The organism is Propionispora hippei DSM 15287, from assembly GCF_900141835.1.
Lineage (GTDB): Bacteria > Bacillota > Negativicutes > Propionisporales > Propionisporaceae > Propionispora > Propionispora hippei.
Genome location: NZ_FQZD01000005.1, coordinates 173,015 through 230,685, shown reverse-complemented (window position 1 = coordinate 230,685; position 57,671 = coordinate 173,015). Strand labels below are relative to the sequence as shown.

Genomic DNA, 57,671 nt, shown 5'->3' with positions numbered 1-57,671 from the left:
GTTTAAGCACCCGGGCAATCTTGTCAAAGGCTTCCCCTGCCGCATCATCCCTGGTTTGCCCCAGCAGCTCGAAGGAATGATAGTCTTTGACCTGGATTAAGGAAGTATGCCCGCCAGATACTACCAGGGCGATAAAAGGTGGCTGTAAAGCAGCATGCGATAAAAAGTTGGCAAAAATATGCCCTTCCAGATGGTTTACACCAATCAGCGGCAAATCTGTCGCAAAGGCAAGCGCCTTAGCTACGGAAACACCGACCAGCAAGGCACCAACCAGCCCTGGTCCATAGGTCACTCCGATGGCTGAAAGGTCGTTTAAGCCGACTCCGGCCACAGACAACGCCTCATCAACCACCGCCATCACATTCTCAATATGTTTGCGAGAAGCAATTTCCGGTACGACACCGCCAAATTTTTGGTGCACCGGAATCTGCGAAGAAATAATATTTGATAATACGACCCGCCCGTCGGCAACAATAGCCGCTGATGTTTCGTCACAGCTAGTTTCCAATGCAAGAGTAAGGCATCGTTGTCGTATAGCGTCACCCATATCCTGTAATCCTCCGTATTGCTATTAATTTCATGGTATCGTTCGACCGAATTTATGCCACATTAGAATCAGGCGACAATCATGCGATACAAAATCACGCCTAAAAAGGAGAGAAAGCCACTATGGCACGTTCGAGAAAACCTGTGAATCCGTCTGCAGAAAACGCTTTAGATCAGATGAAATTAGAGGTTGCGTCAGAGTTAGGAATTGCCGAACGAGTTCGCTCCCAGGGTTGGAACACAATGACTTCCGCTGATTGCGGCCGGGTAGGCGGTCACATGGTTCGCAAAATGATTGAACAATATGAATCCAAGCTGTAGTAATGTATCGGGCGGCCCTAGCCGCCCCTACATTTTTTTTATAGCTTAAACCCGGTAACACTCTGATTACCGCCGGCATATTCTACTGTGAACAATCACCCTTTGACCACGAAAGTGGTCTTTTTTTCCATTTTCCATCTATCTCATAACTTGTCGCACCACATAATAATAGCATCTTCCTTGGTATCGGTATAATAATGTTTCCGCACTCCCGCACGGCTAAAACCCAGTTTTTCATAAAGCCTTTTCGCCGCGTTGTTGGAAGGCCGCACTTCCAGAGTCATTCTAGCGGCCCCCCGGCTATCAGCGGCTTCCTTTAAAGCAATTAGCAATTTTTCACCAATACCCCTGCCGCGGTATTCAGGCAAAATAGCGATATTGGTAACATGAGCCTCATCAACGATAACCCACATCCCAGCATACCCAACTACCTGCTTTTCTACACATACGACTAAGTAATGGGTCAGTTCATTATTGCATATTTCCGACTCAAAAGCTGCTCGGGACCAGGGCGTTAAGAAAGAAGCCTGTTCGACCAAGAGTACGGCGTCAATATCCAACAGCCCCATGCGTCGAATGCAAATATTACTCATTGGCGGTTCCACAACGCTTTTCCCAAAGTTCTTCGGCTTCCGACCTTCTTATATACAAAGGTTCCAGCGTAAAAGGATCGCTGGTCTTTCCTTTGTCCAGCAGCCGGTGAGCCAGCACGGCGGCACTACCGGCCCGGGACATAATCAGATGCGGTTCGGCCAGCATAACCGGCATTCCCCTGGCCTGAATGGCTTCCCGGTAAGCGGCGGCAGATTCTCCTAACAGTAATACCGGCGTATCTATAGCGGCTAATTCATTCAGTACATCAGTAAACGCAATCACCCGCGGCGGCACTAATTCCTGCAGTTCCCCATTATGCCAGCGATATGCCGCCTGATAGACATTTCCCTTCTGGGCATCCAGCATCGGTGAAAGTAACAGGCCGGGGACAGGGCAGGCAAAAGCCAGTGCCAGTAAAGTCGGCACCCCCACCAAAGGAATTTTCAAGGCATAGGCTAGCGCCTTGGCCGTTGCCAGACCGATGCGTAACCCAGTAAAGGAACCCGGTCCAATACTGGCGGCCACCGCCCGTAGCGCATGTTTATCAACTGCCGCCATTTGCAAGACCTGGGCAATATGCGGCATCAGTAATTCCGAATGGTTTTTCTTTGTCTGCAAAGTTAATTCGGCAATCAGCGTGTCGGCCGTTGCCAAGGCAACGCCGGACACCAAGGTCGCTGTATCAATCGCAAGAATTGGCAATATCTTTCAACCTCTCAATCCGTCTTTCGTAATTTCCACCGTTTGCGGCCAGGCTAATCACCCGTTCCCCTGTTTGTTCGCCCAGACTGATGGTGAGCCAGAAGTTTTCTTCTGGCATATACCCATCAAACCGGTCAGGCCATTCAATAATAGCCACACCGTCGGAATGTGGGCCTGTATATTCATCAAAACCGATATCGGCCAGTTCGCCGGGCTGCTCCAAACGATACAAATCGAAATGGTACAACCGTATAGGCGCATCATATACATTCATGATCGTGAAGGTTGGACTGGTGACTGCCTCTCGAATTTTGAGTCCTGCCGCAATGCCCTGGGTTAACAGCGTTTTTCCGGCGCCGAGTGTTCCCGACAGACAAACCACGTCACCAGCTTGCAGCAGTGCCGCCAGTTTTTCCCCTAGCCGGTAAGTCTCTTCCGGCTTAAAAGTTTTTATTTTAATTACTACCATTATAGTAAGCTCCTGTCGTTTCTCTTATGTTATATGACTACTGCTCTGTCACTTTGAAAGGTAAATCTACTTGCCGCTTTTTTTATAAAACAAGGCGGAATAGACGGTTATAGAAAGTCACCAACAACAAAACCTAACGGGAAAAGGCCCTTAAAGAAATTTTGATTTCAGAGTTGGTGGAGCACTAGGACAGCACGCCATCTATCGAAAATGGTTATAACCGCGCGCTGCGAGCGGTTGTTCCTCGCCCGTCTCATTGATCAAAACCACCCCGGTATGAGGTTTGGTCACCTCACCAATCAGGGTAACGGCGACACCTAAGTCAGTTGCCTGCAATTCCCGCCATTTGCTTTTTTCCATGGTAAATACAAGCTGATAGTCTTCACCGCCGTACAGCGCATAGTCGAGAGGCGTCTTATGAAATAAAGCGGCAGCAGCCCTTAGTTCGTCAGACAGCGGTATCTGCCCGGCAAAAAGCCGTATTCCGACCTGACTGGCAGCGGCAATCTCATTAATCTCACTTGCCAGACCGTCACTGATATCATTCAGGCTGGAAGCGCCGGCAAGACCCAATAGCTTTCCCGCCTTTACCTGCGGTCGCGGCGTCAGGTGCGCAGTTACCAGCGGCCAGGCAAAATCATGGTCTTCCCAGTCGCCGGCCAGCAGCAAGTCTAAGCCGCCACCGGAATTGCCCAGTTTCCCGGTAACAGCTACGATCTCCCCGGGATTAGCACCGGATCGCCGTACAATATTACCCGGTTCCACTTCGCCCATGGCTGCTACGTTGATGACAACACCACCGGGAGTAGCCACCGTATCGCCACCAACAATGTTCACACTAAACTCACGGCAGATTTCTTTCATGCCTTCATATAAATTAACAACAAAATCCGGTGAGACCTGCTTATTGATCGCCAGTGAAACCAGCACGTGCCGGGGCGTCCCACCCATAGCGGCAATATCGCTAAGATTAACCGCAATGGCTTTATAGCCGAGTTGCCAGGGAGTCGTCGTCCGAAGGTCAAAGTGAACGCTTTCCACCAGCATATCTGTCGTCAATAGTTGGAGCTGCCTTGGCGCAGGCAGAACAACGGCCGCGTCATCACCTATCCCGGTAATAACACAGCCCGGATTTTGGATGGTATCCTGTTTGATTAAATCAATCAGACCAAATTCACCAATTTCCTCAATCTTGTGTGTTGTCATAAAAAAACAAACCCCGCCATGTATTTTTTATCTGAGTTACTAACATTACATTGATAACGTAGCTAGTACCGTGTACCCTCTAAAACCATACTATTCTGGCGGAATATTTCTCGCCATACTGCGTTGTCGTCAATCGGCGTAGAAACCGCTATGCCTCATTCCTCCGCCTTGTCTGGCGAAAAATCTCCTCGCCAGCCTATGCATGGTTTTAAAGGTTACGCGGTACTAGTGGCAATGTGTTTTCATCTGGTTTACTTCTTGCCAGATATCAGCATTTCCTGCATTATTAGTATGCCACTTCACAGAAAAAATTTGTGAGAAATAAAAAAGGAAATCGAACCGGCCGCGCCTAACATTATTAAATCATCTGATCGGTGCAGGCCAATACCTTGCGTCACACTTATCATATTTTAAAAAATCCGACATATTTGTCTTTATCAGCCTAAGGAGGAACCATGAAAAGTCTATGCCTGAAAATCCCCAATGTGGACCGGATTGGGTTAATCAAAGATATCTCCTGTATTTTGGCCGAACGCCAGATCAACATTCTTTCGATGGAAGTAAAACCAAACACCGTCTTCTTAGAAATCAATCTGTTGACAGAAGATGACAAATTCTACATCTTTCAAACGATTAGAGCCATTTCTCAGGTAATTGATGTCCAGGAAATTGATTTAATGCCTTATCAGGAAAAAGCCGAACAGCTTAAAGCGGTATTAGGTTCGGTTAGTGACGGAATCATCGCGGTCGATCCCCAGGGAAATATAACGCAGCATAACCCGGCAGCCGAAAAGATCACCCATCTGACCGCAGACCAATTAGTCAAAAGTTCGTTGGACAGCCTGTTTCCGCCCAGCATCGTTCCCTTGCGGACTTTGCTGCAAACAGGAACAGGTTACGATAACTGTGAAGTGATCAATATCCCTACACAAAGCCATTACCTGACCAGCGGCCGCCCTATCATGGACAGCAGCGGGCGAATTATCGGCGCTGTCGCCATTTTGAAGGACATCAGCGATGTCCGTGACCTGGTCTATACGGTAACAGGCCAGTCTTCCTTTTCCTTTGGTGATATTCTTTATACCAGCAAAGCCATGCAACGGGTAGCGACACTGGCAAAAACCATTGCCCAGGGAGATTCAACGGTATTAATCCGCGGTGAAACCGGCACGGGTAAAGAACTGTTTGCCAAGGCCATCCACGACACCTCGGCCCGCGCCAAGGAATTATTCGTACCGCTTAACTGCGCCGCCATTCCGGATACTTTATTGGAAACCGAACTGTTCGGCTACAAGGACGGTGCCTTTACCGGTTCGGCCAAAGGCGGAAAAAAAGGACTCTTTGAGTTTGCCGACGGGGGAACTATCTTCCTGGATGAAATTGGTGAATTATCCACCTCTCTACAGGCTAAACTATTGCGGGTATTACAAGAAGGAAAAATACGCCGCATTGGTGACACCCTGGAAATACCGGTCAATGTTCGTGTTTTAGCAGCTACTAACCGCAACCTGGAAGAAATGATTCAGCAGGGAAAATTCCGCGAAGATCTGTATTATCGCATCAATGTCATTCCTTTGTTTATTCCGCCGCTTAAAGCCAGACGCGACGATATTCCTTTACTGTCCCAGCTGTTTCTTCGCCGTTACGCCGCCAGACTGCATAAGCCGGTTACCGCTATCAGTGAAAGCTCTTTGCAGAAACTGATGGAATATCACTGGCCCGGCAATATCCGTGAGCTGGAAAACGTCATTGAACGGGCCGTTAATCTGGTCGCAGGCAGCATTCTGCTCAACGAACATATTATCTTTGATCACGATTACTCGCCAACACCGCTGGAGACCGTTCTGCCGGAATGTGCCCTGGATGAAATACTGGATAAAGTGGAACGTGACGTACTTATAAAGGCCTTAACACAGCACCGGACCCTCCGGCAACTCGGCAAGGCGCTTTCCCTCTCTCACACGGCTGTGCTAAAGAAACTGCGTAAGCATGGTCTCAGTATCGTAAAAAGGTAAGCCTTACGGGCAGCATCAGCCGTCTGCCTGCATATTATTGTAGTAACAAGCTCATATTTAAATCAAATGATTTGTTTGAATTTCCACCTGCTGCGTTATCGTCAGTCAGCATAGAAACCACTATGCTTCATTCCTTCGCCTTGCAGATGAAGCTTCATCCTGCGTCCTTTGGTTAAAATATGAACCTGTCACTACACGAGGAGGGAGCATGCATGAGCATGCTCCCTCCTTTTTTGACCGCTATCGTTTGATAATATCCTCTGACCGGCCCAAAGGCTGGCTTAAATCCAAATGTCCGGAAATCGTGTCGATAGGTTTTCCCTCCACCAGGATACGAACCTTTTGAATTTCAGGAAACTCGGTCAATGTATCGACAATCGCACCAACAATTAAAATTTCAGAAGCAGATCCACCGCGGTTATCTTTTATCAGCTTATCCGTAAAATCCGGATAGGCAATGTGGTCTTTGACTGTTATGGAACGAAGCTTTGTCCCTGCCGGAATCACGGCTGTCAGTTCCTTGTTCTTGGTACCGGCCAACAATAACTCCAATGCCGTTTGAGCCGGATGTGTATTCTGCGGCACCGTATGTACCTCGGGAACCAGATGTTCCGCATCCTTACTGGCATGATAAATGGTCAACCGCATGGTTCCGGCCTGCACCTGTCCGTTCGGGCCGGTTGTCTGACCGGCGGATTTTTCAGCCTGCGACTGTTCCACTCCGGGAGAAGCTTCTGGCGGCACCGTCTGCTGAGAGCAACCGGCAAGCAAGCCCAAGCATAAGAGACTGATAAAAAGAATTTTTAGGCGGCCACTGCAACGTAGGGGCTTCATCTTATTGCCCACCTCCTTTAACGGCAGCTTGAGCAAAGAAACGTTCCAAACCGCTTACAAGCCCTTGTGCCGCCTCCTGTTGAAACTGAGGTGTATTCATCAATTTCTCCTCTTGAGGATTAGAGATAAAACCTAACTCAACCAGGGATGCCGGCATAACCGTATTTTTCAAAACATAAAAATTAGCCTGATGGATGCCACGATCACTAAAACCACCAGAAATAGATGCTACCAGATTATCCTGCAAGCTGTCCGCCAATAGCATGTCGTAGTCGGTCTTAGGATAATAATAACTGGCGATACCTCCCACGCTGGGATCGGTAAAGGCGTTGATATGTATACTGATAAACACATCGGCTTTATTATTGTTGCCAACATTCGCCCGTGCGCCCAGCTCATCCACAGCACTGGCGTTAGGCCCAAAAACATCTTTATCCGCCTGCCTCGTCAAAAGCACCTTGGCGCCCGCTTTTTCCAGCAACAGCTTGGCTTTTTGCGCCACGGCCAGCGTAATGGTTTTCTCCTGCGTATTACTGCCAATGGCCCCCGGATCAGTCCCACCGTGACCGGGATCAAGGGCAATCACCTTGTTTTTCAGCCCCGGCGTGAATGAAAAAGACGGTACCGGCACAGGTTTATTGATATCCACCACAATCCGATGTGTCTTATTGGCCTGGGCGTCACTTTTTAAAGTAAATACTTTATAATCGGAAGCACCGAGACTAGCCGGCAAGGCAATCACAATCCGGCTAGTCTGACTGTTAATGGCCTGGACATTCATTTGCCGGGCGATAGCTCCATCCAAGGTCAGACTTTTACTTATTTTTCCCGCTGTAGCACCTTGTACATCCACAATCAATTGAGGACTGGGAGAGCTAACCAGAGACCCTTTAGCCTCAACCGGGCCGCTGGAGTCGATAACCAAACGCAATTTGCTGCTGCCGGTTACCGCATCATTGTGGACGGCAAAACGCACATTCAGCAATTCTGCTGCCTGGCGTATGACATTGCCGTTCAACGGAGAACCTGCAACAGCCGGAGCAGCCTGGGAAACGTTCAACTCAGCCGCCAGCGCCATATGCGACAGCAGCAACATCATGATCAAAAACGCGAAAAGCAACTTGCGCTGCACCCTCAACCCTCCCATAGTACGACATATATGGGTAATCTTCGCGTTTTTCTAAAAAAATCCTGCTTAGGAACCGACAAACTTTACGTTCGAATGTTATTTACCAATAAGCCGAAGAAAGTAAGATCATCACTGCCGCTATGGGTGGCATGATGTAAGGCCTTCGTAGTAAATATAGGATAAAATTACCAATATTTCATCCCACAAAAAGAACGCTCCAGGTCTACTCGTCTTGATTTTCCGCTAGCAGTGCTTTTAACAGTGCTTCACCGGCAGCCCGGGCCTCTTGTGTGGCCTGAAGATCAAAAGTCACCGCTATATCAAAAATATCGCCTTCCCGAACATCATCAGGAAAAAGAGCACAGGGCCAAACAATCTGTAGCTCTTCGTCTCCCAGCAATAAAACGACCTTATCTCCCTCCAAACGGTCGGCAACAGCTTTGATGCGCATTGTCAGTTCCTCTCCTTGCTAATAGAATACCCCTTGCCATCAGTTCTTATTTCTACCGTACCATCCTTATCGGTTCGGTAAATCTTAATTTTCATTGCCTGATATTTTTTTAAGGTAGTGGGATGGGGATGGTGATATTCGTTACCCTCGCCTGCCGAAATCACAACGGCTTCCGGTGCCACTTCGGCCAAAAATTCTTTCGATGAAGAAGTATTGCTGCCGTGATGCCCGCTCTTCAATACGGTACTTTTCATTTGACCGGAAAATGCATTTACCATGACCGCTTCCGCTTCCTGTTCCGCATCACCGGTAAGCAGCATAGAAAAATTCCCATAGATAAGTTTAGCCACGATAGAATTGTTATTTAGCGCAGCCTTGCCTTCCAACAGCGGCTTGAGCGGAGAAAGTATCTGCAATACCGCGCCACCGCCAAGTTCGATTCTGTCGCCACCGGCCACAACTGCAAAAGGGATTTTTTTCTTCCTTATTGCAGTCAAATACTGTTTGTACAAAGAAGTGGTCGTGGTTTGCCCGCTGTCGTAAATTTGTTTTACCGGAAAACTATCAAAAACAGCCTTCATCCCTCCTAAGTGGTCGGCATGGGGATGAGTAAGAATCACTTTATCAAATCTCTGAATTCCCTGTTTTTTTATGTATGCCACCAGGATATCCCTGGCTGGGATATCCCCACTGTCAACGAGAACTGTTTCGCCGTCGATTCGGATTAAAACAGCATCTCCCTGACCGACGTCAATCACATCCACTACCAGTTCACCAGCGTTCGAAACAGCCGGCCGGGCAGCACAGCCCAACAGAAATATCACCGACAGAACTATCATGACCAGCACAGAAAATACTTTGACAGGTTGTTTAGAGCTTAGCTGCATAACCTACCTCTTTGCATATCCCTTGATTAGATCAGGATTTAGTTATTTTACGAATTTTTTTCCACCCTGTGCGTCGCCATACCGATGTCCGCTATATCGGCTTCTTCGCCTCTCAATGCGAAACAACTCTAAAATTCAAGCCGGGCAAGGCACTAAAAATTAAAAATAGGCAGTCGCCCGCCTATCCCATACTTGCCACACTTTTAAATTTGGACCAATCCCAGGCTCACCCGCACAGCATCATCAATCTGAGTCATAATATCCTCTGTCAGATGTGTCACTTTCTCCTTCAGCCGCCGTTTATCAATCGTACGCATCTGCTCCAGCAAAATAACCGAATCTTTTTCCAGATTATATTGTTTGGCGCTGATTTCCACATGGGTCGGCAGCTTCGCCTTGGAAATCTGCGAAGTAATAGCTGCAACAATAACGGTAGGGCTGTATTTATTACCAACATCATTTTGAATCACTAAAACAGGGCGGTGTCCCCCCTGTTCAGAACCAATAACCGGGCTTAAATTGGCATAATAAATGTCCCCACGCTTTACGATCATATATTATTCACGCTCCGCCAACAGGGTGGGCATTTCAAACATATCCGTGTCAATTAGCAGTCCCTCTTCCGCCAAGGACAAATTAATAACGGCCATTTCCTGATATCCCTTGCGCATCATGTCGCGAATAGCCTGCTTCTTACGATCTTCAATATACCGCTTCATCGCTTCGCGCACAAACTGGCTACGGCTTAATTTCTCCATGGCGATGATGCCGTCAACTTCCTGGAGCAAGCTATTGGGAATACTTATCATAATACGTTTTAATTCGGCCACACCTTCACCCCCGCCAGTCTATACATGGCTTGCTATAATTTAATTATATATATTTATATACTAAAGTCAACTTATATATATACCTTCAGAATTAACTATACCATGATTAAGTATGCATTAGCAACAAACAAATTATGCCTACTATTGCCATGGGAATATAGCTAAAAATCGAATTTTCTCTCTCCGGTACTATATTTGACATCAACCGTCACTTTTTCGGCCTGCAGACCCGGCTGTCTGCAGTTGTGCCAGAGCGGCAGGCAGAGTCTTAAGCAGGTCGCCGGCCAGCAGGCCCGCCATTCCATTTGCAGCAGCCAAATCACCGGCCAGCCCCTGAAGATATACTCCGCATAAAGCCGCGTCACAGCCTGAAAGGCCCTGGGCCAGCAAACCGGCAATTACACCGGTCAGCACATCGCCGCTTCCGGCAGTCGCCATCCCGGCATTTCCTGTCGTATTAATAAAAATTTCGTCACCGGGAAGGGCAATTAAGGTAGGCGCTCCCTTTAAAACAACAATGGCCTGCCATTCATTTGCCGCCATTCGGGCTACATCCAGCCTATTTTCATTAATATCGGCAACTGTCAGTCCGGTCAACCGGGCCATTTCCCCGGCATGAGGTGTTAACACCGGCCTGTGCTTTGCCTTTCCTAACAATCCGGTATGATCCTGTAAGGCATACAGCGCGTCGGCATCCAGCACTAACGGAACCTGGGACTTTTCAACAATTTGCCGCACCAGTGCCAGCGTCTCCGCCTGACGGCCAAGGCCAGGGCCAACCGCCAGCACCTGGCTGTCCGCCGCTTCCTGCTCAATAATCCCCCAGGCTGCTAAACCGATAGCACCATCGACAATTTCCGGCAGCGGTCTGGTCATTACTTCAGTCACTTTTACTTCCATAATAGAATTAAGGCCTGCGGCAATTCCCAGGGTAACCAGACCGGCACCAGACCGCAAGGCCGCGGCAGTACACAAAGCGGCGGCACCGGTAAGACCGGTTGAACCGGCGACTGCCCATACACGGCCGCAGTCGCCTTTATAAGCATCCGCCCGTCGCTCGGGTAGACGCCGGCTTATGTCACGCTGCGTAAGCACCGCCAGCTTCAGTGCCGGTGTCTCCAGAAGCGCTGCCGGCAGACCGATATCGGCGACCGTCCATTTTCCGGCGCAGGCCGCACCAGGATACAGCAAAAGTCCCGGTTTTGGCAAGCCGAAAGTAACCGTATAATCAGCGCTTACCGCGCAGGCACCGATCTGTCCGGTATCAGCCTGAACCCCGGACGGAATATCCACAGCCACAACCGTCTTTCCCGCATGATTGATCAGCTCCACTGCCTGAGCCATGGCACCGGTAATATCACGGCCATAGCCAGTCCCTAGGAGCGCATCTACCAGACAGTCGGCAAAAGCGACCCCGATCTTCACCTTATCCCAGTCCCGTATTCCGGTAACTTCGATTACATCCACACCCATCCGGATAAGAATCTCCAGTTGTATAGCCGCATCACCCTGAACGGCGTCGCGCGCCGCCAATAAAAAAACTTTAATTTTAGCGCCCCGGTTGCTTAGATGGCGGGCAGCAACAAAACCATCACCACCGTTCTTTCCTTTACCGGCAAAAATACAAATTTTTTTATCCGATACGCCATCCATGATTGTCTCAATCTCCCGGACCACCGCCACTCCAGCGTTTTCCATAAGTACAATGCCGGGAATTCCATAATCCTGCGTCGCCTGCTCATCCAGGCGGCGCATTTCTTCCGCCATAGCCGCCTTCATCTATCGTCTCTCCCCCATAGAATCGCTTGTGCCGCCGCATACTCCCGCGCATGTGTTAATGAAATATGAATTTCTCCTACCTGTTGAGTTTCTGCCAATCGGGCAAAGGAACCGTAAAGCCGAACCAACGGGCGGCCGCCATTAGCCAAAACAACCTCAATATCCGTCCAGTTACCACCTGCCAGGCCTGTACCGAAGGCCTTCATGACAGCTTCCTTAGCGGCAAACCGTGCCGCATAGGAAGAAGGCCGCTGCGCACCCCGGCTTTCACAATACGCTTGCTCTTCCGGTGTAAAGACCCTTTTTATAAAACTTTCCCGGCCGATAGCCGTCCGGATTCTCCCTATTTCAATGATATCAATACCCGTACCTAAAATCATATTTGTCACCCCATTGCTTCATTATAGCCTTTATACCACCCGCTTGCCAAGTCCGGCTACAACAGTCATAAACCGGCATAAGAAAACCTTGCATAGCTATCTATATGCAAGGTTTTCTGACAGGTTATTTCTTCATGCTTTATTTCTTACATTTTATAATTTCTTACGATCAGCACTTCCACCCGGCGGTTTTTAATGCGTCCCTCTTCCGTATCATTCGTGGCCAGGGGACGAAATTCCCCATAACCAATTGCACTGAACCGGGCCGGTGATAATTTTTCCTGGGCTAAGAGAAATTTGACAAAATTAACGGCCCGTTTAGCACTGAGATCCCAGTTAGAAGGAAATTCGCCGGTATGAATCGGTATATTATCGGTATGGCCGGAGACGACAATTTTCTGGGAAAGAGGCATCAGCATCTTGGCAATTTCCGCCCCCATGCGACGCGATTCAGGCACCAGATCAGCGCTGCCCGACAGAAAAAGTGCATTATCCTTAATCCGCAACACTAAACCCTCGTCAGTAATCACCGTTTGCAATTCCGAAGTCAAACCATTGTCCTGTATGTACTGATCCAAGAGTTTTTTTACCTGGGTAAGCTGGGCACTCTCCTGCATATACGCCTGCTCTTTGGCTGATTTCGCCGATTCGGCATCTTCACCGGCCTGCGCTTGCTGACTGGCCGAATCAACTCTGACGCTATCCAGAATAGCCGGACTGCCACTGCCAAAAGCCGCGCTCATCGACTGGGCGATCTGTTCAAACTTTTTCTGATCAATCTGCGAAGAGGCAAACAATACAATAAACACGGCCAGCAATAAAGTTAACAAGTCAGCATAAGGAATCAGCCAGGTCTCATCCATATGTTCTTCATGATGCTGCTCATGTTTCTTCTTAGCCATTTTTCTCCTCCGAAGGCTTTAACAGCGCTCTTTGACTTTGCGGTATGAACACCATCAGCTTCGCCTCAATCGCGGTAGGCGAATCACCGGCCTGTAGTGACAGGATTCCCTCAATCATCATTTTTTTATTTTCCACTTCAATTTTCGACATCATTTTCAGCTTATTGGCAAACGGATGCCAGAGTACATAGCCGGTGAAAATACCAAGCATCGTCGCGATAAAAGCAGCCGCGATCGAATGACCCAGCTTATCAATATCGTTTAAGTTGCCCAATGCGGCAACCAGCCCTACAACGGCTCCCAATACACCAAGGGTAGGCGCATACCCGCCGGCCTGCGAGAATATCAAGGCGCCAGTCCGGTGCCGCTCCTCCATGCTATGTACTTCAGCGTCCAGCACATCACCGACAAAATCAGGATCAAGTCCGTCAATAACCATAGCCAGACCATTACGCAAAAAAGGGTCGGGAATTTCGGTTACACGGTTTTCTAGCGCCAAAATCCCTTCCCGTCTGGCCGTTTGCGACAATTCCACAAACAGTTTTAGCAACTCATCTTTGGGAAATTGCGGCGGCTGCCTGAAAAGCATTTTTATTAACGTGGGAAACTTTTTAATATCATTAAGCGGAAAAGCATTAAAAATACAGGCAATGGTACCTACGATGATAATTAAAAAGGCAGCAGGGTTATTCAATGCCGTCAAACTGGCTCCCTTTAACACCATGCCTACCCCAACGGCTAATAAACCTAACACTATTCCTATTGCTGTCGACTTTTCCAAAATTCGGCCTCCTAACCCAAAATAAAACTTACAAATACATCATTGTCCTGCGCCCATCTTCCACCGTATTGTTAAAACGTCAGGAATATACTGCCGCAAACCAAATGATCCATTTCCGGCCGCTTTAAAGATTCTGTTGTCGCCGGAGTGCAGTAAACATAGCTCCGGAAGCGTTCGGCCATGCATCAGGTCTTTCCTGACAGCAGGACAGCTTGGGCGGTTAACACATGTCAACATAATCAGACATAAAAAAACCTTACGTGGCACGCCGATCTATCCAACCGAGCCTAGTCATTATTACTACCTGTAAAAATTCTTTTTTTTTTTTAATAATCCTGCTAAAAGTCGACACTTTTATCAATACTTTATCTATAAATTACACAAAGTACTCGATCGCTGCCGCCGGAAACCGCTCTTGCAGTTCCCCCGTCAGAAAGTCTTTCAGTTCCTTCTGCTCCTCTTTGGGGTAAATATATTTGCCGTACCCAAACTGCCCATACTTGAACATCCGCTCCGTTTCATCAAGCGGCAGTTGCGTGTGGGGATATAAGTCGAGGATATTGTTTTTCGCCCGTTTGGTAAACCGATGTGTAATGATTTCAAACGTCAGGTCGGGGACGACTGCCGATTTAGCCATTTCTTGCTGCAGCAAGGTGATGACTTCTTGATATTGCCGTCGCCAATCGGGAAACTTAAATACCGGCGCGAGAATAAACCCCAGTGGATATCCTGCCCTGGCAACATCCAGGGCGGCGGCCACCCGTTCCGACAGTCCCGGGGTTCCATGTTCGAACCGCTGCAGAACCGATGCTGCATTAACGCTGAATCGAAAACGGGTATGTCCCGCATGTCTGACCGGCAGCAAAGAGGCGACATCAGTAAATTTCGTGACAAAACGGAACCGCCCCCATGGCTGTTCACCAAAAAAAGCGATGGTCCGGCCCAGCAATCCGCTCAGATGTTCCGTCGGGATAGGATCAGAAACAGCGGCTCCCTCAAAAACAGTAATAGCCGGTGCCCGTTCTTCCATATACCGTTTGGCCCGGGCCAGAATATCTTCAATATTTACATATACTCTAATATACGGCTTTTTCCCCAGGGTAGTCGCCAAATAACAATATTCACACATGCCCGGGCAACTGGTATTCAGTGGCAGTTGGTAATGCGCCGAGGGTTTGCAGGTAACAAAGTCAGTACTTTTTCGTACACCAACAACCAGCGTTTGCTTTGCTTCCCGAAAAGCTTCCTGAGCCGAGTTTCCCGGAATTCCGGTCACCCGGTTATGAGAGCCGGTCAATTTAATCGGTATATCCATTTGGCGAAACCGCTCATACATTTCTTGGCCCAGTGGATAGTCCAACGCTTGCGGCTCAAAGAATACCCTTTTCGGAATAAATTTTTTCATAGTCTTCATCCTTTCCAGGCAAAATTGCCGTTTGTTAGAACGGCTGTTATTATTGCCTCATAGTATGAGAAAAACCTGAGACAGTTATAACTGTCCCAGGTTTTTTCCGTTGCGGAAACCCGCATGTTGCGCTATGGTTCTGTTGATGGCCGCAATTTTGCCGCCGATACATTGGCGGCAGTGCGCCGGCGTATCATTAATGCAGATTTTGCCGGGATATAACATATATAACTGCCGGTATTCTCCTTCTGTCACGTTAGGCATGACCACATTGGCCCCACTCTGCAAGGCAATCGTTCTGCCCTGCTTGTTTAATGTCTCCATGGCTGTGGTAGCCGGGATATTACTGTCAGGCAATAACAGTCTGGTAATGGCCATCACTTTCAGCGCCAGTTCAAATGTACCGCCCACCGCTGCCCGCAACGGCGTAGCCGGATTGGGAATAAACGGCCCCAGCCCAATCATATCGGCATCTATTGCTTTAAAAAACAAAATATCCTCGGCCAGAGATTCCAATGATTGCCCCGGTAATCCCACCATGATACCTGTCCCAACCTCATAACCCAAGTCCCGCAAGTCCCGCAAGCAGCGCAGCCGGTTAGCCAAACTCATTCCGGGGTGCAATTGATCATATACCTGCCGATCTGTCGTTTCAATCCTGAGCAGATAGCGGTCTGCACCGGCCTCTCGATAAGCCCTGTATTCCTCCCGCGTTTTTTCACCCAGACTAAGCGTTAAGGCCAAGCCCAGATCCTTGATGCCGTGAATCACAGTTTGCAGCCTTTCCACCGTATAATAGACATCTTCACCGGACTGCAAAACAACAGTTTTATAACCGTAACTCTTTGCTTTGGCCGCTAACTCGATGACGGCTTCAGGTTCTAGCCGGTATCGTTTAATATCTTGATTATCGCGGCGCAGCCCGCAATACAAACAATTTTGCTTACATATATTAGAAAACTCAATCAAGCCGCGTAAATGTACCTCATCGCCCACATAGCGCTGCCGAATCCGGTCGGCCACCCCAAATAGCTCGGCGACCTCCACGCGGTTGGCAAGTAAGGCGACGATCTCCGGTTTCTCCAGTTGATGCAAGCGTTCCGCCTTGTTTAGAATTTCAATTATATCCGACAAATCAATTACCTGCCTTTTGCATACGGAATTTAGAGATATGTTAGTTCATTCTATTCCCCTCTGTAAAAGTCCTTTTTTATATTGATATCCCTCAGGGCAATTTGAAAGACAGGGAGCCTGCTTCTGTTAGCTAAGCAGGCTCCCTGTCTATTTATCCGGATTAAGTTCTCCTTGACCATTTGCTGCTTTCGCCATGACAGCTTGCTCCCGGTTCAGTGCGTCGCGCACGAACCCTCCTGCTTTTTGCTCTTCGTCGGCCGTTTGCTTGTCCGTCTTATCCTCGCGCATGGTTCATCCCTCCTTTAACGCTTATTGTTCGTCAGCTCCACACCGATCATGCACCTATTGGCCGCAAGTTTTTTACTATTTTCCCATAAAACGTATATTGCAAGAGGAATCGGCATATTTTTTCTAATTGTCTTTGACTTTTCTTTGAAAAACAAATGCATTTCAAAGAAATTTCTAATAAAATATAGAATGTAAAATAATCCAGGGACGGACAATTTTCTACAGGGCTGTGTTGTAAAGGAGTTCAATATGAGAATATTGTTAGTCGAGGATGAATGGAAGCTGCTTGAATCATTATCTTATCTGCTGAAAAAAAACGGCTATCTGGTCGATACGGCGCAGAATGGCGAAACGGGAATCGAGAGAGCCTCCTCCGGCATGTATGAAGTACTTATTCTGGATCGCATGCTGCCCGGAATGGATGGTGTTTCCCTTTTGCGCGAAATCCGCAGCCTGGGACTGGATACGCCGGTCATCTTCCTGACGGCAAGGGATAACGCCGAGGACCGGGTCGAAGGATTGGATGCCGGTGCGGATGATTATTTAATCAAACCCTTCTTTGCCGATGAACTTTTGGCACGCCTCCGGGCACTAACCCGCCGGAAAACCAAGACCATGGTAGGGGACTGCCTGCAGACGGCCAATCTTCTTTTTTATCCGCTGCGTTGTGAAGTATTCAAAGACGGTACCTCCATTCATCTGACCACCAAGGAATCACAGTTATTAGAACTCTTGATGATCAATCAGGGACAAGTTATTACCAAGGAACGCATTATGGAAAAAGTCTGGGGGTATAATTCGGAAATCGAAATTAACAATGTGGATCTTTATATTCACTATCTAAGAAAAAAATTAGCAACAGACTGCATTCGGACGGTACGGGGCGTCGGCTATTTTTTAAAGGATGAGAAGCAATATGTTTCAGCAACTGCGCTTTAAACTGATTCTGATTAATGTTGCCATCATTTTCCTGATTTTCGTGGGGCTAAACACAGGCACTTATTATTTTATCCAGTCTGACATGATTCACCGGGCCGAAATAGGCTCCCACAAACTAATGGAAGATATAAAATCCGGCGGGAACAATCTTCCCCCGTTTCTTGCTTCACGCGCCGCATCACCCTCTATGCCGCCCCCACCGCCGGAGTTCTTCCGCCATGTCTTTTACGTAAAAACAGATAGTGCGGGCAACATTACCACTAAACCGCCTGACCGTTTTTCCGAACCGGAACATATAGAACAACTGGTTCAAAAAATTTTGAACCAGGCTGAGCAGGAAGGCACTGTTGCCTTTGAAGAAACCAGTTATTTTTATCTGAAATCTTCCTTACCAAGCCAAAACGGGTCAGTGATCATAATGGAAGACCTGGCACACGCCAAACATATGCTGAACCAGTTGCTGACGGCTTTAAGCATTGCCGGTGTGCTGTGTCTGGCGCTTGCCTTTTTTAGCAGTGCCTATATGGCCGACAAGGCCATGCAGCCTATCAAACATGCCCTACAGCAACAAAAGGATTTCTTGTCTGACGCCTCCCATGAACTCCGGACACCGCTGGCCGTGATGCAAACCAATCTGGATATCGTACTGGACAGTCCCCAGGAGCTAGTCGCTGATCAGCAAAAATGGCTGAACAACATTCAGGAAGAAACCATCCAAATGACTAAGCTGATTAACTCACTGCTGTTCCTGGCCCGGGTGGATTCCCACGAACAGCGCCTGGAGCAGCAAGTCTTTGATCTCAGTTTGGCTATTATACAAACAGTGGAATCCTTTAAGCCATTGGCGCTCACCAAGGGGATTTTGCTGCAAGTTATTGCTGATCAGCCGCTGCCGGTAAAAGGCGACGAAGACAAAATCAAACAGGTTGCCGGGATTCTGGTAGATAACGCCATGCGTCATTCGCCAAATACGGGAAAAATAATTGTAGAACTAAGAAAAAACAACCGCATAGCCTCACTTACTGTAACCGATTACGGCGAAGGCATTCCACCCGAATATTTAAATAAAATCTTTAACCGTTTCTTTCAGGTAGACCCCTCCCGTTCCAAAGGGGGAACCGGTTTGGGACTGGCCATCGCCAAATGGATCGTCGACAGCCACGGCGGTTCCATCCAGGCCGACAGTACACTGGGCTTACAGACAACTTTTACGGTTCGCCTGCCTTTGCATAAGGGTGTATAACAATAAAACAATCAGAGTTAATTTGATACATATACGGCTGTGATCTTTTAGGGTGTAGCCGGTACAGGATAGACAGAAAATCCTGCACCGGCTTCTTTTTTCGCCTTCTGCCTTTTTAACAATAAAATATTTAGGTAGTGGATGAAGCTTTTACCTTAAAAAGGTATTATATTTTAATGTTTTTTGACAATATCTGTAGTTTCTAAACGAAAAACAAAGATTCATATAGGAAAATAATACTAGAAACCCAGGGAGGGGAAAACTTCACAAGGCTGTGCTTGCAAAGGATGTTTCATATGCGTTTATTATTAGTAGAAGATGAAGTAAAATTGAGCGAAGCACTATCCCATTTATTAAAGAAAAACAACTTTATTGTCGATACCGCCGAGGACGGAGAAAAAGGGTTAGACATGGCTTGTACCGGAATTTATGATGTAATTATTTTGGATCGCATGTTGCCCCAGCAGGATGGCTTAGCTCTGTTAAAAGAGTTTCGTGAGCTTGGCTATGATACGCCGGTGCTCTTTCTGACGGCCAAAAGCTCCCCTGAGGACCGGGCCCAAGGTCTCAATGCCGGTGCCGACGATTATCTGGTCAAACCGTTCTTTGCGGTAGAACTGGTAGCAAGGCTGAAAGCATTGACGCGCCGCAAAAGCAAAGACCTGGTCAAAAGCACTCTGGTCATCGGCAATTTAATTTTCGATTCTGTCCGTGGGCAAGTCATCAAGAACAACGAAAAGATTCATTTGACTGTAAAAGAATCCCAATTGCTCGAACTCTTAATTCGCAATTCCGGCCAAGTAGTCACAAAAGAACGGATTATGCAAAAAATTTGGGGCTATAATTCCGATACCGGCATGGAAACCATTAATCTTTATATTCACTATCTGCGCAAAAAATTAGATTTACCTGATATAAAAACAGTACGCGGCATCGGTTATTACCTACAAAACAGTTCCGCTACGGCAAAAGCCGCTCAATAATCTCTTTTTCAACGCTTTCCGCAGGCAGCTTACAAAAGCTGCCTGCATTTTTTATAAAATAATTATCTTAAATTTCAAAAACTAAATAAAAACTAAATAATTCTTTGCGAAAACATAAATAGATTAACAGAAAGGAGGCTTCTCAAGCACTTCAGCATGTTAACCTGCCGGAAAATAAGGAATAAACTTATGGACCGACACTAAAAATGGGCAAGGATGCTCAATTTTAAAAATCAAGGAGGAATTTTATCATGGGAATGGTTATCAACACTAACTTATCGGCTTTAAACACCTGGAATCAATTGAACCGCAATACTAACCAAATGAACAGTTCATTGGAAAAACTGTCTTCCGGCTACAAGATCAACTCTTCGTCGGATGACGCCGCCGGTCTGGCCATCTCCAAAAAGATGATCAATCAGATCAACGGCTTGAACCAAGCCAGCGATAATGCGCAAAATGCTTCGTCAATGGTGCAAACAGCCGACGGCGCATTGGAAGAAACCAACAGCATTCTGGAGCGGATGCGCGAACTGGCAGTACAGTCGGCCAGCGACACAAATACCGACAGCGACCGCTCCAACATTCAGGACGAAGTGGATGCCCTAACCACTGAAATCAACAATATCGCCAATACTACCGAATTCAATACCAAGAAACTATTGAACGGTAATTTAAGTGCAGGACAAAATTCCGCTACAGCAAATGTTTTATCAAACTCTTCTATTCTTACGGCCGGTAGTACACTAAGCGCTACAAGCGCTACTCTTAGCAGCTTAACTGACACTGCCGGTAATTCATTAGGTATTAAGTCGGGCGATAAAATCACTATTAGTTATATGAAAGACGGCCAGTTCCGTACGTCAACTTTAACGGCCGCTACTACTACGGCACTATCCGGCTTAACCGCTGCCAGTGTTTACAACAAAAACGGAGTAGCGGAAGGAAATGTTTCCAGTGACCTTGGTCTTACTGTATCTTCCACAGGTTCATTGCAAGTCACAGCAGCAACGACAGGTAGTTCTAATGCCATTTACGGCCTTTCTATCACTGTCCAAAGCAAGACAACCTCTACAGACTCCAATGGCAATACAACCACTTCCTACACTGATAATACAGCCGCTACCGATGCATTGTCCTCCTTCACCCAAACCGTTGCCGCCAAGGATAAATCGGTTGACGGTACCGCGACCATCTTAATTGGTGCCAATACCGGTCAGGATATTAAGATTAATATTGGTAATATGGACGCCACCTCGCTTGGCGTTCAGGGCATTCAGGTTGACACACAAGCTGCAGCCAACACGGCAATCAAAACAATTGATACGGCTGTAGCCACGGTTACAGCCGAACGGGCTAAATTAGGAGCTGTGGTCAATCGCTTAAGCTCCACTACGGACAACCTGTCGACGTCCAGCGAAAACTTAACCTCTGCCAATTCGCTGATCCGCGATACCGACATGGCTTCGGAAATGGCCAATTACACCAAGCTGAGCACACTGACTCAGGCGGCAACCGCCATGCTGGCCAAAGCCAACTCCCGACCGCAGTCGGTATTGACACTGCTGCAATCCTAATTGGCTGCTCCGGTAATTATTGATCAGAAAAGCAGAACGATCACCGATCGTTGCCTGCTTTTCTTTTTTTACTTGCCCGGGCTACATGATTTCTCTCCTGCCGGCCCCAATCCCACGTAATCGGAGGATTGTAAAAGATGAGACTTTTAGCTTCGCTTTGGAGTTAGCGATTAAAAGTAACGGCTATTGCGTCATGGCAAGACGCAATAGCCGTTACTTTTATCTATGGAAAGACTCTATACCTTCGCATTAATGCGGGCGCGCGATACTGGACGTTCCCACTGGTAAATATACTGCGAATTAAGCCGATACGAGGTACGGGTGCTATGTAGCTGGGAAAAGATCTCCCCTTTAAGCGACTGGGCACTTTGCAGCACCTGCCGACAGGCAGCTAAAATTTCAGCATGCCGTCCTTTAATATTTTTTTGCAAGGAATGGACCTCACAGTCACCGGCCGGAATTGATTTTTCCCGCAATATTTCCACAATATCGCCCAGTTCCTTAATCAAAGTCTCCCGCTCTCTAAGCAGGCGCCGTAAGCCGGTCATTTGCTGCTTTTTGATGAAACGCCCCTGCCTCTCGGTATTATCGGCAATCTGATCAAGTATGTCCAGCTTTCTTGTTAATAAACTGATAATCTCCTGGTCCATCCGATTTTAACCTCCCCCATTACGACGACATGGACGATAAGGAGGACAATTGCTCGTTCATCTGATTAATATAGGTCTCCAGGTTGCTGTATTTCGTATACAGCTTGTCTGAATAGGTGCTGAGACGGTCCTTCTCCTTGGATATTTTATCCTCATAATCGGAAATCTGATCGGTAAGCTGATTATCCGAATTGGAAGCGTCACCGCTGACACCGGCCATTTGCAGCAAAAGTCCCTTATTACCTCCACTATCCCGAATCGTGGAGGTATACTTGGCGATTACATCATAAAACCGATAGGCGACCCCTTCTTCTTTATACCGGGTTGCTAAAGCGGCAGAACTTAATGTTCTCTCGGAAGTAGTACCGGAATAACTGGTCGATTGCTTGGTAAAAATGTTCATCACCGTTTCCGGATTATCCTGGATGGCTTCTTTTAATGTATCTTCATTAATTGTCAGTTTTCCCTTGTCATTGTAATCATCACTGGTATCCAGTCCGATGTCGAAGATGTTCGAAGACAGCCCGGAAGTCGAATCCAGGAAGGTGGAACGCAACTCGCTCAAAAAGCTGCTTAAGGTGGAATCTCCTTGCAGCATGCCGACCTTTGCCTTCGCTTCATAGGTGCTAATCTGCGTTTCCGACATATTTGTTTTATCATCATCAGTCAGCGGCGGATAGTCCGAATCATAGTCTTCCTGCAGCTTGCCGTTAATCGTGTCAATCAGACTGTTATAGTCGGTAACAAAATTATTGATCAGATCATAGATGCCATCTACATTTTGGGTTAGGCTGACAGTGGCACTGTCGCCGCTTGACGTAGTGCTGTTAAAAGTATAGGTGACACCAGCCTCGGTAATCGTATTGGAACTGCGGGTCATCAACTGCCCGTCAACCGTTACCTTGGCATCCAACCCGGCGGTGGTGCTGCCCAGGAAGGTACTGATAAAGTTACTGCCATCCCCTTCAGTAACCGATAATTTGTTACCGGCACCGGTCGAAGAGGCGGTTAGCACCAGCTTGTCTGATGTATCATTGTAGGCTATGGTAGCCCCGCAATCACTGGAGTTGATTTCACTCATCATTTCCTTTAAGGTTGTGTCCTTATCAAAAGAAAAGGATGTCCCATTAATGGTTAATTCAATTTCACCGTCAGAATTAAAGGTCAACTCCGAATTTAGCTGGTTAGCAATATCGCCCAGAGTACTGGTTGTCGTTAAACGGTTGGACAGGATGGCGCTGCTGCCGAAGCCCAGGGAAGACAAACCGCTGGTTCCAGAACCGGGTGCGCTAATCGCAATCTTTTGCACACCGCTGTCAGCAGCGGTAAAACTCAATATATTGGAGCTATTCTCACTGACCGTGATTTTGCCACTCCCCACCGCACTATCTACGGCATCCTGCAGAGAATTTAGATCGGTTACATTGGACAAATCCACACCATAGGAAGTCCCGTCGACAGCAAGCGAAATGCTTTTTCCACTTAAACTGGAAAAATTAACGGCCGAATCACCCTGTACATCCTTCGAAAGGCTAGCAGTGCTCTGCATGGTTTCCTTCGTCGCCAATTGGCTGACGGTCACCGTATGCGTGCCGGCACTGGCTTCGCTGGTATAACTGGCGGTCACAGCACTGCTGCTGCTGGTCACCGTATATTGGTTAAAATTTTTCGTACTCAACAAACTGCTCGAAGAGGTAACGTTAAAATATTTATCGGCAAAATCCTGAATGTCGGAAGTAATCGTCCGGTAATCCTCCTGCTTCCATTCGGCCAATTGCTCTTTCTTCTGCATCTTATACAGGCTCTTTTCTTTTTCCGCCGTTACCAATTGCGTTACAATGGAATCGACATCAATGCCCGACGATAGGCCAGTTACCCGGGTTGTCCCGTTGACCGTGCTCATATTAATGCTGCTGCTTGAACTTGACACCTTGACCCCTCCCTTGTAAAAAATTCAAACAACACTACGCCAGGTAATCAACCAAAGTTTTGCTAATCGCCTTGGCGCCGACGGCTAAAGCCGCGTTATAAACCGCTTCCGCACTGGACGACTCAATCGTGGCCTTGCTAATATCCACATCCTCATTGTTGCTCATCAATGTCGTGTAGGTAGTGTAGGCATTATCCAGCCGGTCGGAAATCATGCTGACGTTTTTCATACTGGCCCCCAGAGTCGACTGGGCCGTGGAAATCCGGGTTATATCCGCATCAACATCGGTCAGCAGATCACTCATATCACTGATGCTGCTAGTTGAAACCGTAGTCGTGGCCGGGCTGGTGCTCGTATCAACTGTAGCTGTTTTGTAACTGGTATTACCGTTTAAAGCCAATAAAATTTTATTGAACGTATTAAATAAATTACTGTCTGCTCCGCCAACCACATCCTGCCCTTCTACATTGACCGTGACGTCCGTATCAAAACCAACATTGACTTTAATTGGTTGAGCGGAAGACGTGGAGTAAACGTTGCTGGCACTGATAGCACTTTCAATAGAACTGTCGGTGGCACTGGAATCTATGCCCTCCAAGCTCACATATTTCCCCTTAAAGGTTACCAGGTTTACGTCAATACTATCGCCGCTACTGTCGGTCAAGCTGGTCGATTTCAACGCATAAGGAGCATCTCCTGTACTGTAGCCGCCAAAAATATACCGTCCGCCATAGCTGGTATTCATTACATCAATGGCATTTTTCTGGAGTTCACTGATTTGTTCTTTAATAGCCGACTTATCACTATCGGACAGGGTGTCGCTAGAGGCTTTCACCACCAAAGTTCTAACCTGTCCCATGATATCGCTCAAGTCACTTAGCGCTCCATCGGTTGTTGACTGCCACGAGGTTACGTCATCAGTATTTTTCTGGTACTGTTCAACCGTATCCACATAACTCCGGTATTTAATCGCCCGGGTAGCAATGACCGGATCATCGGACGGCAACGAAATCTTTTTTTCTGTGGAAATCCGTTCCTCCGCCTCATTCATCCGGGAAGCACTATTATTCAGATTCTTGATCGTGTTGGCAACAATCATATTATTTGTTATTCGCATAACAACCCCCCCTATTCATATGATTTTAAGCCATCAGGAATTGACCATATCAATAGTCGTTTCATAAATATCGCTCCAGGTGGACACACTCTTGGCTGACGCTTCGTATGCCTGCTGGTATTTTGTCAGGTTGGCGGTTTCTTCATTGGAAGATACACCGGACACGGAAGAACGGCTCTTATCCACATAGTCCACAATATCTGTTTTAATCGTATTTTGCTGCGAAGCGTAGGAACCGGCAGTTCCCATAGCCGTAATAATCGAATTGTAGGCATCCACCGGCGTCCCATTGGCAAACATAGCCGAATCGTTGCAAATGCTAATCAAAGCCTGAATGTTTTCATTATTGCTCTCTTCGCCACTGGCCGAAGCTGCGGCTATCTTGTTTAAATCGTTCTCAACGTCTGAAGACAATGAGATATTAGCCGCCGAGATATTTTTATAGACCGCCGCTGTACCCGTTCCGCTGGCCATTAAATCGTTAGACGAATTGTCATCATAAGAAAAAAAACGGACTCCCGTCGAACCATCAAGGCCATAGCCTGACGCATGACCGCTACCATAAGAGGACGTACTGCCGTCTTTATAGATTCCTTCATTAAATGCCTCGGCAAAGGTCCGGGCAAAATCATCCAATTGGTTTTGATAATAGACAATGCCTTTATACTCACCATTCTCACCGGTGCCGTCGCGCAAATCCAGTTGCGCCTTCAATGAACCGCTGCTTCCCGTCTCGAAAGAGTTATCCGTATCGGCCCAGCGGATACCGTATAGTCCATCCTCCGTACTGCTATCATTGATCGCATATGTCTCTAACTGGCGAGCAGTGGAGCCATTGACCAAGGTTTCACCGCCAATCGTGACCGTATATGAATAAGAAGCCGACGAACTGTCACCGGAACCAGCCTGTACCTGTGTCACCTGCACGCTGGTTAACGCAGACAAGCTGTCAAGCAAGGTATCCCGTTGATCTTCCAGTTCATTCGTAGAAGCGCCTGAATTGGCCGCAATGGTGATCCGTTGATTAAGATTGGCTATTTGTTGGGCATAGGTGTTGATTTGATTCACCGAGGTATTGATATCGCTGTTAATATCCGACCGGAGCTGGGTAAGCTGGTTTGACGCATCATTTAAGTAACTGCAAAGCGCCTCGCCGGTTTCCCGCAACTCAGCCCTGGCCGAAGAGCTGCCGGCATCGGAAGAAACATCACTCAAGGCGGAGTAGAAGGCGTTCAGAGTGCCGCCAAAGCCTTCCGTGGTGGAATCAATCGATGTGCCCAGTACATTTTGCAGTTCCTCAATAGTACTGTCCTTGGTCGACCACTCGTTAAGCGAACTGTTTTCCTGCCAGTATTTCTGATCCAGCCGGAAACTGCGCACCCGGTCCACTGAGGTAACATCCGTTCCCCCGCCCACATAATTGCCGCTATAGACCGCGGCCGGGCCAACGGCAATTTGATTAACCACCTGCCGGGAATAGCCGGTTGTATTCACATTGCTGATATTATTCGTAGTAACCGCTAGGCCTACCTGGCTGGCGGACAGACCCCGTCCCGCAATACTAAGTCCCATAAATGTGGAAGCCATCAGACCTCCCCCTTTCTACGATAATTCGCCGCCTAAATCGCTAATCAGGCCGGCCACCAACTCATCAATCGTGCTTAATACTTTGGCGCTGGCGTTATAAGCGTTTTGATAAACAATCATATTCGACATTTCATCATCAAGCGAAATACCTGATACAGTCTGACGCTGGGTATCAATCTGCGTTACCAAAGCGGATTGGGTACTGTAATTACTGCTGGCATTGCTGCCTGCCGTACCAATCCATGAGGTTAAGGCAGCATAAAATTCCGTACTGTTCATTGCCAGACCATTACAAGAAAAATAATCACCGCCAGTCAGATTAGAAATAGCCTTGGCGATAGTTCCGTCCCCCTTTTTCCCTGTAGCAGAAATAGCGATTTTATCCGTATCACTGACAATGGCCGGATTAACCTGGATATTGGTAATGCCCAATGCCTTACCGGAATCAACAGGGGTAAAAAATCCGCCGATACTGCTGCCGCTGTTGCCGTCCAGATCAGTTCCACTGCTAAGCAGCGAATTGACTTCCGTAGCAACCGTCGTCAACAAATTGTTTAAACCCTGCCGCAAAGTGCTGATTGAGCTGGTGTTATCCGTACTGTAACTATAAGGTAACGTAGCTGTAGCTATATCACTATAGCCGGTCTGCTCGGCGTCTTCCAGATAAGCCTTGATACTGCCGCCGCTTATCTCTGCCTTATTTCCCGTATTAACCCATTGCACCTGCAGCGGGCTGCTTATCGAACCGTCACCGGCCACCGTTAGAGTCCGCGTCTTTGTACCGTCTACTAAGGCCGTGCCGCCAATACTGACCTGCACCGTACCGTCTGTACCGGTTGTCACGCTAATATTAGCCAGGCTGGATATTTGATCCAGTAACTCATCCCGCTGATCTTCCAGATAGGAAGCTTCGCCACTGTTGCCCACTTCGGCCTGACTGATCTGACCGTTCAACACAGCCACTTTTGAAGCCAGATTATTCAAGCTGTCCACACCGTCTTTAACACTGTTGCAGGCATCCTGCTGCAGCTGTTGCAACTGCTGATCAAGCTCGGAAAAATTGCTTACCAGGGAGTTGGCCGCCTCCACCAACGCTTGCCGGGTGCTTTGACTGGAAGGATCTTTCGCCAGTTCCGACCAATCGTTAAAAAAACCCTCAATCGTTGCCTGCAAACCTGATGATGAAGCAGTCGACGAACTGTCGGTTGTGCCAAATTCACTCATTAGTTCCTGCATATATTCCAAATTACCATTTTTCACCGACCAATAACTGGCCTGACTGTTCTGAGCCCGGTAGGTCTGATCCAAAAGCTGATCTCTGATCCGTGTAATAGAACTCACATCAGCACCGGTTCCCATCGAACCGCTGGACTGTGCGGTGACTTTATCGGCAGCCGACACCCGCGTTCGTGAACTGCCAGTGGTGTTTACATTAGCCAGATTGTTGCTGGTAGCTCCCAAACCGGCCTGGCTGGTATACATACCCGAATAGGCCGTTTTATATGTACCAAAAGTCGAACTCATATTGTCAACTCCCTATCCTTGCCAGTTAACTGACCATATTGATCAGTGATTGCAGGCACTGGTCGGCAGCGGTAATAACTTTACTGTTAGCCTGGTAAGCCCGTTGGCTGATCATCATATCACTGAATTGCTCGGCCAGATCCACATTGGACATTTCCAGCGTGCCGCTGCTCAGCGAGCCGGTACCGTTACTGCCGGCCACCACACCACCGGTAAACGCCCCGGAATTGACGGTAGTAACATACAAGTTGTCACCGACTTTTTCCAAGCCTTCCGGATTGGTAAAATTGGCCAACGCAATTTGCGCTAACGACTGAGTCTGTCCGTTGCTGTAGCTCCCGGTTATCGTTCCGTCCGAACCGATGCTCAGACCAGATAAGGTCCCTGCCGCGTAACCGTCCTGACTGGAAGTAACACTGCTGTCCCCGCTGCTCAATACCATGGAAGCTACTTTAGAGAAATCAAGTGACAGTGTAACAGGCGAACTGCCGCCGGGCGATACGGTAACGGACGCAGTAGAAGGATAGGAGTTATCAGTAGTCACCAAATTACCGCTTGAATCAAACAGTAAATAACCGCTGCCTGTTACTGAGGCTACATTGCTGTCGCCGGATGAGGTTTCCCAATACCAACTGGTTTGCCCGGTGGACGAATCATAATAGCTTTTAGTAAAGTTTACGCTTACATCATACGAATTGCCCTGAGCATCATATACGGTCATCGTCGCCGTCTGATCTTTGTTGTTAGCGGCAGTAAATGTCATGGTCCCTGCCGTTGCGCTGGTGCTGGCCGGCAAGGTAATGGTCTCTCCATTCGTGCCTGTCAAAGTAGTTGCGCTGCTTAAATCCACTCCACTCTTCGTAATAATCGCAGTATTATTGGCGTCCTTTACTGTGACATCAAAAGTATTAGTGGCAGTAAACGTCATTGTACCCGCAGTCACTGTGCCAGCAGGTATTGTAATTGTTTCCCCGTTCGATCCATTCAACGTGGTACTTCCACTACTTAAATCTACATTTGTCTTCGAGGCAACCGTATTGCCACTGGCATCCGTCCAAGTTATATCAAAGTTTGAACCATCGGCAGTTAATTTAATCGTATAAGTGCTGCTTGTCGTTAGACCAGAGGGAGCAGAAATACTGGTAATACCAGTTGTATTAGTAGAACCAATTGCTACCGTTTGAGAAGGATTTGCCAGCGCTAATGTATACGTTTTTCCCTGGGTCAGACCGGTTGTCGAGGAAAGACTGGAAATTCCCGTACTGTTCGTCGCAATCGTCGCGGTCTGCGAAATAGTTCCGATATCATTCAATGCCGTTCCTTTGACCGTTGCGCTAGTCTTCAAATTACCGGACAGCGTTTCCTTAGTAGTTGCTTTAGCCGCCATTAACTTCTTATTGCCGCTGTACGAATCGGAATACAGGTTGATCGGCTCTACCGAACCGTTAGTATTATATACTTTATTGCCATTCGAATCGGTTGTGTACGATTCCCAGCCGCATACCTTATAACCATTGACAGTCAGATTGCCGTCAACATCATAAGATAAGTCGCCATCCCGGGTAAACTGATACTGACTCTGGGACCCTCCACTCACAATAAAGAAGCCGTTGCCGCTGATCGACAGGTCAGTTGCTACTCCTGTCGATTGAGTACTGCCCACTGTCATAATGGTATCGGTACTGGCTACCGAGGTTCCCAGGCCAACCTGTACCGGATTAGTGCCACCCGAAGTGCTGGTTGAACCGGAAGCCGAACTTAAAGTCTGACTCAAAAGATCACTAAAGCTTACCCGCTGCGATTTATAACCGGTAGTATCCACATTGGCAATGTTATTGGAAATGACATCAAGACTGGTCTGTTGTGCCTTAATCCCCGACACAGCGGAGTACATGGCGCGCATCATAGTAATTACCTCCCAAATATATGTAGTACTATTTCATCTGTCGTTCAGAAATAGTGCAGCCTCTCTTCTTGGAGTCCGGCTGAATCTTTTATCAACTGGCGCTGTTGGAAGTACTGGAACTGCTGGAGCTGTCTTGCACGGTTACCACCTTGTCAATGGCAACCGCATTACCATCAATGCTAAGATAGGTAGACCCGCTGGAACTGATCACCGAATCCACGGTGCCACTGGCGGTAGATGTGTTGCCGGAAGAATCGGTATACTCATAAGTAGCCGTTTTACCGATCATATTCAATGCTTGTACATTACTAATGGAATTGCTGATAGTATTTAGCTGCGACAAGGTGCTAAGCTGAGCCAGCTGTGAGATATACTGTGAGCTATCCTGCGATTCCGTGGGGTCCTGATACTTTAGCTCGGTCGTCAACAAGGTAATAAAATCGCTGTAACCAAGCGTATCGCTGCTGGAACTGGCTGTCGTGGTAGCGGTAGATGAAGTAGTGGTACCACTGGAGTTGATGGCTGTTGTCAACGTGCTCATTGTTTTTCCTCCTTACATATTGGTGCTGATAAAATTCTAAAATTCATCTTATTTTCGCAAAAAATTATTTAGTTTCTGTTTAGCAATTAAAACTTTTAAAACTTTTCCCGATATTTTGCAATAAAATAAGGGAATACCTGCCAGAGATATATGGCAGGTATTCCCTTATTGCCGTGATAATACTTGACAACAGCACGGTCAAAAGCTATGGTACTCATAGAATCGTATTATATTCACCTTGGAGGCTAACTATATGATGTTAAACCCGGCCCTAGAGGCCCTGCCCTTACAGGAAAAGACAGCCTTACAGGCGGAGAGGCTGCGAGCCATCGTCGAACGGGCCTATCGTAAGACCGGCTTTTACCACCAACGTCTGTCCACCGGTCAGTTACAACCTGCTATGTTGCAAACCGTCGAAACGATAACCAGGCTTCCTTTTCTGACTACCGCCGATTTAGCGGCTAATTATCCCTATGGGTTACTCACCGTTCCTGTCAGCGCCATTGCCCGCTTCCAGCAGAGAGCAACCAGCAGAGCAGTCGGCCTGACTCAGCAGGATATGGCCAATCACCTGGAACTCTTAGCCCGCAGCCTGGTCGCCGGCCAGATTTCCAGCGGTTCTGTTTTTATGGTAGTCGCCGCTAAAGAAATGATGCCCTATGCTCCCGCTTTGCAAACAGCAGCGGAAGGAATTGGCGCTACCGTCATTGAGCAGCATGGGCTAAACGGCAAAGAACTGCTCAAAAGCATACTTAAATTCGGCGTTACGGCCTTATTTGCCAGTCCGGAAACCTTTCTCCAATTGGCGGAAACTTTGACCACGCTCGGGTTTTCTACCAGCGAGCTTCCCCTGCTAAGTCTGTTGTGTGACGCCCGTCAGTTGGACAACCCTCTGCGCCATAAACTCCGGCAAGCGTACAGCACCCCCATTTACACGCTATATGGCCATGGCGATATTCTGTCTATGGGGATAGCCGCTGAGTGTCCCGAGCAAAACGGCCTGCATCTACAGGAAGATCACTTCTATGCCGAGATTGTCGACCCTTACACCGGCCTGCCTGTGCCGGACGGACAAACCGGTGAACTGGTCATTACAACGCTGACCCGGGAAGGTATGCCGCTGCTCCGCTATCGCACCGCTGATTTTGCCTGTCTGGACCGGTCGCCTTGTCCCTGCGGCAGGACCCTGGCGCGCCTGCATTTTTCCCGTTTTGCCGGCCAATAAAAATTTTTTCCATAAAAAATAAGACCAGGGAGTTTGCTTGCTCCCCGGTCTTATTCTTCGTCCGTTAATTAGCGTTACTGATGGAAGGCGGTACAAATACTCTGGTGCTTAATTCTTTATCCAGATAGAGCACGTTTACACCGCTATCACCGATTACCTCCAGTTTACTAAGAATGTCAGTGGCATTGGCTTCCTCTTCTACCTGCTCATTGACAAACCATTGCAAGAAAATTTGAGCCGCAAAGTCTTTTTCCTGAATGGCCACTTCATAGAGACCGTTAATTAATCCGGTAACATGCTGCTCATGCTTTAAAACCGTCTTAAACACTTCCGTCATCGTGCCAAACTCAACTGCCGGAGCGTCAATTTGCAGGACTTCTGCCTTGCCGCCACGTTCTTTCACATAATCCAATAGCAGCAGGGCGTGAGCTGTTTCCTCCTGATACTGTACCCGCAGCCAGTTAGCAAAGCCTTTTAAGCCCTTAAAATCACAGTACGACGACATTGCCAAATACAAATTGGCCGAATACATTTCTGCCTGTACCTGTTTGTTGAGCGCCTTTTGCATTTTTTCGCTAAGCATAACAATCGCTCCTTTTATCTGCAATTTTTATTTTTGCTTCACTTCTGACCAAATCCGGTCATATATAGCCGTCGCTTCGCCAACATCCTTTAAATGCTCGCCTTTAGCCAGTTCCTCCTTCGGCGGATAAACAGCCGGATCATTCAAAATAGCCTGATCAATCAGCTTATGTGCTTCCAGATTCGGATTGGCGTAAGGGAACGCCTTGGATATTTCGGCGCTGATGTCCGGTTCAAGAATAAAGTTAATGAACAATTCAGCGGCTTTTTTATGCGGTGCATCTTTAGGAATAAAGAAATTATCCTGCCATAAATACATGCCTTCCGCCGGGAATACAACCTTGATATTCGGATTGTCCCGGACCGCCAGCGAGACTTCGGCCCCCCATACCAGTGCGGCCTTAGCCTCGCCATTAATTAGCAGCGTCTTGGGGCTGTCGCTGTCAAAAGCTTTGATATTAGGCATCAGCTTTTTAAGCTCTTCCTTGGCTTGCTCCAATTTAGCCGGATCAGTTTCGTTGAGGGAATAGCCCAGTTTTTTCAGTGCAGCACCAATGATGGCCCGTTGATCATCCAGCACAACCAGCGAGTTTTCAAACTCAGGGCTCCATAAATCCTTATAGGAGGTTATCGGATGTTTCACTTTCTCTGTATTGACAGCAATTGGTACGGCTCCCCACATATAGGGTACGGTGTACTTGTTGCCCGGATCGATAGCCGTATTTTTAAACTCGTCGCCAATATTTTTAAAGTTAGGAATATTGCCCAAATCAATCGGCTGAGCCATATCCTTCTTACGCAGGATCTCCACCATATAATCGGTAGCAACCGACAAATCGTATTGTGAGGCTCCCGCCGCCAGCTTGGCCAGCATTTCCTCATTAGAAGAATAAGTGGTATAGTTTACCTTAATTCCATATTTCTTTTCAAACTTGTCAATCACCGACTGCGGTATGTACTCAGACCAAATAAACAAGTTCAATTCTTTGGCTTCTTCTGCCGCCGGTTTGCCACTATCGGCGCTTTTGCCACAGCCGCCAAGCAAAAGGGCGCTTAACAGGCCTGCCAGCAATATAATCCATAAGCTCTCCTGCAGTTTTTTCAACATATCTTTCCTCCTAACACGCAAATTTATTTATCAACCAAAAGGGAAGAATACTTGGACACCGGCAGCTTATCCGCTATGCTCCTATGACAGGGTTAGCTATTTTTATGCCTGATCCGTTCGGCAATAACAGCCAGGGGAAGGACAACTAACAGCAACAATGTGGATAAGGCGTTAATTTCCGGACTAACTCCTGTCCTGACCATCGAAAATACTTTAAGCGGTAATGTCGTATTGGCCGGACCGGCAACAAAAAAGCTGATAATGACATCATCAAGCGATAATGTCAGCGCCAGCAACGCTCCGGCAACAATTCCCGGCAAAATAATCGGCAACGTGACATGAAGAAAAGTCTTCCAGGCGTTGGCACCCAAATCCATGGCTGCCTCCTCCAGCGAGGGATCAAAGCCCTGCATCCGCGCCCGAACCACTAAGATAACAAAGGGCAAGCAAAAAGTAATATGCGCGATAATCAGCGTAGCCATGCCCAAATTGACCTGCAAAATAGAAAACAGCGCCAGCATGGCGATACCCATCACAATTTCCGGAATGACAATGGGAATATACAAAAGCGCGTCCAGTACGCCTTTCCCCTTGAACTTGAATTTGTACATCGCCACGGCCGTTACCGTTCCCAGCATAGTCGACGCCAACGTGCTGACCAACGCAATAGCCAGACTGTTTTCCGTTGCTTCCAGCACTCCTTTATTGGAAAATAACTGCAAATACCATTTAAACGTGAAACCTGTCCATACTGCATTGACCTTTGAGTCATTGAACGAAAAAACAATCAACATAAAGATGGGCGCATACAAAAACAAAAATCCGAAAAACAGATAGGCCGTCGCTGCCCATTGAAACCGACTTTGTTTCAATTAAAACACCTCCGGATTTTTCTGTTTTCCTAACACACGCAGGTAGATGGCAATCAACACCAGTGTCAGTAAAATGAGAATAATAGACAGTGCCGCGCCAAAGGGCCAGTCCCTGGCCGTTAAAAATTGATTTTTAATCAAATTGCTGATCAGCATAATTTTACTGCCGCCCATCAAGTCAGGGATGAAAAAGTAACCCAGCGTTGGCACAAATACCAGCAGCGACCCGGCGATAATGCCCGGCAGCGTCAGAGGCACAGTCACTTTTAGGAAAGACTGAACCGGATTGGCCCCCAAATCGGCAGCGGCCTCCAAATAGGCCCTATCCATTTTCTCAATGGAAGCATACAGCGGCAGCACCATAAAAGGGAACAGCATATAAACCATCCCCAGCAGCACCGACTCCTGGTTATAGAGCATGGCCAGCGGCTGACTGATCAGCCCCAGTTTCAGCAGGTATGAATTAATAATTCCTTCCGTTCTTAAGAGTACAATCCAGGCGTAAGTCCGGACCAGTGAATTGGTCCAGAACGGAACAATGGTAAGCATCAGCAAATATATCCGGTAACGCTTCCGGGCCCGGGCAATAAAATACGCAAAGGGGTAACCCAAAAGCAGACATAAAATGGTAGTCGCCAGTGAAATGCTAAGGGAACTCCACAGTACCTTTAGATACAGGGGGTCCAGCATGCGGCCGTAATTATCCAGCGTAAACTGGTACAGGACGTCGCCATAAGGACTGCGTTTACAAAAACTGACCATCAGCACCAGCAATAACGGTACCGCCAAAAAAACGCTCATCCAAGTAACAAAGGGCGAAAGAGTTATAAACGGCAGTTTCTTATTCAGTTCTTATCACCACCGCTGCTTCCGTATTCCAGGTAACGTAATACTCATCCTGTTCCGAAATAACCGGTGCCAGTGCCTGTTCACTGACCACTACTTCACTTCCCGTTGGTAGAACCAACACTGTTTTCAAGGCGGTTCCCACAAAAATCCGTTCTTTAAGACGGGCCTGCAAATAAAAAAATCCCGGTTCAGGCTGACTGCTCAACCTAATTCGCTCCGGACGCACCGACAAAGTAACGGCTTCACCGGCCCGCAACCCGGTTCCATCAACCGGAACACTACACCCCTCCACATCGACATAAGCCGTATTACCGTCCCATTTCGTGACAACCGTACTGAAAAGATTGGTCTCTCCGATAAAATCAGCCACAAAAATAGTACGGGGCTTATCATATATTTCACTGGGTGTACCAAGCTGGTCTAATCTACCCCGGTGCATGACTCCAATCCGGTCGGACATAATCAGCGCTTCTTCCTGATCATGGGTCACAAAAATAAAGGTAATGCCTAATCTTTGCTGCAAATGCTTCAATTCCAACTGCATCTGCTTGCGCAATTTTAAATCCAACGCCCCCAGCGGCTCGTCCAACAGCAGGACTTTCGGATTAGTTGCAAGAGCTCTGGCAATAGCCACCCGCTGCCGCTGCCCGCCGCTCAATTGGTTGGGTCGCCGTTCTCCATAGGCTTCCAGTTGCACCAGACTAAGCATTCTGGTAACCTGCTCATTGATTTCCGCTTTAGCCGTCTTTTTCATTTTTAGACCGAAAGCAATATTTTCCGCTACGTTCATATGCGGGAACAAAGCATAATTTTGAAATACCGTGTTAACCACCCGCTTGTAGGGAGGCCTCCCTACCACATTCTCGCCGTCGAGATAAATCTCTCCCCGGGTGGGTTGTTCAAAGCCGGCAATCATTCGCAGCGCTGTCGTCTTTCCGCAACCGCTAGGGCCGAGCAAAGTTAAAAACTCGCCACGCCTAATATCAATGGAAAGATCGTTCACTGCTACATTATCTTCAAACTCTTTTACTACATTTACAAGCTGCACCATATTATCAGGCAAATACTATCTCCTCCTGCCATGCCAAGAACATCACATTCATGCATTTTCTAAATAGACTGTGTCTTTTCCCTATGACTTTGCTACTATTCTATGCGTACCGGAAAAATCCTGTTTGAAATTCGACATAAACTTTATGTTTAGTTATTTTTTAAAATTATGATTGTATTACCGTTTTACAGCCAACTTTTCAAGTACCGCAAAAAGTCCGATATGGCTGGCCGGAGAGTTGAGGCAGCTCTGCATAACAGGCCTGTTCCGGGCGATGTTCGTAAGGTCTTGCCAAGCCCTGCAGCAGTCTTTCCATAACCTGATAGTCTCCCAGCCGGACTGCGCTGTCCAAAGCTGCCTCAACCTGGTGATTTCTGGGGATTAGCGCCGGGTTATGGCATTTCATCTGCTGCCGTACCGCCTCCGGGGTTTCCTGCTGGCGGGCCAGTCTCATCCGCCAGGCTTCATGCCAGCGGATAAATTCGGAATCAGCCCATAATTTGGTATCCTGGCGAGTATCAAAAGTCAAATCCAGAAAGGTATTGGTATAATCAGCCTGCTGCTTATGCAGCAAAGCAAGCAGGTCCTCCACCAGCGTCTCGTCCTGCGCTTCCTCATTAGATAAGCCCAGCTTTGCCCGCATACCGGCCAGCCAGTGACGGTGGTACAATTCAGGGAATTCGGCAATAGCCGCCTGAGCCAGCTCTATCGCCATATTTTCTTCGGCGGCCAAGAGAGGCAGCAGGGTCTCGGCGAAACGCGCCAGGTTCCAGGCGGCAATTTGCGGTTGATTTTCATAGGCATACCGGCCGTAATGATCAATGGAACTAAATACTGTCGCCGGATCATAGTTATCCATAAACGCGCAGGGACCATAATCAATCGTTTCCCCACTAATCGTCATATTATCGGTATTCATCACTCCATGGATAAAGCCGACCAACTGCCAGGCCGCAATTAACCCGGCTTGCCGTCCGATCACCTCGCGCAGCAGCAATAGATACCGTCCGTCTGCTCCGGTCAGTTCGGGGAAATGCCGGTTAATCGCGTAGTCGGCCAGCAGGCGCAATTCCTCGGTGCTGCCCCAGCGGGCAGCATATTCAAAGGTCCCCACCCGTAAATGGCTGGCCGCCACCCGGGTCAGGACGGCGCCGGGCAGTTCGGTTTCGCGCCTGATCGCCTGTCCGGTAGCCACCACGGCCAGACTGCGGGTGGTTGCAATACCAAGCCCGTGCATGGCTTCACTGATGATGTATTCCCGCAACATCGGTCCCAGCGCGGCCCGCCCGTCTCCCCGCCGCGAATAGGGCGTTCGGCCGGCCCCCTTCAATTGCAGGTCATACCGTTCTCCCTGCGGTGTCAACTGCTCGCCAAGCAGTATGGCCCGTCCGTCTCCCAGCATGGTAAAATGACCGAACTGGTGTCCGGCGTAGGCCTGAGCCAGTGACGCCGCTCCATCAGGCAGCCGGTTACCTGCCAGCACTGCCACCCCTGTCTCGCTTTTCAATTTTTCCACAGAGAGTCCCAAGTCTGCCGCCAACGCCTCATTGTAACAAACCAGCACAGGCGAATCCACCGGCTCAGGTTGCTGGGCCGTAAAAAAAACAGCAGGCAGCCGGGCATAACTATTATCAAAATTCCATCCCACAGAATCTATTATCTTTTCCATACCAGCAGTCCCTCCTGACATACAACACTCTTACTTACTAGTATGCGCAAAACAAGCCCGGCCTAATTCGCCACTGCTGCATAGTTACTAATCTATGTGCTGCAGGTACTTTCCAGACAGGCAAATTCCGGACTGTTCTTTATATACAAAGCGGCAAAGCTGATAGCCTGGGCAGTCAGTGCCTCACATAAATGGGGGGGATTATCCGCTATAAATCCCTCAGGGCGCAACTGGCTGCATAGGAGACTGCCAAACCGCGCCTCAAAAGTACGGGCAAAATGATAGCAGCAGGAAATGATCGCTTCTGGCGTCAGCTTGCGTTCTGCCCCTAATATACCAATGAACAGTAAGCCACCTTCCACCAAGCCGCATTGTGCGGCAAAACCGCCGGCGCCATGCAACCCAACGGCCGAATGGAGCACCTGCTTCTCCAGGGATACTCCATATAGTTCAGACAGTACCCGTAAGGTCGTCGTCGCACAGTTAACATCGTCTTGCCAATAGCAGTCCAACACTCGCCGGGCAATATACGCTTCTACTTCCATGCGTTTTCCCACCGCCTTCGTACGATTTACACCAACCAGTCATTCAGCTCTATTTCGGTGATATGATCGACTACCATATCGGCCCGGCTCAAGTCCTGTTTACCGCCATTAGTATTGGGATTGCGAAAACCGATGCAGAACATGCCTGCTTCTTTGGCCGCTATAGTTCCGTTCATAGAGTCCTCAATTACCAGGCAGCATTCCGGCGAGATGCCCAGGCGGCTGGCCGTGGCCAAATAAACATCAGGATAAGGCTTGCCCCGCGAGACCTCTTCCCCGCTTACCAGTTGTTGAAAGTAATCGGTAAGCTTCAGTTTATTTACTACCAATTCAATCATCTTTTTGCTGGAAGACGAAGCAATGGCTACGGGAACATTTTTTCCCTTTAATCCTCTCAGCAATGGCAGAATTCCCTGAATCGGCTCTTCTGCAGTTTCTTTTACATATTTTACAAGCCCTGCCTCATGGCAGGCTACCAGTTCTTCTACCGATGCCTTAATCTGATGTTCCTTCTTTAAGGCGGAAAAAATGGCAGGAATCGTCATCCCGGCAAACCGGGTTAAAGTATTCGCCCCGGCGGAAAGTTTCGCACCATGCTGTCTTAATGCGCCCATCAGAACACTGGCATGGACCGGCTCGCTGTCAATAATAACGCCGTCCATATCAAAAATAACTGCTTTCATGATTACAGCTCCATTTCTTTATAACATATGTCTATTATAACTATTTTTCCGGCCTACCGTCATTTTCTTTTTTCATAAACTAAATCCCTCCTGTTCTTAAGCAGGAGGGATTTAGTTATCTGTCGAAGTAAAACGATCATATTTCTCTTATCATTCACAACAGCTTACGGAGGTATTTCCATGATCCGCTATGCGACGGCGGCCGACTTGCCCGCCATTTTAGCTATTTATAATGATGCTATTCTTAATACCACGGCAGTGTATGACTATACTCCCCATACCCTGGAAGACCGGACAGTCTGGTATGAAACGAAAAAAAACGCGCACATTCCCATTTGGGTGCTGGAAGAAGATCATCTGGTGATCGGCTTCGCCACCTTTGGTCCGTTCCGGGCCTGGCCGGCCTACAAATATACAATTGAACACTCCATCTATGTCCACAAGGACCATCGCGGCAAACGCCTTGGAACCCTGCTGCTGCAGGAACTTATTCAATATGCTGAGTCAAAGGGCTATGCCACCCTGGTGGCCGGGATTGACGGCAGTAACAAAGCCAGTCTGGTGCTGCATGAGAAAGCCGGCTTTACCAACGCGGGAACCATTCAAAAAGCCGGCTACAAATTTGGCAAATGGCTGGATCTGGTCTTTTACCAATACCATTTAACCGGCCCCGCCAACCCAAGCGAGAATTAACAACAAGCCCTGCCAAAAGGCAGGGTTACTTTTTGACGGATAGATACGTACCGGCAATAATCAGCAATCCACCGGCAATGATGTAACCGCTGATACGTTCGTGCAACACGACTGCCGCCATAAGTCCGGCCAAAAAGGGCCGAAAATACAAGTAGCTGCCTACCGTGACCGACGGCAATTTAGCAAGCGCCCGGTACCAGGCCAAATACCCGTATACCGAAGCCAGCCCCCCAAGATAAAAAAGGTTAAGCCAACCGGTCCAACTAAGCGAAGCATGTTCCACGCCGGCCATTTCGGGCAAGGAAAAGGGAATGAGCAATACCGTTCCCGCCCAGGTAGTGTATTTTACAATGGTACGGATGGTATAGGCAGCCAGTATTTTTTTTCCATACACACTGTAGAGGGCCCAGGAAACGGCAGTCAACAAAATCAGTAGATCGCCCCACCAGCGCCCCTGATTATTCTTTATCGTAATATCGCCGTTGGTAATTACCAGTATACAGCCTGCCAGCGCAAGCACCAGCCCCAGAATCGTAGCAGGTTTGACCCTTTCTTTTAATAAAGTCCAGGAAATACAGGCAATAAAGACCGGCGAAAGACTGATCAGAATAGAAGCATCTGTGGCATTGGTGTAGTTGATGCCGTAGTGCTGCAGCAAGTAATACAAGGTTACACCGGTGGCTCCTAAAAAGGTTATCCGGCCATAGTCCGAAGGCCTTATGGTTTCGGGATTCTTATAATCAATCACCAGCAAGATTAACGAGGCAATACCATACCGGTACAAAGCGGACAGGGCAGGAGGAATTTCCAGCAAAACATACTTGGTTGAAATAAAGGTGCCGGCCCAAATTGTCACAACCAGCAATAGCTCCAGATGAGTCAACAGCAGAGATTGCTGCTGCAGATTTTTTTGCGTATTATTGTCCATTAGATGATTTTTACCTCAAACAGTACGGTGCCACCTTCACTATAGGGAGGTCCCGGATCAATGCATTGCACCGTTCGTGTTGCCAAGCCCAGCTCTTTAAGATCTTTTCCCAGCCTGGCGGCAAACACCGCAGGATAAATGTTGGCAAACGCAAAGCTGCAAACCGCATCGCTTTCCTGCAGTGAAATGGTCGCTCCCCGCAGCACCACTTTGTCACCGACCTTAAGCCCGGCCGCACAATGTCCTTTTACTTCTTTAGCGGTAATCATAATATCAGTCATATCGTTTCCTTCCTTTAACGTTTTTTTATCAAATAGGATAGTACCGGATTATCGGCACACAACTGCCTGAACCGGCTTTCACCCAAAGCAGCAATCAGGGCATGCCCCCACATATCGTGTTTTATGTACTCTTTGGCAATTAGCACGATACTCCCGGTCGTAGTCCATACACCTTCGGTCTGTCCATTGCTGTCCACTTCACCGATAACCACTTCTTTGTCATCACCAATAACCACATTTAACTGTTTTGCCAGCCTGGCATGAGAAGATACGCCGCAGCTTTCTAGATTTACATAGTAACCGGCATCAATCACTGGTTTGCCGAATATGCCGGCAATAACCCTTACACCTCGTTTATCGGCACCAGCCAGCCAATCATTCAATAAGAATCCCTCCTCAGGCCAAAGGGACAACAGCAAAGAGGAACTTGCCTGCTGGATCACTTTAGCCGCCCTGGCAAGGAAATGATCATAACCGGAAAAGTTCAGATTAACTTCCATATCCGGCACAGGTTCTGTCTCTTTTAGACTGGCTTCCAACTGCTGTATCATTGTGGTAAACTGCTCCTGTATTTTGGCCAGGAGCGTCTCCGGCGGCACCGGATAATAGCGGCCGCTGTCTGTGCCGCTTTCGACAATCGCCCCCTTCACAACCAATCTGTGCAAGGTCTCATAAATTTTAGCGGACGGTATTTTCCCAATCTTGCCAATCTCATAACCGTTGGCCGGATGTTTGCGAATCAGTGCATAATAGGCTTTAGCCTCATAAGAGGAAAACCCCAGTTGCTCCAGCTTTAACGTAATATCATTCACTTCATCACTCCCCTATCTACTATCTTAAATTTAAAGTCTTCCCGGAGCAATAACTACCCAGGAGCAGTAGTTATTATTTTTTTTGCAACAAAAAAACACCGGCTCCGTCCGATGCTTTTTGTTGACAGCAAAAATATATATTTCGCCTTATGTTTTAGAATTAAATCGGTAACCAGTCCCCCAGAGAGTTTCAATAAACTCGGGATTTGCCGGGTCTTTCTCGATTTTCTTGCGCAGCTTCTGGATATGAACGGCGACGGTAGCCACTTCGCCAAAATTCTCATCGCCCCAAATAGCAGTAAACAATTGCTCCTTACTAAAGACAATATTCGGGTTGGCAGCTAAAAAATATAACAACTCATATTCCCTGGCTGTCAGTTGCACTTCTTTGCCACTGATGCAGACGGTATGAGCGGCCGTGTTGATTTCCAGCTCCCGGTATTGCAATACCTCCTGCGCGGGGATCAGGCCCTTTAGCCGCTGATACCGCTTGAGATGCGCCTTGATTCTGGCCACCAGTTCCGACGGGCTGAACGGTTTGGTCAAATAATCATCAGCCCCCACCGTAAGTCCCCGGATTTTATCAATTTCTTCGCCCTTGGCCGATACCACAATGACGGGAATTTCCTGTCTTTTTCTGATTTCTTTAACAATCTCGAACCCGTCCTTGCCCGGCAACATAACATCGACAACTACCGCATCATAGATAGCGGAAGCCGCCTTTTTCAGTCCCTGCACTCCGTCATGGACAATCTCCGCCTTATAGCCGTTAAGCTGCAAATAATCCCGCTCAAGCTCGGCAATATCCGGATCATCTTCGATAATCAGCACACGCTGCACAGTATTTCCTCCTCATTCTCCGTCCAGACCGGCAGTTCAATTGTAAAACAGCTTCCTTCGTCCAGGGTGCTTACCACCGTAATGTGGCCCCCGTGAGCCTCAATCAATTCCCTGGCAATAGCAAGGCCCAGGCCGCTGCCGGTCATTTCTTTGGGGCGCTCTGTGTGGACACGGTAAAAGCGGTCGAATATAAAGGGCACCTTATCGGAAGGAATCCCCGGGCCATTATCACTTATATCAATACCGACACCTTCGACCTGCCGGTATACTCTTACCCGGATAGCCAATTGCCGGGTTACGCTATGCTGAACCGCATTACTGAGAATATTGTTAATCGCCTGGCGAAAGCGTTTTCCATCCAAATTAACCTGTTCTTCCCCGGTAATTTCATTATTATAGTCAAAGGCGATTGCCTGTTCCGTAAAATCCAATTGATATTCTTCCATCAGGTCATCCATAAAACTTTTAAACGGTACACACTGAAACTGAAACTCCAGCTTTTGCATATCCAGCTTGGCAAACAGAAACAGATCATCAATTAAATGATTGACATAGGCACTGTTTTGATGAATGATTTTCAAATACTTATCCGTTGTATGAGCCGCCACAGCCGTCCCCTCCAGCAAAGCCTCGGTATATCCCTGTATGGCCGTTATCGGCGTCTTTAAATCATGGGATATATTGGCAATCAGCATTTTGCGGTTTTCTTCATATTCGGCTTGCAGGATTTCACCGGCATACAGCTTTTCTGTCATATCATTAAAAGCGTCGATGACACTGCCCAAATCACCGGATAAATCATTGCGGACTTTGATCGTATAATTTCCCTGGGCCACTTCGTCCAGCCCCTGCTTTAACTTAATCATGGGTTTGATCACGTTCTTTTCCAATTTCCAGAAAAAGAAGCAGTGGACCGCTTCCCTGGCGGCCAACAGCCCGGCAAACAACAGGCCAAGCAATTGACTGCCGGTTATACTGAACAGGATATAAAAGACGGCGAGACTAAACAGAATGCCCGCCGGGCGGATATAGCGAAAATAGGTGTATTGCTGCAAAAACTTCCCATGATGATGCAAATGGTGCTGCTCCATATGGCGCAAACGTTCATGAAACGCCCGGCGCCTGTGCCGCGCCGCTTTGCACCGCAGACCTTCATGCCCACGCGGCCCCTGTCCAATCATGATTTTTCACTCTTTTCCTAAAGCTTCCTTCTATAGTGTATTATAGGGCAAAACAGGCGGAGGTGCAAAACACTTTCCGCCCGCTCCGCCCAATCTAAAATTGTAGCCGTACACGATAGGCAATCGCCTTGCTCTTGCACTTTCTCTTGCAAAGGCCGCAGCGCTTGCACTGAACCATTCTGATTTCCGGTATGCCCGACCCGGTTGCCTGAATAGCCCCTGACGGGCAGACAGCCAGACAGGCTTGGCAGCCGGTGCATAGATCCGGTTTAATGTAATACTGTTTCAGTTGCATAGGGATCGCCTGTTACCAGACGAAGTTCACTTCCGCCTGCCCTGTTAACCGCTCCTGTCCGTCTTGAACAGCTTCAGCCGTAATCGACGCCTGCTTAACTTCCGCCTTGTCATTGACCAATACGGTAATCTGCACGTCAACCGGACCGGCCTGGCTGAACTCTTGCAAAAAGCCTCCCCGGTGATGATGACCCATACCCCGGTGCCGTATTTTATCCTGGACCAGGCACCGTATATCTTCCGGAAGGTCCCTGGTGTTTAGCGACAGAACGGTTTCTTGCCCTTCCCGAGTTTCCACTTGCAAAGCCTGGAAAACACTGATCATAAAAGCTATTCTGTCCAGCTTTCCCTTAATCCCTCCATGAAATTCTCCATGAAAATGATGGTGCCGCCCCCAGGCTTCGTTATGTTCAAACCGTCCCCTGCAACCATGCCAGCCTCCACCAGGATGTCCTTCACACTCCATTTCGGTGGTCATCTTCAGCTTGGTTTTACCGCCGCCCAGTTGTTTCTCAAAATCGTTCCGCACAGAAAAAACTACCGTCTGACCTTTTTCCAGTTTTGCTTCCAGTGTGCCCCGTAAGTTTTCTTTGCCACGCAGCGTTGTGATCACATCGTACAATAGTTTTGCCTTATTCATCTGCAATAACCTCCTTGGTTGTTATGAGGTTATTTTATCGGACGGATATAAACAGGCTGTAAAATATGTTTAAAAATTTTATAAAATTTCATGATATTTTATTTCTTTCACTTTCCTGCCCAATCGCCCCTCTTATTCCCTGCCGGCAAGCCGGCCAGTCCATTCCCGGGTAGTTATTACCTGGGAAAATCGCATGGCCTGGGTTATTAAGATTGCCCGGTGCAAGTCACCGGCAGCGATCTTGCCGGCTTCATTTTCGACAGTCAGCGTCCCGGTGGCATCAGACAGAAATTCAACGGCAAAACCCAAATGAACGGCCTGCCTTGCCGTAGTATCACAGCACATCTGGGTCATATAACCGCAAATAACGAGCGTATCAACATCTAAGTTTTTTAAAATCTCTTCCAGTCCTGTCCCGGTAAAACTTCCCGGCATTTTTTTGTCAACAATACATAGATGGTCTTTTGCTAACAGTTCCTCCCGAATTGCCCAGCCCCGGCTGTTTCTGGCAAAGGCTGTTGCCCCGGGCTGCGTTGCCTCATGCCTAATCAGAATGACCGGCACCCGGTGCTCACTGGCTGTGTCCACGGCAGCAAGGATATTGCTAAAGTTATTGGCCGGATAAGTGACCGGCAAGGCTCCGGTAAAATACTCCTCTTGCACATCAATCACCAATAATGCTCTCTTCACGATGCTTCCCTCCAAATTTTCTTTCAGTCGTTCTAACGACTTGTTATAATTAAGTATAGCCTCCGACCCGGTTCCGCCGTGAAAATGATAAAAGCCTTCTACTTTCATGAAGAAAGGATTTATAAAAAACATGCTTGATCATACAGATTTAGCCATTATCAGCTTATTAAAAACCAATTGTAAAATGCGGTTCAGCGATATGGGCGAATTGGTTCATTTAACAGGCCAGGCTGTCTCCAGCCGGATTGCCCGTTTGGAAAAGGAGGGTATTATCCGGGGCTACTCCGTGCTGCTGGATGAAACCAAACTGGGGAAAACCATAACCTCCTATGTCACCGTCTTTATGAAAACCACCAACCACCGGGACTTTCATGTTTTTATAAAAAAGCAAGACTCCGTCCGGGAGGCAAGCCGAATCAGCGGGGAAGGCTGTTATTGGCTCAAGCTGTCCGTCGGCTCGGAGACAGAACTGAATGATTTCCTGGATGAAATTTTGCAATTCGGCAACTACCGGATCAACCTATGTATCGACAAAATCAAATAAGACAATAAAAATCAGCACTACACGACTGTGTAGTGCTGATTTTTATTGTCTTATAACCGAACTACTTTATCAAACCGTAGGCTCTCATTTCCTGGCGTAGCAGTTCCAGATTAGACTCGCTAAGCTCGGTCAGCGGCATCCGGCATTGTCCGGCCTTGAAACCAAGCAAATTAACTGCCGCTTTAATTGGAATGGGATTTACCTCACTGAACAATGCTTTGATCAGGTTCAGGGTCTGCAACTGCAGCTTAATGGCGCCTGTAATATCGCCCTGGAAAAAGCGCATAACCATGTTGTGCGTATCTTTCGGGATGATATTAGCCATGGTGGAAATGACGCCCTTGCCTCCTAAGGATAATAGCGGCAACACCGTATTGTCATCACCGGAATATATAGAGAAATCCGCACCGCATAAATTGACCACATCGCCGACCTGCCCCAGGTTACATTCCTTAACGGCTATGATATTCTCAATTTCCGACAACGCTTTAATCGTATCGGGATTAAGATTGAGATTGGTTCTGCTTGGCACGTTATACAAAATAATCGGAACCTGAACATGGTTGGCAATGATTTTGAAATGTTCATAAAGTCCTTTTTGCGTGGCCTTATTGTAATAAGGAGTTACGGAAAGCAAACCGTCGGCGCCAACTGCTTCGGCCTCCTTGGAGAGTTCGATGGCATGGCGCGTATCGTTGCTGCCTGTACCGGCAATAACCGGAATGCGCTTATTCACCCGCTCCACAGCATATTTGATGACAGCAATATGCTCTTCGTCCGGCATGGTGGAGGCTTCGCCGGTAGTACCACATATAACAATGGCATCGGAACCGCCTTGAATTTGAAACTCAATTAATTCCGCCAACGCTTGATAATCCACCCCGGTGTCGGTAAAGGGAGTTACCAGAGCCACTGCTGACCCGATAAATAATGGTTTTCTCATAAAAACAGCCGCCTTTATTCAGATTAAAATCATACCAGTATGATTTAGCCCCCATGAAAAGTGAGTCTCGCATAATTGCACTACCCAGCCTGTCAAACTGCAGGGAACAAAATTAACCTATTATTTTACTTCGGTCTATTCTTGAATAATCCTTTTTTATAATGCATAAAAACACAAAAGGCGAAGCAGAAAAATACATTGCCGCTTCGCCTTTCCTGCCCTGCTCACCAGCTAACCGCCCGGCGGTGGCACCGGCATTCTTAAGGGGCTTCTTCAGCGGCCCAGTCGTCGAGGCCTTGCAAGGTTGCCGCTTGGGTTTTCTGACAAATTTCCGGAAGTTCACCGCCCCAGGCCTTTTCAGCCGCCTTATAACCTTCTTCGATAGCCTGTTTCAACGCGTCCAGCTTGGAACGGTCACCGCCGGCCAACGCCTTGGCAAAATCCACCGCTCTGGCAGCCGTCTGCTTCACACCCCAGAAACCGTCTTCCGAAATGTCTTCTTGCGCTTTTAAGCGAGTATCATCATCGACTTCCAGATCGTCATAAAACTCCTTCAGCCTGCCGTCATACTTCTCCATAATATCATCATAACTCAGACCGCTTGCCGCCCCGCTTTTGATGCTTTGCTGGGTGATCAGTTTTTCGACCGTTGCCCGCAAGGTAGCCAGTTTGGCCTCCACCTGCTTGCTGATTTCGCTTAACGTAACCGTATCTCTCGTATAAGTGGTTTTGCCGGAAGTCTCCTGATCGGTTGATTTTTCATACACCGCGGCGGCTCCGGCCGCTGCCGCACTGCTGGCCGAGGTACCGGCTCCGCCGGCTGCCGCCGTACCATTCGCAGTCAGAGTCACCGTACTACCGGCCTGCGCTGCCGGTGAAACAGAACTGATAGACATAGAAAAACCTCCTTGTTTTTCTGATTGCTTTACTGTTATATCGTTACTTTCCGGCAAAAATATAAGAGCTTTGCTATTAATTCACACTGCGCAGCCTAGTGAGCCGCTATTCCTGCGGTTTTACTTCCTTACCAGGCGAAAAAATCTCTCGCCAGGCCGGCATTTTCATTTACTCAGCGGGTACCTACGATTCGGCCGCCGTATTCTTACATTCCTTTAATATCCCGGCCATTCGCCCGATTCCTTCAACAATTCTTGCTTCCGTCATATTGGAAAAGTTTAATCGCAGCGTATTCTCATGACCGCCATTGGGGAAAAAGGCACCACCCGGAACAAAAGCCACCTTTTGCTGCAAACAAGACAGCAATACATCCCTGGCATTGATCACCGCCGGAAGCGTAATCCATAGAAACAGGCCTCCCTCCGGTTCGGTATAAGTCACATAATCGGGAAACTCCCGTCTGATCGCTTCCAACATACAATCACGGCGCCGCCGGTAGACCTGTCTGATCTTACTGACATGCTCCTCGATATCGAATAACTCGACAAACTTATTTACCTGCATTTGTGAAAATGTACTGGTATGCAAGTCCGTCCCCTGCTTAAACACAACATATTTTTGCATAATTTCCGGCGCCGCACAGATCCAGCCCACCCGGATGCCAGGCGTAAGAACCTTAGAAAACGTACTTTGGTAAATCACCCTCCCTTCGGTATCAAAAGATTTGACCGGCGGCAGCCTGTCACCGGAAAAACGAAGCTCCCCATAGGGATTGTCCTCAATGACCATGACCGCAAACCGGTTGGCCAGCTCGATCAGCTTTTTCCGCCGCTCCAGGCTCATCGTCCGGCCGGTAGGATTTTGAAAATCGGGGATCGTGTAAATGCATTTTATCCGGTGATTATGTTCCAGGGCGGTTTCCAATTCGTCCATCCGCATCCCCTGTTCATCCATGGCAATTTCAATAAAATTCGGCGAGTACACCTTAAAGGCATTAATGGCCGCAAGATACGTAGGGCTTTCACAAATGACACCATCTCCCTCATCAAGCAGGACTTTACCGCTGAGGTCAAGCCCTTGCTGTGAGCCGGTCGTTATCAGAATATCCTCGCTTTGCGCGGCAATACTCAAAGCCCTCATCCTGCCGGCAATCATTTCTCGCAGCGGTTTATAACCTTCGGTTGTACTGTATTGCAAAGCCTTCATACCGTCTTCAGCCAGAATGGCCTGGCATACGGTCTTCATTTCTTCCACCGGAAACAGTTCCGGCGCCGGCAATCCCCCTGCAAAGGAAATGATATCACTGTTTTCCGTGACCTTTAGAATTTCCCTTATTTCCGAAGCTTTCACCAGACTCGCCCGCCGGGCCAATATATTATGCATGTCGCTTCCCCTCTCTACTATGGCTAAAATTCGCGGTTGCCCTTATACAATGGGCCTCATGTAACTGCCCATATCCCACTCCGGTTCCTCTGCAAGCTGCACACTTTCCTGTACCGCCTGCATGAGCTGCTTAATTCCTTTTTGTATTTCCTCCGGCTGAGCAAAGGTATAGTTTAGACGGGCAAAGCTTTCCCCCTGTGTCCCGTCAGGATAGCAGACCTCGCCGGGCAGAAAAATAACACCCCGCCGGGCCGCGTTGGCCACCAGCTTATGGCGGCTTACCTGTTTCGGCAGGCGGCACCAAATATAGTAGCCACCAGCCGGCTTTTCCCAACTGACACCGGGGACCCGGTATTTTTCCAGTGCCGCCAGCATGCAATCCCGTTTAGCTGCATATTCTTTCCGCAGCAATAGCAGGTGCTTCTCATAAAGGCCGGTACGAATATACTGATCCAATAACAATTGGCTGGGAGTATTCACATGAAGATCGGTTAATTGTTTTAGATGGGCAAACTTGCTGATAATAGCCGGTGCAGCAACCACCCAGCCAACCCGCAGACCCAAAAACAATACCTTGGAAAAAGTACTCAGATAGATGACATAACCATACCGGTCCAATGCTTTTAAAGGTGGCAGCGAAACTCCCTCAAAGGGTAACTCTCCATAGGGATCGTCTTCTACCACAGGTACCTGATATTGATAGGCCAAGGTTAATAATTGACTGCGCCGGGCCATGGTCATCGTAACGCCGGAAGGATTCTGGAAAGTAGGCAGCGTGTAGATAAACTTGGGTTTATGGCGAATCAGCAGGGCTTCCAGCATGTCGGTACGAAGCCCTTCTTTGTCAATCGGCACTCCGATCACCCTGGCCCCGGCGGAACGAAAAATCTGAATCGCCCCAAAAAAGCTGGGTTCTTCAACGACTACTGTATCCCCTGGATTGATAAATATCCTCGCAACAAAATCAAGGCCTTGCTGAGAACCGGAAAGAATACCGATTTCTCTTGAGGAAACCGTCATCTGGCGCCTGGCCAGTAATTGACAAATGCTTTCCCGCAGCGCCGGATTCCCCTCTACCGGACTATGGGAATACAGCATGCATTTGGCGGTCTTAAAAAGCTCCCCCTGCAATGCCTCCAACTGTTCCATAGGGAATAAAGTCGGGTCGGGAAACCCGCCGGCAAAGGAAAGCACCTTATCACAATTAGTTAACGACATAATATCACTGATGAGGTGTTCGCTATTGGTCGTAATATTTTCATTAAAAAATTGATACCAGGAAAGCTCCCGTACCGGTCTCTCCCTTGGCATTGACGGCTTAAATACCTGCGGGACAACAACTGTTCCCTTGCCTACATGCGATACAATTAAACCATCGGCCTTAAGCTCCTGGTATGCTTTCATCACCGTACTGCGGTTCACACCCAAAGTCTGCGCCAGATTTCGCTCCGGCGGCAATAGAAAGTCCTCCGGCAGCACTTCGGCAATAATCATATCCCGTATTTGATTTTTAATTTGCAAATAAATCGGCGTCTCGGCCTGACGGTTGATCCGGATACGCATCTTATCACCCTTTATACAACTGGATTGGTACCCTCCAATTACCATTGTAACAGCTCGCACCTTCTTTTAAACCACCAATTACAAGATTTTACTACCAGCCAATTCTCCGGACAAAAACACACTCTACTGCGCCGAATAATGCCGAACAATAGAGTGTGTAATCGCTGCTTGCTGCAAGAGCAGCTTTTAAATTTTAAACTGGCTGACCGCCTTTCGCAGTTCATCGGCTAATTTGGCCAACTCCTGACTGGAAGAGGCAATTTCCTCCACCGATGCCGATTGCTCTTCCGTTGCCGCCGATATATTCTGCGCCTGATCGGTAAGCTCCCTACCGACCTGATCCACCTCCCGGGCGGCACTGGCAGCCTGCTCTCCATCCTGGGCCGCAGTGATCAGGCCATCGGCCACCTGATTGATGATACCGGCCACCGCCTTTACATGACCCTCAATCGCATTAAAAGCGTCTCCCGCGGTCTGCACTACCTCTGTCCCTTTTTTGACCTCCGCCGTACCGCTGGCCATAGCAGCCACCGCCTGCCCGGTTTTCACCTGAATATCGCCAATCAATCCGGAAATCTGTTTAGCCGCTTCCTGGGACTGCTCAGCAAGCTTACGCACTTCTTCAGCCACAACGGCGAAGCCCCGTCCCTGCTCACCAGCCCGCGCCGCTTCAATCGCGGCATTTAAAGCCAGTAAATTAGTCTGGCCCGCAATACCTGCTATCGTTTCCACAATCATCCCAATCTCCTGGGAACTTGTCCCCAATTCGGCAACCACTCTGGCCGAATCCTCCACCGTTTGCTGAATATGATCCATCTGACTGGAAGCATTCTCCACAGCCTTACTGCCCGCAGCCGTAGCTGTCACGGCTTCTCCGGCTGCCTGCGCCGCTTCCCGGGTAGCCTGCTCCCCTTGCTGCGAACCGGCGGCAATATTTTCGATTAACCCCACCACCTGCGACAGTCCGGTCGTTTGGCGCTCAATCCCTTCGCTGGTCGAGGTAACCGATGCCGCCACCTGATTAGCTGCCTGCGCCGACTGATCGGCACTGGCCGTCAATTGTTCGGCGGAAGATGCGACCTTTACTGTAGTATCGGCTACATGGCGCATAATCGTTCGCAGCTTTTGCGTCATATCGGCAAAGCTTTGGGCCAGTTGCCCCACTTCATCGCTTGATGAAATTTGCAGGGATGCCACGGTCAAATCCCCGTCGGCAATCTGTGCGGCCTGAGTAACCAAAGCCCCCAGCGGCCGCAGAGTTACCAGCAGATAACGCCAGCCAACGGCGCTAACCAGCAGAATGCCCACCAGCAGTCCGGCCAGCATCCACTGCAGGCTGGTATAAAAACCATTGTTGATTTCACCTACCGGCAGCGTGGTAATGATAAACCATGGCGTTTTCTCTATAGGGGTAAATATGGCCATCGAATCCCGCCCGGCTAAATCCTTATAGTTGATTAATTTTCCTGTATTAGCCTTTAACCGCTCCAACAGCTCGGCGGCAATCTGCTGCTTTACCCGGTCTTTATTGCTATGGGCAAGAATAGTACCATCCTGTGCCACAACAGCCACCACACCACTTTCTCCCACCTTAACCACCGACAGAAAATGCTGCAGCGTCTCCAGATCAAGAGCCTGTAAAATCATCCCCTGCAACTGACCGGCAGCACTTTTTACCGGCTGCGTTATAATAATGGACGACGCTCCATTTACCCGGTTGGTAATAATATCACTGATATGTGCTTTTTGATCAGCTATTGTATCTTTAAAAAATTGGCGGTCAGCCAGACTGTCACCAACGACCTTGGCATCATAAGGAGCTATGGCCAGCCGGTTGCCTGCCGCGTCAAGATAATTTAACCGGTCTATTCCCCAGGAAGCATTCTGCAACGCCACCAATTTAGTCTGAATACGTGCTGCGTCTCCTGACCGCAAATCATTGTCTTCACTGTATTTTTTGCCGCTTTCCTCAAACGAAGTAAACAAATCGGAAACCTGTCCCGCCAGCTGCACCGACTGGTTGTGCATCGTAAGCTCCGTACTGCCCATCATCTGGCGATACAAAACATACATGCCCGAACCGGCTATGATAATGCCAACCAGGACAAGCGAAATTACCAGCAAAATCACCGTTTTCGTTTTTATTGACATAATACCCCTCCTCGTCTGCTATTTGAGCGGCAGATAGCTTGAATTATCCGACTATCCGACACTATTTCTCATAACATATTTACATATTACATTTATTTTCCATCCTTTGTCAATCCATTACATCTTGTAAGCCATTTATCCCTTTTCTTTTGTCTCTTATACGGAAAGTCAGCCCGGCCATATGCCGGGCTGACTTTCCGTATAGGAGAATCTATGGATAGGAGGAGATAGCTTTGATAAGTTCACAGATACCTGCTTCATCCCCAGGTACCTCATCCGTGACAAACAGTTCCCAAACCTCCCGGTGTTCTATTGTTTCATCTGGGTTAAGCAGGGTCAGCGGCGACAGCGTCTCCATTTCCAGCATAAGTTCATTGGTATAGGTTTCGTAGGAAACGCCAAAGTCAGGATACTCCGCACCCGGTTGATGATCATAGCGCTTGATAAACACATGCCCCTTGTTGATATAGGCGGCCCAGCCGGCTTGATTATCAATACCGAATTTAAACGGTGCCGCAGCCGCCTCGTCCTGTTGTACGGTAATGTAACGGTCACCCCAGTGTACCCGGGGATCTGTCATTTTGGTATACGGCCAGAGAGCGATCAGCCGATTGCCCAGCAAGCCTGTATCCCGGTCCGGCTGAGGAATGATTTCCAGTCCGCCGGGAGCCATCACTGTTAATCCCCACACCGCCAATTTTACCGGCCAGGCATTTTTATTGGTCAGCCGGTTAATGACCGTAACCTGCTTCGCTCCAGTCAGCTTTATTTCCATTTCTTTTTGTATTTGCACCCAAGGCTCCACGGGCTGGGTCAAAATCACACCGTCTTCCAGCACACGGTAGGCCAATGGGCTGTTATCGGCGATATATGTCCGCGGCATATGCTCCGGGCTGTGCCATAACCGATGCCCGCCTCTTGGCTGCCAATACTGCCCGTCATAGCTCCTTACCGCGCCATCCTGCTCGCAAAACTCGTTATGCTGCCCGCTAAAGCCAAACCGGATAACTCGTGGCCCGCAATCCAGCGTAACGACAAAATCAACGGTCCCATTATCTACCTGAAGGCATCTGCCAATCTGACCATACTCTATTTCTCTTATGGAAACCGGCTGCTTTTCCATCATAATTCCTCCCGCCAATTATTCATTGCTCACAAGATTCTTTTTTGCTTCCTTACGAATAATGACAATCCGTTGCAACACGATAAAAATAAACAACAGGCAAGCAACCGCAATCTTGGTCCACCAGGAACTGAGCGTCCCCTCAAACATAATCAATGTCTGGATGATTCCCTGAATTAATACCCCAAATAGGGTCCCGCTTAAAAAACCCACACCACCGGTAAGCGGTGTCCCGCCAATGACTGCCGAGGCAATAGCATCCATCTCCAGACCCACACAATGCAAGCCATAACCGCTCAGCATATAGAAGCTGAATACCACACCGGCCAGAGCCGAGCAAAAACCGTTCAGCGTATAGACCAGAATTTTGGTTTTTGCTACCGGCAAGCCCATCAGCAGGGCGGAATGCTCACCACCGCCGATAGCATACACCGTCCGGCCGAACTTAGTGAAATTCGCCAAATATAAGGCAGCCAGCAAGGTGACCAAAGCGATGACCACACTTAACGAAATGAATGTATCAAAGGGCAGAGGAATGCGGTACTGGGACATCAGTTGATAAAAGGGATCGCTAATCGTAATTGTTTCGGTGCTGATGATATAACACAGGCCGCGCGCAAAAAACATACCGGCCAGCGTTACAATAAACGGCTGGATGCGAAAGAAGTGAATGATGCTGCCCATGGTAACACCGAACAGCGCTCCCATGGCTAGCATCAGCGGAATGACGAGCCACGGGCTAACCTGCCTGATTTCCACCAGATAGGCCGACAGCATGCAGACAAGAGCAATGACGGCGCCTACCGAAATATCGATGCCGCCGCTGATCAGCACGAAGGTCATACCGATAGCGGTGATAATCAGAAAAGAATTATCGATGAATAAGTTAAGAAATACCTGCAGCGAGAAAAAGCCCCGATAGGTCACCGAACCGGCCGTAAACAACAAAATAAACAGCAACGTTGTGATCAGGGGAGTTATGTATTTATTGTTTAAGTGCAGCTTTTTCATGCACAACCCCTCCTGTCTTATTCAATTTTCCAAATACGATGGTTTGAAATGCTTCCGATTGTATGAGGCAGATGATAATAACAACCAGGGATTTCACCACCAGTGTAACCTCCGGCGGAACACCGATCGCATAAATGGTCGTCGTAATACTTTGAATGACCAGTGCGCCGATTACACTGCCCCAAATCGAAAACCGGCCGCCATTCAGCGAATTACCCCCTAAGGCTACGGCCAAAATCGCATCCATTTCAATAAATAATCCGGCATTATTGCTGTCGGCGCATTTCACGTTGGAACTGATGATCATACCGGCGATGCCGGCGCATAAGCCGCAGAACACGTACACGGCGAAAATGATATTTTTTACCTGCAGCCCGGAAAACCGGCTGGCAGTTGGATTAATCCCCACAGCGGCAATAAACAGACCCAGGGCGGTTTTGCGAACCGCATACATGGCCAAACCCAGTACGGCGGCCACGATCCAGATCGAAAAGGGCAACCCCAGCAAGTAACCGCCGCCGATATAGTGAAATGGCTTATAATAAATAGTAATAATTTGTCCTTCGGTTAACAACTGCGCCATCCCCCGGCCGGCTACCAGCAAAATCAAGGTTGCCACTATGGGCTGGATGCCAAGTCTGGCCACCATCAGACCGTTCCAGGCTCCCAGCAGCAATGCCGTCAACAGGGTGAGACCGATAGCCAGCGGAAAAGGTACCAAGGTCACATATTGCTGTACACCGTCGACAAACACCAGTTTCCCGCCGATTAAGGTGGCGGCAACCGCCCCGGCGATGGCAATCACCGACCCAACCGATATATCAATACCCTTGGTGGCAATGACCAGCGTCATCCCAATGGCTAGCAGCATGAGTGGTGCCGCCCGGTTAAGAATATCGATCAGGCTGCCAAATAAATGGCCGTCCTTGATTTCGAGCTTTAGAAAACCGGGTGTGAAGAAAAAGTTAAAAAGGAGCACAAACCCCAGGGCAACCAGCGGCCAAAAAAGCTGAGATTTTGAGACCTTCCCATACAATGTATTTATTTTATCCATATGATTGCACCCCTGCTATGGTCTGCATGACCATGCTTTCCGTCAGTTCATCGCCGGCCAGTTCCGCAATTTTCAACCGGTCCCGGAAGACCGCCATACGGTGGCAGCAGCGCAGCATTTCATCCAACTCGGAAGAAATAAACAAGACCGCCATTCCCTCACCGGCCAGCTTGACAATCAGCTTTTGAATTTCCGTCTTGGTACCGACATCAATACCACGGGTAGGCTCATCCAGAATTAACAGCCGCGGTTCGGTTAACAGCCAGCGAGCCAGCAGTACCTTCTGCTGATTGCCACCGCTTAAGTTTTTGATCAATTGCTGACTACCCGGTGTGCTGATATTTAGCAATTTTATATATTTATCGACTATCTGCTCCTGCTGCTGGCGGGTAATATATCGGTGCCAGCCCCGTTTGGCCTGGAGGGCAAGAATCATATTTTCTCTCACTGTCAAGGCATCAATGATACCCTCCTGCTTGCGGTCTTCCGGGCAAAAGCCAAACCCGTACTGTACGGCATCCCTTGACGATGCCAGCGTGACAGGCATGTTATCGATGTATAATTCACCACTGTCCGCCCGGTCAATGCCAAACAGCACCCGGGCAGTTTCCGTGCGGCCGGACCCCAACAATCCGGCCAGCCCCAATACCTCACCGCTGTGGACATCCAGATCGAAGGGATGAATTTTCCCTTTACAACCCCGTTGCCGGACCTTGACAAAAGCATCCTCCCTCGCCACGTTTGCCGCCTTCGGCGCTACCTGCCCCAGGGTGTCAAATTCTTTGCCAATCATTTTGGCTACCAACTGCACCCGTGACAACGCTTCCGTTTCAAATTCCCCCACCAGTTGACCATTGCGCAGTACAGTGATCCGGTCGGTAATTTCATATACCTGATCTAAAAAATGAGTAACAAAAATAATGCCCATACCAGTCTTTTTTAAATTGCGCATCACTTCAAACAGCTTTGCAACCTCCTGAGCGTCCAGACTCGAGGTAGGTTCATCCAGAATCAGAACCTGCGCCGAAATGTCAAGCGCCCGGGCAATGGCAACCATCTGCTGAATAGCCACCGAATAGCGGTCAAGCGTCTGGGTGACATCAATGGAAAGGTTCAGTTTTGCCAGCAGTAATTCCGCCCGTTCCCTGACTGTATCCCAGTCAATCCGACCGAATTTCATCGGCTCCCGGCCGATAAATATGTTTTCCGCCACCGATAGGTTGGGGCAGAGATTGACTTCCTGATAGACCGTACTTATGCCCAATTGCTGGGCATGCAGCGGATTGCGGGCCAGTATGAGGGAACCGCCAAGCATAATCTCGCCGGCATCCAGGCTTTCCACACCGGTCAGCACTTTAATCAAGGTTGATTTGCCGGCACCGTTTTCCCCCATCAGCGCATGGATTTCA

59 protein-coding genes (2 of these 59 running past the window's edge) are annotated in these 57,671 nt (G+C 48.3%); 9 read left to right on the top strand and 50 right to left on the bottom strand.

Going from position 1 to position 57,671, the window contains the following annotated elements; genetic code table 11:
- Positions 1-547, bottom strand: partial view of a tRNA (adenosine(37)-N6)-threonylcarbamoyltransferase complex transferase subunit TsaD gene (gene tsaD, locus F3H20_RS03020; protein ID WP_149733487.1) — the 5' portion only. It extends 488 nt beyond the left edge of the window; 547 of the gene's 1,035 nt are visible here — the first part of the coding sequence; the start codon lies at positions 545-547; its stop codon lies off the left edge, out of view.
- 122 nt (positions 548-669) lie between these two features.
- Here tsaD and F3H20_RS03015 point away from each other — a divergent pair, with 122 nt between their 5' ends.
- A complete protein-coding gene (locus F3H20_RS03015; protein ID WP_091745251.1) occupies positions 670-867 on the top strand; it encodes an alpha/beta-type small acid-soluble spore protein in 198 nt (65 codons plus the stop codon).
- A gap of 143 nt (positions 868-1,010) precedes the next feature.
- Here F3H20_RS03015 and rimI read toward each other — a convergent pair whose 3' ends face one another.
- From rimI to thiL, 4 genes are all read right to left on the bottom strand, one after another.
- The gene (gene rimI, locus F3H20_RS03010; protein ID WP_149733486.1) at positions 1,011-1,460 is read right to left on the bottom strand and encodes a ribosomal protein S18-alanine N-acetyltransferase; all 450 of its coding nucleotides are present in this window, start codon (positions 1,458-1,460) and stop codon (positions 1,011-1,013) included.
- Complete coding sequence (gene tsaB, locus F3H20_RS03005; protein ID WP_149733485.1) at positions 1,453-2,163, bottom strand: tRNA (adenosine(37)-N6)-threonylcarbamoyltransferase complex dimerization subunit type 1 TsaB; 711 nt, start codon at positions 2,161-2,163, stop codon at positions 1,453-1,455. Before tsaB ends, rimI begins: the two co-directional genes overlap by 8 nt.
- A complete protein-coding gene (gene tsaE, locus F3H20_RS03000; RefSeq protein ID WP_149733484.1) occupies positions 2,144-2,632 on the bottom strand; it encodes a tRNA (adenosine(37)-N6)-threonylcarbamoyltransferase complex ATPase subunit type 1 TsaE in 489 nt (162 codons plus the stop codon). Before tsaE ends, tsaB begins: the two co-directional genes overlap by 20 nt.
- Before the next feature lie 201 nt (positions 2,633-2,833).
- The gene (gene thiL, locus F3H20_RS02995; RefSeq protein ID WP_149733483.1) at positions 2,834-3,838 is read right to left on the bottom strand and encodes a thiamine-phosphate kinase; all 1,005 of its coding nucleotides are present in this window, start codon (positions 3,836-3,838) and stop codon (positions 2,834-2,836) included.
- Positions 3,839-4,293: 455 nt separating this feature from the next.
- On the opposite strand from thiL, the gene F3H20_RS02990 reads away from it, so the two are divergent.
- Positions 4,294-5,853 (top strand): sigma 54-interacting transcriptional regulator, encoded by a 1,560-nt coding sequence (locus F3H20_RS02990; RefSeq protein ID WP_149733482.1) that lies wholly within the window; start codon positions 4,294-4,296, stop codon positions 5,851-5,853.
- A 240-nt stretch (positions 5,854-6,093) separates the two neighbouring features.
- Here the strand turns inward: F3H20_RS02990 and F3H20_RS02985 are convergent, their stop codons facing one another.
- The 13 genes from F3H20_RS02985 to F3H20_RS19810 all read right to left on the bottom strand — a co-directional run bounded on the left by F3H20_RS02985 (position 6,094) and on the right by F3H20_RS19810 (position 16,653).
- Positions 6,094-6,687, bottom strand: a complete 594-nt coding sequence (locus tag F3H20_RS02985; RefSeq protein ID WP_149733481.1) for a GerMN domain-containing protein — start codon at positions 6,685-6,687, stop codon at positions 6,094-6,096.
- Position 6,688: 1 nt separating this feature from the next.
- Positions 6,689-7,819: an N-acetylmuramoyl-L-alanine amidase gene (locus F3H20_RS02980; protein WP_223191585.1), complete on the bottom strand. Its 1,131-nt coding sequence runs from the start codon at positions 7,817-7,819 to the stop codon at positions 6,689-6,691.
- Positions 7,820-8,039: 220 nt separating this feature from the next.
- Positions 8,040-8,267: a DUF3006 domain-containing protein gene (locus tag F3H20_RS02975; RefSeq protein WP_149733479.1), complete on the bottom strand. Its 228-nt coding sequence runs from the start codon at positions 8,265-8,267 to the stop codon at positions 8,040-8,042.
- 2 nt (positions 8,268-8,269) lie between these two features.
- Positions 8,270-9,154 carry a ComEC/Rec2 family competence protein gene (locus F3H20_RS02970; RefSeq protein ID WP_149733478.1) on the bottom strand — a complete coding sequence of 295 codons (885 nt, stop codon included), beginning with the start codon at positions 9,152-9,154 and terminating at the stop codon, positions 8,270-8,272.
- Positions 9,155-9,357: 203 nt separating this feature from the next.
- Positions 9,358-9,708, bottom strand: coding sequence for a type II toxin-antitoxin system PemK/MazF family toxin (locus F3H20_RS02965; protein ID WP_149733477.1), 351 nt, complete (start codon positions 9,706-9,708; stop codon positions 9,358-9,360).
- A 3-nt stretch (positions 9,709-9,711) separates the two neighbouring features.
- A complete protein-coding gene (locus F3H20_RS02960; RefSeq protein WP_223191584.1) occupies positions 9,712-9,984 on the bottom strand; it encodes a CopG family ribbon-helix-helix protein in 273 nt (90 codons plus the stop codon).
- Between the two features lie 201 nt (positions 9,985-10,185).
- Positions 10,186-11,763, bottom strand: a complete 1,578-nt coding sequence (locus tag F3H20_RS02955; protein WP_149733476.1) for an NAD(P)H-hydrate dehydratase — start codon at positions 11,761-11,763, stop codon at positions 10,186-10,188.
- Positions 11,760-12,143: a holo-ACP synthase gene (acpS, locus tag F3H20_RS02950; RefSeq protein ID WP_149733475.1), complete on the bottom strand. Its 384-nt coding sequence runs from the start codon at positions 12,141-12,143 to the stop codon at positions 11,760-11,762. The genes F3H20_RS02955 and acpS overlap by 4 nt, the downstream gene beginning before the upstream one ends.
- 146 nt (positions 12,144-12,289) lie before the next feature.
- Positions 12,290-13,045 (bottom strand): flagellar motor protein MotB, encoded by a 756-nt coding sequence (gene motB, locus F3H20_RS02945; protein WP_149733474.1) that lies wholly within the window; start codon positions 13,043-13,045, stop codon positions 12,290-12,292.
- Positions 13,038-13,826, bottom strand: a complete 789-nt coding sequence (gene motA / locus F3H20_RS02940; protein WP_149733473.1) for a flagellar motor stator protein MotA — start codon at positions 13,824-13,826, stop codon at positions 13,038-13,040. Before motA ends, motB begins: the two co-directional genes overlap by 8 nt.
- A gap of 376 nt (positions 13,827-14,202) precedes the next feature.
- Complete coding sequence (splB, locus tag F3H20_RS02935) at positions 14,203-15,231, bottom strand: spore photoproduct lyase (RefSeq protein ID WP_149733472.1); 1,029 nt, start codon at positions 15,229-15,231, stop codon at positions 14,203-14,205.
- Between the two features lie 84 nt (positions 15,232-15,315).
- Positions 15,316-16,365 (bottom strand): [FeFe] hydrogenase H-cluster radical SAM maturase HydE, encoded by a 1,050-nt coding sequence (gene hydE / locus F3H20_RS02930; RefSeq protein ID WP_149733471.1) that lies wholly within the window; start codon positions 16,363-16,365, stop codon positions 15,316-15,318.
- Between the two features lie 147 nt (positions 16,366-16,512).
- On the bottom strand, positions 16,513-16,653 hold the full coding sequence (locus F3H20_RS19810) for a hypothetical protein (protein ID WP_188128173.1): 141 nt from the start codon (positions 16,651-16,653) through the stop codon (positions 16,513-16,515).
- Between the two features lie 249 nt (positions 16,654-16,902).
- Between F3H20_RS19810 and F3H20_RS02925 the strand changes: the two genes are divergently transcribed.
- From F3H20_RS02925 to F3H20_RS02910, 4 genes are all read left to right on the top strand, one after another.
- Entirely contained in the window at positions 16,903-17,592 is a 690-nt protein-coding gene (locus F3H20_RS02925; RefSeq protein WP_149733470.1) for a response regulator transcription factor, read from the top strand.
- On the top strand, positions 17,570-18,835 hold the full coding sequence (locus tag F3H20_RS02920) for a sensor histidine kinase (protein WP_223191583.1): 1,266 nt from the start codon (positions 17,570-17,572) through the stop codon (positions 18,833-18,835). The genes F3H20_RS02925 and F3H20_RS02920 overlap by 23 nt, the downstream gene beginning before the upstream one ends.
- A gap of 296 nt (positions 18,836-19,131) precedes the next feature.
- Complete coding sequence (locus F3H20_RS02915; protein WP_149733469.1) at positions 19,132-19,818, top strand: response regulator transcription factor; 687 nt, start codon at positions 19,132-19,134, stop codon at positions 19,816-19,818.
- A gap of 251 nt (positions 19,819-20,069) precedes the next feature.
- Positions 20,070-21,395, top strand: a complete 1,326-nt coding sequence (locus tag F3H20_RS02910; protein WP_223191582.1) for a flagellin N-terminal helical domain-containing protein — start codon at positions 20,070-20,072, stop codon at positions 21,393-21,395.
- A gap of 236 nt (positions 21,396-21,631) precedes the next feature.
- Here F3H20_RS02910 and F3H20_RS02905 read toward each other — a convergent pair whose 3' ends face one another.
- The 7 genes from F3H20_RS02905 to F3H20_RS02875 all read right to left on the bottom strand — a co-directional run bounded on the left by F3H20_RS02905 (position 21,632) and on the right by F3H20_RS02875 (position 30,650).
- The gene (locus F3H20_RS02905) at positions 21,632-22,045 is read right to left on the bottom strand and encodes a flagellar export chaperone FlgN (RefSeq protein WP_149733468.1); all 414 of its coding nucleotides are present in this window, start codon (positions 22,043-22,045) and stop codon (positions 21,632-21,634) included.
- Between the two features lie 19 nt (positions 22,046-22,064).
- Positions 22,065-23,975 carry a flagellar filament capping protein FliD gene (fliD, locus tag F3H20_RS02900; protein WP_149733467.1) on the bottom strand — a complete coding sequence of 637 codons (1,911 nt, stop codon included), beginning with the start codon at positions 23,973-23,975 and terminating at the stop codon, positions 22,065-22,067.
- 34 nt (positions 23,976-24,009) lie between these two features.
- Complete coding sequence (flgL, locus tag F3H20_RS02895; protein WP_149733466.1) at positions 24,010-25,092, bottom strand: flagellar hook-associated protein FlgL; 1,083 nt, start codon at positions 25,090-25,092, stop codon at positions 24,010-24,012.
- Positions 25,093-25,125: 33 nt separating this feature from the next.
- A complete protein-coding gene (gene flgK / locus F3H20_RS02890; RefSeq protein ID WP_149733465.1) occupies positions 25,126-26,679 on the bottom strand; it encodes a flagellar hook-associated protein FlgK in 1,554 nt (517 codons plus the stop codon).
- A 15-nt stretch (positions 26,680-26,694) separates the two neighbouring features.
- Positions 26,695-28,203 carry a flagellar hook-associated protein FlgK gene (flgK, locus tag F3H20_RS02885; protein ID WP_149733464.1) on the bottom strand — a complete coding sequence of 503 codons (1,509 nt, stop codon included), beginning with the start codon at positions 28,201-28,203 and terminating at the stop codon, positions 26,695-26,697.
- Between the two features lie 25 nt (positions 28,204-28,228).
- The gene (locus F3H20_RS02880; protein ID WP_149733463.1) at positions 28,229-30,109 is read right to left on the bottom strand and encodes a flagellar hook-basal body complex protein; all 1,881 of its coding nucleotides are present in this window, start codon (positions 30,107-30,109) and stop codon (positions 28,229-28,231) included.
- Positions 30,110-30,200: 91 nt separating this feature from the next.
- Complete coding sequence (locus F3H20_RS02875) at positions 30,201-30,650, bottom strand: flagellar hook capping FlgD N-terminal domain-containing protein (protein ID WP_149733462.1); 450 nt, start codon at positions 30,648-30,650, stop codon at positions 30,201-30,203.
- A 253-nt stretch (positions 30,651-30,903) separates the two neighbouring features.
- Between F3H20_RS02875 and F3H20_RS02870 the strand changes: the two genes are divergently transcribed.
- Entirely contained in the window at positions 30,904-31,875 is a 972-nt protein-coding gene (locus F3H20_RS02870; protein ID WP_149733461.1) for a phenylacetate--CoA ligase family protein, read from the top strand.
- Between the two features lie 64 nt (positions 31,876-31,939).
- On the opposite strand, the gene F3H20_RS02865 is transcribed toward F3H20_RS02870, so the two are convergent.
- The 8 genes from F3H20_RS02865 to F3H20_RS02835 all read right to left on the bottom strand — a co-directional run bounded on the left by F3H20_RS02865 (position 31,940) and on the right by F3H20_RS02835 (position 39,234).
- Positions 31,940-32,458, bottom strand: coding sequence for a ferritin (locus F3H20_RS02865; RefSeq protein ID WP_149733460.1), 519 nt, complete (start codon positions 32,456-32,458; stop codon positions 31,940-31,942).
- Positions 32,459-32,485: 27 nt separating this feature from the next.
- Complete coding sequence (locus F3H20_RS20085) at positions 32,486-33,565, bottom strand: polyamine ABC transporter substrate-binding protein (RefSeq protein WP_223191581.1); 1,080 nt, start codon at positions 33,563-33,565, stop codon at positions 32,486-32,488.
- Between the two features lie 92 nt (positions 33,566-33,657).
- A complete protein-coding gene (locus tag F3H20_RS20080; RefSeq protein ID WP_223191580.1) occupies positions 33,658-34,437 on the bottom strand; it encodes an ABC transporter permease in 780 nt (259 codons plus the stop codon).
- A complete protein-coding gene (locus F3H20_RS02855) occupies positions 34,438-35,226 on the bottom strand; it encodes an ABC transporter permease (RefSeq protein WP_223191579.1) in 789 nt (262 codons plus the stop codon). It abuts the gene before it with no gap.
- 52 nt (positions 35,227-35,278) lie between these two features.
- Entirely contained in the window at positions 35,279-36,349 is a 1,071-nt protein-coding gene (locus F3H20_RS02850; protein WP_316842214.1) for an ABC transporter ATP-binding protein, read from the bottom strand.
- Between the two features lie 187 nt (positions 36,350-36,536).
- Positions 36,537-38,006: a protein adenylyltransferase SelO gene (locus F3H20_RS02845; protein ID WP_149733458.1), complete on the bottom strand. Its 1,470-nt coding sequence runs from the start codon at positions 38,004-38,006 to the stop codon at positions 36,537-36,539.
- A gap of 92 nt (positions 38,007-38,098) precedes the next feature.
- On the bottom strand, positions 38,099-38,551 hold the full coding sequence (locus tag F3H20_RS02840) for a C-GCAxxG-C-C family protein (RefSeq protein WP_149733457.1): 453 nt from the start codon (positions 38,549-38,551) through the stop codon (positions 38,099-38,101).
- 26 nt (positions 38,552-38,577) lie between these two features.
- On the bottom strand, positions 38,578-39,234 hold the full coding sequence (locus F3H20_RS02835) for an HAD family hydrolase (RefSeq protein ID WP_149733456.1): 657 nt from the start codon (positions 39,232-39,234) through the stop codon (positions 38,578-38,580).
- 180 nt (positions 39,235-39,414) lie between these two features.
- On the opposite strand from F3H20_RS02835, the gene F3H20_RS02830 reads away from it, so the two are divergent.
- Positions 39,415-39,927, top strand: coding sequence for a GNAT family N-acetyltransferase (locus F3H20_RS02830; protein WP_149733455.1), 513 nt, complete (start codon positions 39,415-39,417; stop codon positions 39,925-39,927).
- A 25-nt stretch (positions 39,928-39,952) separates the two neighbouring features.
- Here F3H20_RS02830 and F3H20_RS02825 read toward each other — a convergent pair whose 3' ends face one another.
- From F3H20_RS02825 to F3H20_RS02790, 8 genes are all read right to left on the bottom strand, one after another.
- Complete coding sequence (locus tag F3H20_RS02825; protein WP_149733454.1) at positions 39,953-40,855, bottom strand: DMT family transporter; 903 nt, start codon at positions 40,853-40,855, stop codon at positions 39,953-39,955.
- Positions 40,855-41,136 carry a TIGR04076 family protein gene (locus F3H20_RS02820; RefSeq protein ID WP_149733453.1) on the bottom strand — a complete coding sequence of 94 codons (282 nt, stop codon included), beginning with the start codon at positions 41,134-41,136 and terminating at the stop codon, positions 40,855-40,857. The genes F3H20_RS02825 and F3H20_RS02820 overlap by 1 nt, the downstream gene beginning before the upstream one ends.
- Positions 41,137-41,150: 14 nt before the next feature.
- On the bottom strand, positions 41,151-41,948 hold the full coding sequence (locus F3H20_RS02815; protein ID WP_149733452.1) for a TrmB family transcriptional regulator: 798 nt from the start codon (positions 41,946-41,948) through the stop codon (positions 41,151-41,153).
- A gap of 147 nt (positions 41,949-42,095) precedes the next feature.
- A complete protein-coding gene (locus tag F3H20_RS02810; protein WP_149733451.1) occupies positions 42,096-42,788 on the bottom strand; it encodes a response regulator transcription factor in 693 nt (230 codons plus the stop codon).
- Positions 42,773-43,969 (bottom strand): sensor histidine kinase, encoded by a 1,197-nt coding sequence (locus F3H20_RS02805; protein ID WP_223191578.1) that lies wholly within the window; start codon positions 43,967-43,969, stop codon positions 42,773-42,775. Before F3H20_RS02805 ends, F3H20_RS02810 begins: the two co-directional genes overlap by 16 nt.
- Before the next feature lie 94 nt (positions 43,970-44,063).
- Entirely contained in the window at positions 44,064-44,264 is a 201-nt protein-coding gene (locus tag F3H20_RS02800; protein WP_149733450.1) for a 4Fe-4S dicluster domain-containing protein, read from the bottom strand.
- Positions 44,265-44,276: 12 nt separating this feature from the next.
- Positions 44,277-44,903: a hypothetical protein gene (locus tag F3H20_RS02795; protein WP_149733449.1), complete on the bottom strand. Its 627-nt coding sequence runs from the start codon at positions 44,901-44,903 to the stop codon at positions 44,277-44,279.
- Between the two features lie 132 nt (positions 44,904-45,035).
- Complete coding sequence (locus F3H20_RS02790) at positions 45,036-45,593, bottom strand: cysteine hydrolase family protein (protein ID WP_149733448.1); 558 nt, start codon at positions 45,591-45,593, stop codon at positions 45,036-45,038.
- A gap of 130 nt (positions 45,594-45,723) precedes the next feature.
- Here F3H20_RS02790 and F3H20_RS02785 point away from each other — a divergent pair, with 130 nt between their 5' ends.
- Positions 45,724-46,137 carry an Lrp/AsnC family transcriptional regulator gene (locus F3H20_RS02785; protein WP_149733447.1) on the top strand — a complete coding sequence of 138 codons (414 nt, stop codon included), beginning with the start codon at positions 45,724-45,726 and terminating at the stop codon, positions 46,135-46,137.
- A gap of 61 nt (positions 46,138-46,198) precedes the next feature.
- Here F3H20_RS02785 and dapA read toward each other — a convergent pair whose 3' ends face one another.
- The 9 genes from dapA to F3H20_RS02740 all read right to left on the bottom strand — a co-directional run.
- Positions 46,199-47,080, bottom strand: coding sequence for a 4-hydroxy-tetrahydrodipicolinate synthase (gene dapA, locus F3H20_RS02780; protein WP_149733446.1), 882 nt, complete (start codon positions 47,078-47,080; stop codon positions 46,199-46,201).
- A gap of 260 nt (positions 47,081-47,340) precedes the next feature.
- Positions 47,341-47,976: a hypothetical protein gene (locus tag F3H20_RS02775; RefSeq protein WP_149733445.1), complete on the bottom strand. Its 636-nt coding sequence runs from the start codon at positions 47,974-47,976 to the stop codon at positions 47,341-47,343.
- A gap of 184 nt (positions 47,977-48,160) precedes the next feature.
- Positions 48,161-49,360, bottom strand: a complete 1,200-nt coding sequence (locus F3H20_RS02770) for an aminotransferase-like domain-containing protein (RefSeq protein WP_149733444.1) — start codon at positions 49,358-49,360, stop codon at positions 48,161-48,163.
- A gap of 42 nt (positions 49,361-49,402) precedes the next feature.
- Entirely contained in the window at positions 49,403-50,968 is a 1,566-nt protein-coding gene (gene pdxR, locus F3H20_RS02765; RefSeq protein WP_149733443.1) for a MocR-like pyridoxine biosynthesis transcription factor PdxR, read from the bottom strand.
- Positions 50,969-51,109: 141 nt separating this feature from the next.
- Positions 51,110-53,074, bottom strand: a complete 1,965-nt coding sequence (locus F3H20_RS02760; RefSeq protein ID WP_149733442.1) for a methyl-accepting chemotaxis protein — start codon at positions 53,072-53,074, stop codon at positions 51,110-51,112.
- A 211-nt stretch (positions 53,075-53,285) separates the two neighbouring features.
- Positions 53,286-54,200, bottom strand: coding sequence for a DUF4380 domain-containing protein (locus tag F3H20_RS02755; RefSeq protein WP_223191577.1), 915 nt, complete (start codon positions 54,198-54,200; stop codon positions 53,286-53,288).
- Positions 54,201-54,215: 15 nt separating this feature from the next.
- Positions 54,216-55,208: a galactofuranose ABC transporter, permease protein YjfF gene (gene yjfF, locus F3H20_RS02750; RefSeq protein WP_149733441.1), complete on the bottom strand. Its 993-nt coding sequence runs from the start codon at positions 55,206-55,208 to the stop codon at positions 54,216-54,218.
- The gene (locus tag F3H20_RS02745; protein WP_149733440.1) at positions 55,183-56,262 is read right to left on the bottom strand and encodes an ABC transporter permease; all 1,080 of its coding nucleotides are present in this window, start codon (positions 56,260-56,262) and stop codon (positions 55,183-55,185) included. The genes yjfF and F3H20_RS02745 overlap by 26 nt, the downstream gene beginning before the upstream one ends.
- Positions 56,255-57,671, bottom strand: the 3' portion of a protein-coding gene (locus F3H20_RS02740) for a sugar ABC transporter ATP-binding protein (protein WP_149733439.1). Its footprint extends 98 nt past the window's final position; only the last 1,417 of its 1,515 coding nucleotides appear in the window; its start codon lies beyond the right edge, outside the window; it ends in the stop codon at positions 56,255-56,257. Before F3H20_RS02740 ends, F3H20_RS02745 begins: the two co-directional genes overlap by 8 nt.

Excerpts from the sequence above, each read along its gene's own strand:
- motB (WP_149733474.1), bottom strand. The coding sequence starts at position 13,045 with ATGGCTAAGAAGAAACATGAGCAGCATCATGAAGAACATATGGATGAG.
- splB (WP_149733472.1), bottom strand. The coding sequence starts at position 15,231 with ATGAAAAAATTTATTCCGAAAAGGGTATTCTTTGAGCCGCAAGCGTTG.
- F3H20_RS02825 (WP_149733454.1), bottom strand. The coding sequence starts at position 40,855 with ATGGACAATAATACGCAAAAAAATCTGCAGCAGCAATCTCTGCTGTTG.
- F3H20_RS02880 (WP_149733463.1), bottom strand. The coding sequence starts at position 30,109 with ATGATGCGCGCCATGTACTCCGCTGTGTCGGGGATTAAGGCACAACAG.
- F3H20_RS02745 (WP_149733440.1), bottom strand. The coding sequence starts at position 56,262 with ATGGATAAAATAAATACATTGTATGGGAAGGTCTCAAAATCTCAGCTT.
- flgK (WP_149733465.1), bottom strand. The coding sequence starts at position 26,679 with ATGGCTTCCACATTTATGGGACTTAGTATTGCGGGACGGGGTCTGTCC.
- rimI (WP_149733486.1), bottom strand. The coding sequence starts at position 1,460 with ATGAGTAATATTTGCATTCGACGCATGGGGCTGTTGGATATTGACGCC.
- dapA (WP_149733446.1), bottom strand. The coding sequence starts at position 47,080 with ATGAGAAAACCATTATTTATCGGGTCAGCAGTGGCTCTGGTAACTCCC.
- F3H20_RS02955 (WP_149733476.1), bottom strand. The coding sequence starts at position 11,763 with ATGAAGGCGGCTATGGCGGAAGAAATGCGCCGCCTGGATGAGCAGGCG.
- F3H20_RS02920 (WP_223191583.1), top strand. The coding sequence starts at position 17,570 with ATGTTTCAGCAACTGCGCTTTAAACTGATTCTGATTAATGTTGCCATC.
- flgK (WP_149733464.1), bottom strand. The coding sequence starts at position 28,203 with ATGAGTTCGACTTTTGGTACATATAAAACGGCCTATTCGGGTATGTAT.
- F3H20_RS02910 (WP_223191582.1), top strand. The coding sequence starts at position 20,070 with ATGGGAATGGTTATCAACACTAACTTATCGGCTTTAAACACCTGGAAT.
- F3H20_RS02870 (WP_149733461.1), top strand. The coding sequence starts at position 30,904 with ATGATGTTAAACCCGGCCCTAGAGGCCCTGCCCTTACAGGAAAAGACA.
- F3H20_RS02970 (WP_149733478.1), bottom strand. The coding sequence starts at position 9,154 with ATGCAGCTAAGCTCTAAACAACCTGTCAAAGTATTTTCTGTGCTGGTC.
- F3H20_RS02830 (WP_149733455.1), top strand. The coding sequence starts at position 39,415 with ATGATCCGCTATGCGACGGCGGCCGACTTGCCCGCCATTTTAGCTATT.
- F3H20_RS02925 (WP_149733470.1), top strand. The coding sequence starts at position 16,903 with ATGAGAATATTGTTAGTCGAGGATGAATGGAAGCTGCTTGAATCATTA.
- F3H20_RS02865 (WP_149733460.1), bottom strand. The coding sequence starts at position 32,458 with ATGCTTAGCGAAAAAATGCAAAAGGCGCTCAACAAACAGGTACAGGCA.
- F3H20_RS02770 (WP_149733444.1), bottom strand. The coding sequence starts at position 49,360 with ATGCATAATATATTGGCCCGGCGGGCGAGTCTGGTGAAAGCTTCGGAA.
- F3H20_RS02845 (WP_149733458.1), bottom strand. The coding sequence starts at position 38,006 with ATGGAAAAGATAATAGATTCTGTGGGATGGAATTTTGATAATAGTTAT.
- F3H20_RS02835 (WP_149733456.1), bottom strand. The coding sequence starts at position 39,234 with ATGAAAGCAGTTATTTTTGATATGGACGGCGTTATTATTGACAGCGAG.
- acpS (WP_149733475.1), bottom strand. The coding sequence starts at position 12,143 with ATGATTTTAGGTACGGGTATTGATATCATTGAAATAGGGAGAATCCGG.
- F3H20_RS02985 (WP_149733481.1), bottom strand. The coding sequence starts at position 6,687 with ATGAAGCCCCTACGTTGCAGTGGCCGCCTAAAAATTCTTTTTATCAGT.
- F3H20_RS02755 (WP_223191577.1), bottom strand. The coding sequence starts at position 54,200 with ATGATGGAAAAGCAGCCGGTTTCCATAAGAGAAATAGAGTATGGTCAG.
- F3H20_RS02775 (WP_149733445.1), bottom strand. The coding sequence starts at position 47,976 with ATGTCTATCAGTTCTGTTTCACCGGCAGCGCAGGCCGGTAGTACGGTG.
- flgL (WP_149733466.1), bottom strand. The coding sequence starts at position 25,092 with ATGCGAATAACAAATAATATGATTGTTGCCAACACGATCAAGAATCTG.
- pdxR (WP_149733443.1), bottom strand. The coding sequence starts at position 50,968 with ATGGTAATTGGAGGGTACCAATCCAGTTGTATAAAGGGTGATAAGATG.
- F3H20_RS02875 (WP_149733462.1), bottom strand. The coding sequence starts at position 30,650 with ATGAGCACGTTGACAACAGCCATCAACTCCAGTGGTACCACTACTTCA.
- F3H20_RS02785 (WP_149733447.1), top strand. The coding sequence starts at position 45,724 with ATGCTTGATCATACAGATTTAGCCATTATCAGCTTATTAAAAACCAAT.
- F3H20_RS02800 (WP_149733450.1), bottom strand. The coding sequence starts at position 44,264 with ATGCAACTGAAACAGTATTACATTAAACCGGATCTATGCACCGGCTGC.
- F3H20_RS02975 (WP_149733479.1), bottom strand. The coding sequence starts at position 8,267 with ATGCGCATCAAAGCTGTTGCCGACCGTTTGGAGGGAGATAAGGTCGTT.
- F3H20_RS02805 (WP_223191578.1), bottom strand. The coding sequence starts at position 43,969 with ATGATTGGACAGGGGCCGCGTGGGCATGAAGGTCTGCGGTGCAAAGCG.
- F3H20_RS19810 (WP_188128173.1), bottom strand. The coding sequence starts at position 16,653 with ATGCGCGAGGATAAGACGGACAAGCAAACGGCCGACGAAGAGCAAAAA.
- F3H20_RS02965 (WP_149733477.1), bottom strand. The coding sequence starts at position 9,708 with ATGATCGTAAAGCGTGGGGACATTTATTATGCCAATTTAAGCCCGGTT.
- F3H20_RS02990 (WP_149733482.1), top strand. The coding sequence starts at position 4,294 with ATGAAAAGTCTATGCCTGAAAATCCCCAATGTGGACCGGATTGGGTTA.
- F3H20_RS02905 (WP_149733468.1), bottom strand. The coding sequence starts at position 22,045 with ATGGACCAGGAGATTATCAGTTTATTAACAAGAAAGCTGGACATACTT.
- F3H20_RS20085 (WP_223191581.1), bottom strand. The coding sequence starts at position 33,565 with ATGTTGAAAAAACTGCAGGAGAGCTTATGGATTATATTGCTGGCAGGC.
- thiL (WP_149733483.1), bottom strand. The coding sequence starts at position 3,838 with ATGACAACACACAAGATTGAGGAAATTGGTGAATTTGGTCTGATTGAT.
- F3H20_RS02820 (WP_149733453.1), bottom strand. The coding sequence starts at position 41,136 with ATGACTGATATTATGATTACCGCTAAAGAAGTAAAAGGACATTGTGCG.
- F3H20_RS02840 (WP_149733457.1), bottom strand. The coding sequence starts at position 38,551 with ATGGAAGTAGAAGCGTATATTGCCCGGCGAGTGTTGGACTGCTATTGG.
- F3H20_RS02760 (WP_149733442.1), bottom strand. The coding sequence starts at position 53,074 with ATGTCAATAAAAACGAAAACGGTGATTTTGCTGGTAATTTCGCTTGTC.
- F3H20_RS03015 (WP_091745251.1), top strand. The coding sequence starts at position 670 with ATGGCACGTTCGAGAAAACCTGTGAATCCGTCTGCAGAAAACGCTTTA.
- F3H20_RS02915 (WP_149733469.1), top strand. The coding sequence starts at position 19,132 with ATGCGTTTATTATTAGTAGAAGATGAAGTAAAATTGAGCGAAGCACTA.
- F3H20_RS02795 (WP_149733449.1), bottom strand. The coding sequence starts at position 44,903 with ATGAATAAGGCAAAACTATTGTACGATGTGATCACAACGCTGCGTGGC.
- yjfF (WP_149733441.1), bottom strand. The coding sequence starts at position 55,208 with ATGAAAAAGCTGCACTTAAACAATAAATACATAACTCCCCTGATCACA.
- tsaE (WP_149733484.1), bottom strand. The coding sequence starts at position 2,632 with ATGGTAGTAATTAAAATAAAAACTTTTAAGCCGGAAGAGACTTACCGG.